Origin of the sequence: Natronolimnohabitans sp. A-GB9 (genome assembly GCF_030848565.1) — an archaeon.
Lineage (GTDB): Archaea > Halobacteriota > Halobacteria > Halobacteriales > Natrialbaceae > Natronolimnohabitans.
This window is the reverse complement of sequence record NZ_JAVDDV010000001.1, coordinates 225204-282874: the sequence shown is the minus strand read 5'-3', so window position 1 is coordinate 282874 and position 57671 is coordinate 225204. Positions and strand designations below refer to the sequence as shown.

The following is a 57671-nucleotide window of genomic DNA, read 5'->3' as shown; positions in this document are numbered from 1 at the left end:
AGGGCGCGTTCGGTACCGATCTGGTTGAGCGCCCAGGCGGCGCTGGCTCGGGCGCGGTTCGCGTCGTCCTCGGCGAGAACGTCGGCGAGGGGATCGATCGCGCGAGTGTCGCCGATCAGACCGAGCGCGCGAGCGGCCCAGCTGCGCACGTCTGGGTTGTCGGCAACCAGCTGCTGAGCGATCGGTTCGACGGCGTCTTCGGCGCCGATCTCACCGAGCGCACGGAACGACGGCTGCTGGAGCGTCGGGTTGGAGTCGACGTAGTCGAGTACGGTGTCGACGACCTCGTCGTCTTCGACGCCGATCTTCCCGAGGATGCGCATGGCCGCCTCGTCACGCCGGTTTGCCTTCTGGAGCATCGGATCGATGGCCTCCTCGGGTCCCATCCGCTCTAAGGCCTCGAGACAGTGTTCCTCCATGTACTCGGAGTCGAAGGTCTCGTAGGCGAGCAAGATCATGTCGACGTTACCACGTTTCTCGTGGACCTTGAGCGCGTGCCACTCCGGAGGATAGTCCTTGACGTGGTCGAGGACGTCGTAGAACCCTTCCCGGCGCAGTTGCTCGCGGACCTCGAGGTCGGTCCACTCGGTCGCGTCGTCGATATCCGACTCGAGGGCGTCCGTGGCCTCGAGGAGCGTGGCGATCCGCTCGGCGTCGTCGTCGGGATCGAGTCCCGCTGCCTCGACGGCGTCGGCCGCCGCATCGAGCGTCGCGTCGAGTTGGTCGGCGACGTTCTCGCCGTCGCTGCGCAGTGTGACGGAGGTTCCGAGAACGTCGTTGAGATCGTCGAGGAACGCCTCGACGGCCTCGTTCAGTTCGGTGTTCCCCTCTTCGGTCCAGCGGGTGCCCGTGATCGTGGCGCTGGCGCCGTCGATCTCGCCGACGACGTCCTCGGCATAGGGACCGCGCTGGTCCTCCAGATCGGACTCGAGGTCGGAAACGTCGCTCTCGATGTCGTCGTACCGGTCCTGGAGCTCCTCTTCGGGTGTGGTCTCGTCTTCGTCTTCCTCGTCTTCGTCCTCGGGTTCGGGCGGCTCCGGAATCTCGACCGCCTCCAGGTCTTCCTGCAGGGAGTCGATGTCCGCCTCGACGACGTCTAGGTCGTCTTCCGTCTCGGCGGCGTCGAGATCCGACTCGAGGTCGTCGACCTCGCCCTCGAAGCGCTCGAGAGAGTCACGGATGGCCTCGAGATCGACCGGTTCCTCCGCTCCGTCCTCGGCTGCCTCGTCATCGCTCATGGTACCACCTGGAGTTGGTGATGACGCCGACGCGTGGCAGTGTGCATATCCTACGGTCGTCCAAGCAGCGCCCTAAGCGTTTCCATGCACGTCGGGTTCCGGCGATGCCGGGTCCTCGCGCCAGTAGAACAACGGACTGAGCGTCATGTAGGCGATACCGAGTGTCAACAGCGCGTAGGGGAAGGTTCGACCCGCGAACTCGGGGATGAGAATCGCGAGTACGTGGACGACACCCATGAGTGCTGCATCACGGGCGAGCAAGTCGGGATACTCGATGCGAGAGACCATCAGATAACAGAACGCCCCGGTCACCGCGAGGACGAGCCACGGATGCGTTTCGCCGGCGAGGATCGCCGCACCGAGAATCGTCGCCGCGAGCGTCGTCTGGATACCTTCGGTGTAGCTACCGGAGACGTCGTAGGCCGTGTACATCCCGAGACGGGTGACGGCCATGGCGACGAACAACGCACAGACTGCCGTGACGAGCAACAGTTCGCCAGTGATCACGAGCGCGCCGGTGGCCGGATCGAAACCGCCCTCGAGGCCGTCAGTAACGACGACGAACGCGAGGACGGCAGGAGCGACTGCGAAGGAGGCGACGTCGGCCAGCGAGTCGAGATACGGCCCGGCGTCGGTACCGCCATAGCGGCGCGCAAGGATTCCGTCGAGGCCGTCCGCGACGGCCGCAAGGAGGATGAGTCGGGCGGCTAAATCGATGTCGACGAACGCGACGACGACGGCGATAAACCCCAGAGCAGCGTTAGCGATCGTCACCGCGTCGGCGACGCCGAGACGCCCGACGAACCGGGGAAGCATACTCGCGGATTCGGCCGGGAGGTACCTTACGTGTTTTCGTTTCCACACGGCACACCCACCGTTCCCAGTTTCGAGGATCGAACCGGGGCGGTTATACCGCGATGTTCCCAAGCCATCTGTATGAATCGGCGCGTCTATCTCGCCGCCGTCGGCTCCGCTGCTACCGCCGGGCTGGCGGGCTGTTCGACCGTCATGGGTACCTTCACCGACGACGACGGCGAACCCTGCAGTGGCGACGAGTGTGACATCGGGATGTCCCGCAACGAGTTCCTTCCCGCCGAGTACGAGGCGACCGTCGGCGAGACCGTAGTCTGGAAGAACACGAGCGGTGCCCTCCATACGGTAACGGCCCGTGAAAGCAGCCTGCCGGAGGGTGCCGACTACTTCGCTTCCGGCGGATACGACGACGAAGAGACCGCTATCGATGCCTGGCACACGTACCAGGGCGGCAAAATCGACGTCCGTGAGACGTACGAACACACCTTCGAGGTGCCCGGTGAGTACACCTATATCTGTGAGCCTCACGTCAACGGCGGCATGATCGGGACGGTCGTCGTCACCGACTGATACGGACTGCTGTGCGAATGTCCCGCTGATCGCCACTCTCTCGCCGTTCGAATCGGGTCGACGTTCCGCTTCGGGTCGATACCCGTTCGGATTCGCCGACGATAAGCGCCGTGTACAGCGTTACGAACTCCCGATAAGAATTACTTCTGACTCGAGTACCATCCTCTAATTATCTGTTTCTGGATAATATGTGAGAGTGTACCGAACTGCCGATTATGGGACGATATAGCGTTTCAACGTCGATATGTCACTCGATCGTTGGGGAAGACTTGACACACAGCGATAAGAAACCTCCATGTTTATGCATCAGGCTGATGGTGGTTTACGTATATGTCCGAAACCGGGGCGGAGACCCGTCCGCTGGGCCGACAGCTTCCCGACCCAACGACAGCGTCGAACGTTCGGTACAACCCGTCGCTCGAGGAACTTCGTGAACTCGCGGCCGACGAAGAGACGACGACCGAGTTCGGGTCGCCGTCGTACGTCAGCGAGTATCGATCGCGAAGCTCCGACCGGACGAAAAACACCGTCGACGACGAGTTCACCGCCGATGATCACGCACTCGTCGACGACGCGATCGACCGCGCGGGCGACCGCGAGATGCTCTGTGTCGATCGCCTGATGGGACGCCACCCTGACGCGACCTTCTGTTGCCGCCTGTTCGTTCCCGTCGATCACGCCCGTATCGCGCTGGCGTGGGCGAACCTGTTCGAGCCGACCGACGGCCGAGAGCCGGACCTGTACACCGTCCAGGATCCCGACTACGACGAGACTGCGATCCGCGTGCTCCCCGACGAGGGCGTCACCGCCGTGTTGGGCAGCGACTACACCGGCGAAGCCAAGAAGTCGTTCCTCCGGCTGTTCATGTTCCGGATCAAAGAACAGGGTGGACTGGGCCTTCACGCCGGCAGCAAGCGCGTCCGCGTCCGCGACGACGATGACGAACTGCGTACCGTCGGACAGGTGTTCATGGGGCTTTCGGCGACCGGCAAGTCGACACTCACCTCCCACGGCTGCTGGCTCGAGGAGCCCGAAGACGCGTCGATGCTCCAGGACGACGTCTGTGGCCTCCTGCCCACCGGCTCCGTCGCTGGCAGCGAGGGCAAGGGTCTGTTCATCAAGACGATCGGACTCGGCGAGGACGAACAGCCCGAACTCTACGACGCAGCGACCGACGAGTCGGCGATCTTAGAGAACGTCGCGGTCGACGACGACGGCACGGTCCACTTCGACGAGGACCGTTACACGTCGAACTCACGGGCGATCGTCCAGCGCGATTGTCTCGAGAGTGCCGACGAGGAGATCGACCTGGATCGGATGGATCAGGTCTTTTTCATCACGCGCAACCCCCTGATGCCGCCGGTCGCGAAACTCTCCGAGGAACAGGCCGCCGTCGCCTTCATGCTCGGTGAGTCGATCGAGACCAGCGCCGGTGACCCGTCCCGTGCGGGCGAGTCGATCCGCGTCGTCGGGACCAACCCGTTCATCATCGGTCCGGAAGGCGAGGAAGGAAACATCTTCCGTGACCTCATCGACGAACTGGACGTCGAGTGTTACGTCATCAACACGGGCTATCTCGGCGAGAAGTCCAAAGACGTCGGCGTCGAGGAGTCGGTGACGATCCTCACTGAGGCCGCACGCGGCCGGATCGAGTGGACCGACGACGACCGCACGTCGCTGACCATCCCCGAGACCGTCCCCGGACTGGACATCGAGGAGTACTACGTCCCCGATCACGTCGACGACTACGACGAGGCCGTCGCGGAGCTACGGGCCGAACGACGCGAGTATCTCGAGCAGTTCGACGAACTTCGCGAGGAGATCAAAGCCGCCGTCTACTGATCGGAGCCAACCGACATTGTGTCGGTAGCCGAACCGCTGTCGGACGTATCTCCCCACCCGTCGAATCGACGCTTTCTCCCCGATCCGACCGAAACGCTATTTACTCGATACGGAGTTATCGCTATATGGATTGGCAAGATCTGATCTTTCTCGGTGGGAGTTTGCTGACGGTCGTCGTGTTGCTCCCGACGATACGCGATCTCGAGGCACGGATTCCGCTCGAGACGAGTCTCCCGAAGGTCGGCCTCGCGATCGTCTACATAGGTAGTAGGCAGAGTGCCCCGGGCCACCGTGCCCGGGGCTGAATGCCGTCACTCAGTGCACCTCTCACTGCTGGTCTGTAGTTTTATAATGGATTATCCAAATGATAGACATATGCAAGAGGCAGAGCTCACCCACTCGCTGTCGTTCGGTCTCGACAGTACTGAGGGTGAGCCTGCCAACTTGCGTGAGGCGTCGCTTGAAGCCAGACGTATCCGTAACGAAGTCAACCGTCTCGACCGGCAAGGGTGGGACTGGGACGACATCGAAACCCCAATCACTGAGCGCGCTAACCACGTCAAAAACACCACCCAACAACTCATCGATAAGGCTCTCCAAGAGATCGAAACTTACCACGAACACAAAGACGCCGATCGTCTTGACTGGGGTCGCCCGCGAACGTACATCGATGAACCGTACCCAGTGCGGATGAATCACAACGAAGGGTACGCGCTTACACTCAACGAAAATGGAGAGGTTGCGTTCCGCATCAGTTACAAACCGTACAACTACGTTCGCGGCACTCTCCAAGGCAGCCCAGATCACCGTGAACGAGTGAAGACCGCACTTACCAGTGATGACTGGCGTGTTGGAACTGCCGAACTCGTGTACAAACACGACGAATGGCGTCTTCACGTCACCACCACGCACGAAACGCACACAGTTGCCTCACCAGAGACCGCTGACACAATCGTCGGTATCGATATTAACGAAGACTGCATTGCACTCGCCGCCCTGACCCGTAATGACGGCGTCATCGATTCCACGGTAATCGAATATCCTGATATCAAACGGGTCCGTCACGGGTTCTTCACGAAGCGCAAGCGCATGCAAGAGGCAGGCCAGAGTGCGATGGATGCGGTAGTGCAGACTGAGGAACGGGACTTCGTTCACGATCAGCTTCACAAGGTTTCACGGGACGTGGTCGAGTGGCTCTCGCAATTCGAGAATCCAGTTGTTGTCTTTGAGGACCTCAAAGACATGCGAGAGGACATCGACTACGGCACCAGAATGAACCGACGCCTCCACAGCCTCCCGTTCAACAAACTCCGCAACTTCATCTCGTACAAAGCTGCCTGGAACGGTATCCCAAGCCAAATCGTTGATCCAGAATATACGAGTCAGCGCTGCCCATGCACTGACTGCCTACACAAAGTTCGTGCGAACCGCAGGAAGAAGCGGTTCAAGCGTACGGATTGTTCGTTCCAGGATCATGCAGATCGGAAAGCAGCAGTGTGCGTAGTGCAGGAGTGGTTGTGGGATAGAGATGAGAATGTGCCGTCTCTCAACACCCTTCCAAAAGTGAAGAAGGTGAGACGGACGGTATCGGGCCCTGGTGGAGGGGCCGACCCTCACGGACCAGTATGTGGTTCGGGTGTTCATCGCCGCGGAAAGGCGACACAAGCCTCAGTCAAGGGGCAAGTGCGAGGGGAATCAAAGTCCGTTGCGTCAGCAGTGCAAGACTAAACACGGACGCCGCGGGCCACCTCGCCCGCGGTACTTCACACGCTCGGAATGACGTTCTCTGCGATCGGATTGCTGGCGACGTCGGTCGTGTGGATGCTGATCGCGTGGTACAAATCGCCGCTGGCGGGACGACTCCAGTCGATCGAAACTGCGGGCCTCGTGTTCGGTCGAACGACGGCCGCCGACGCGAGACGCCAGTTCGGGGACGACGACGATCAGTTCTGATACGGACTACTGTCCCGCTACCACTTCGTTTTGCAACTGGAGTTTTGAATTTACGATAGTGATACACAAAAGTGGGCCAGAAATTGGGCTACAAGAATAATGTTATATGCGTCCAGTTCCCATATCGGGTAATGAGTACGAAAGTACGAACACCCTCGGTCCGCGTCTGTGAACGCTGTGGCCGCGCAGAACGATGGGACGACGACCTCGAGGCCTGGCAACTCGCCCGCGAAGACGGCGAGAAGCAGGTCGGCAATCCACATTGCCTCCACGAGTGGGACATCAACGGAACGTTCAATCCCGTCGCAGACCCCGAGTGATCGGTCAAGCGGTGGCTGCCGGCCGCCAGTGATCGATCGAAGCCCGCCGGTTCGAGTCGCTGTTTTGGAGTCGCTACTGCAATCGCTACGTATCTGATCGCCGGACGGCGTCGTGATCGGGAGTGTGGTCGGCGGGACAGCGATACAGCAGCCCGGATGAACGTCGGGGCGCTTTTCCCTGTCTCGAGCGTAGCTACCGCCGAGCATGCCGACCGTCTACATCACGGCACCGCCGGAAGACGCCGACGGAATCGCCGAAGCGCTCGTCGACGAGCGACTCGCGGCCTGTGTCAACCGGCTGTCGACGACCTCGACGTACCGCTGGGAGGGCGAGATCCACCACGACGACGAGGCCGTCCTGCTCGCGAAGACGACCGACGACGCTTACGACGACCTCGTCGACCGCGTCACCGAACTCCACCCATACGACGTCCCGTGTATCGAACGCTTCGACGAGAGCCACGTCCTCGAGTCGTTCGCCGAGTGGCGAGCGAAGTCCGTCGAGTGATACGGACTGCTGTCCCGCCGATCGCCGACCCCGCCCTGGCGATCGGCGGTACGTGACGACAGTAGAACGTATGATACTGTCGGACAGCAGTCACGCACCCCAGACCACGCTGCTGTGACACCATATCACAGGCGTAACTGCGCGAAAAAGCAACCCTTAAAACTCGCGCACGGGTTGTGACGGGTATGGCTGGAACCATCGAAGTGCTCGTTCCGGGTGGCCAGGCCAACCCTGGCCCACCGCTCGGTCCCGAGCTCGGACCGACGCCCGTCGACGTACAGGCGGTCGTCCAAGAGATCAACGACCAGACCGAAGCTTTCGACGGCACCGAAGTCCCCGTCACCGTCGATTACGAGGACGACGGCTCCTTCGAAATCGACGTCGGTGTACCGCCGACGGCCGAACTGGTCAAAGACGAGGCCGGTTTCGAGACCGGCAGCGGCGAACCTCAGGAGGACTTCGTCGCTGACCTGTCGGTCGATCAGGTCAAACAGATCGCCGAGCAGAAACACCCTGACCTGCTCGCCTACGACGTCAAAAACGCCGCGAAGGAGGTCGTCGGTACCTGTGCCTCGATGGGTGTCACCATCGAGGGCAACGACGCCCGCGAGTTCAAGAAGCGAGTCGACGACGGCGAGTACGACGACGTGCTGGCCGAAGGCGCTGAAGCGTAATCGTCACGACTCGAGTTTTCTGCGATTTATGTGCGACCCATAGTTCGCAAGCGACGCGTATCGCCTGCGAACCGCGCGAGGACGTCGAGGTTGTGGGCGACAGCGACGAGTTCGTCGGCCGCGAGTTCGCACCGCCGTCGCTCGAGCCACCGCGTTCGCTCGTCGGCATCGAGCCGGTCGGGAACGAACGCCGCGGTCGCGTTCTCGATCGTCTCGAGCAGATGAGAGACGACGACGCGTTCCCGCGCCGGATAACCCATCCCGTCGCCGTCGCCCTCATCGGCGCCGCCGGCCGGACGAACGACCCAGTCCGAGCCACCGGCCGCGAGGACGTCCCAGCCGCGTGCCGGAAGCGTCGTCAGGAGGGCCTGACCCGCCCGACTGCTCCCTCCGTCCCGGATCTCGTCCATGTGGCGGTGATACCAGCGCTCGAGGCGCTCGTCGAGTGGATCCCGCGGCGCGAACGACGTGCCGCCGTCGAAGGTAATCGGTGCGTAGAGCACGCCATCGGGCGCGAGCAGGTCTTCGACGGCCGGAATCGCGGTCTCGAGATCGACGAGGTCGAAGAACGCGGCACCGAGTACCGCATCGGCTCGGTCGTCGATCGCGAACCCGTCGGCCGTCTCGAGGGTGATCTCGAGTCGTCGATCGTCGTCACGGGCGACGAACGTCGTCGTACCGGGCCGGTCCCGGTGTTTGGCTTCGATCTCGTATCCGGCGGCAGCTACCCACTCGGGCACTCGCTCTCGAGCGTAGTCGATACAGGCCGGATCCCGGTCGACGGCGCGGTAGGAGACCCGATCCGGCAGCGCGTCTCGTGTGACCAGGCGGCCGATCATCGTGCCGACGCCGGCACCGAGTTCGACGATCCGAACCGGTTCCTCGCGGGTCGCCAGTTCGTTCGCGAACCGATCGAATGTGTGGCGATTCAGCGCGCGGTCGTCGACGGTGCGTTTGGCCGCCAGGTAGGCGAGTTTCGACTCGTTCATCCCGGCTCACCCCTCCCATCGTCGAACGAGTTCGACGCCCCCTCGAGCCGACACCGGCGCCGACAGAACGTCCGTACCCGCTCGAGGGTTTCCTCCCAGGCCGGGTGTGCCGCTGCGGTACGAAGCGCCGCAGTACCCAGTGACGCGAGGCGGTCGCGATCGGCTGCGAGAGTCTCGAGTCGAGCCGCGAGGGCAGCCGGGTCCGTCGAATCGACGACGGCGCCGTTTCGCCCGTCGGCGACGAACTCGCTTGCGCCGCCGACGTGACCCGCGATCGGGACGACGCCGTACTCCATCGCCTCGAGGTAGACCATGCCGAAGCTCTCGTAACGTGAGGGGACGGCGAGGACGTGGGATCGCTCGAGGAGCGACTCGAGGGCAGCGGTTTCGAGACGCCCCCTGAACGCCACTCGGTCGTCCAGCCCGCGTTCGTCGGCCAGCGCGCGAGCACGCCGGACGTACGCGGGATCGGCGTCGAGATCACCGACGACGGTCAGTCGCCAGTCGTCGATCGCGCCATCGGCCCGACAGAGCGCCTCGAGCAGCGTCGTCAGCTGCTTTCGCGGGACGACTGTACCCACGTAGACGAGTCGGAACGGCGTCGATCGGGCACGCGCGTCGACGGTGGGAGCCGACAGCGCCGCATCCTCGTGGCGGCCCCCCGGAGGTGCGACGAGCGTCGGGATCTCGTCGTTGATGAGCGCTAGCACTCGCTCGCGCGTGTCCGCGCTCGGACAGACGATTCCATCGACGGTCTCGAGGTACCGTCGCTCCCGCCGCCGAACCACGGGGTCGTCGACCGCGGGATCGCCGGCCTGTAGGAGATGCACGATCGACAGAACTGCCGTCGGTTCGGTGAGGTGCCGATTGTGCTCGACCAGCGTCGGGTAACAGAGTTCGTCCTGCAGGAGCACGTCGTACGGTCTATCGAGTCGATCGTGAACGACCGCATCGGACGGCGTCTCAGTCTCCCCGTCGAGGCTTGCTGCCGTTTCGGTCGGTAACTGCGACAGCGAGGTCACGTCGACCTCGTCCCCACGTCGCTCGAGCGCCGCGACGAGCTTGCGGTCGTACCGGTAGCCGCCCGACGTTTCCTCGAGATCGCCGTCGATCACCAGTCCGATATTCATGGGGTCAGAGCGGTCGTTCGTGGGCCACGCGGGCTACGTCGTCTTCCTCGATCTCGATTCGGAGTTCGGTGACGCCGTCGGGCTCGAGACGCTCGAGTAGCCGATCACCGAACGCGCGGGCGAACCGTTCTGCACTCGGATTCACGCCCTCGAACGCCGGGAGGTCGTTGAGCGTGCGGTCCCGATAATAGTCGGCGAGGTCGTCCATCGCCGCGGTCAGGTCGTCGATGTCGAACAGGTACTCGTACTCGCCGAGTTCGGGGCCGCGGAAGGTCGCTTCGATGGTAAAGTGATGTGAGTGTAACTCGCCTTCGGGACCGGGATTCGGGACGGTCAGGTAGTGTTGGGCGACGAGGGATCGGGAAACCGAAACCGCGTACATGGACGGCGATACGACGGCGACGGGCTAAGTTCCCAGGCCGGTATCGCATCGAGTGATACTGTCGGACAGCAGTCCGTATCAGTCGTAGGTCAACACCACCTGAATCGCCTCGCCCGGCCGGTTCTCGAGCATCTCGTAGGCGTTGCCGGCGTCCTCGAGTGGAATCTCGTGGGTGACGAGCGAGGCGACCTCGAGGCGCTCGAGCCAGTCCCAGGTGAGTTCGTGTCGCCGCTTGCGAGACCAGCGACCGGAGAGGCGGGGATCGATCGTGCTCACTTGACTACTCCGGACCTCGATCCGATCGCGGTGAAAGCGTCCGCCGAGGTCGAGTGTCGCCGGCTTCGTCCCGTACCACGAGCCCACGAGGACGCGACCGTCGAAGCCGGTCGCCGCGATGGCGTCGTCGAGGGCGTCGGGATCGCCAGAGAGTTCGTAGGTCAGATCGGCTCGCCCGCCGGCAGCTCCCTCGACGGCGTCGGGGATCGAACAGTCGTCGGGGTCAAGCACCCGGTCGGCGCCAAACGCCCGCGAGCGCTCCCGTCGGTTGGCGTACGGTTCGAGCGTGACAAGCGTCTCGAGGGGACTCTCGGCGAGCAGCGCCGTCGTCAACAGACCGACGGTCCCCTGGCCGAAGACGGCCGCGTGCTCGCCCAGCAGCGGTTCGCCGTCGAGCAGGAAGGTGACAGCCGTCTCGAGATTGGCAAAGAGCGTCGCCGCTCGCGGCGAGACGCCGTCGGGAACAGTCAGCAGGGTCTCCGGACGGGCCAGAAAGTGACTCTCGTGGCCGTTGTACGCGAAGACGGTCCGGCCACGCCACGCCGTGTCGACGTCGTCTCCGACAGCGGTGACCTCGCCGACCGCGGCGTAGCCGTACTGGAGCGGAAAGGAGAGATCGCCGTCGACCGTCTCGAGTTCCTCGTCGGCCGGGAGCTCCTTGGGGGCCTCACCGCGGTAGATCAACCCCTCAGTGCCGGCGCTGATCGCCGATGCCGTCGCTCGAACGCGGACCTCGGCTGGCCCGGGCTCCGGAACGGGACGGGATCTGACGGCGACCGTCCGCGGGGCCGTAAAATAGAGCGATCGCGCACTCATCGAGACTCGCCTCGCGGTCGTCGACTGCCGCCCGAACGCCGCCTGCGGTACCGATCGATCACGATGAGACGTCGTTCACTGGGGAGCCACTTGATCGTTCGTGCGAGTTTCCGGACGCTAAATTCGACCGCACGACGGCCTGGAATCGCACTCTGTGGCATTTCCGGCGCCGACACGACGGGAACCGGCGACGTGAGCCGGAGCCAGATCCCTACTCGACGCCGACTCGACCGGTAACGGCCAGCCAGTCCCAGCCGAAGTTCGCCAGAAACGGCACGAGAACGAGCGTCGCGAACGCGCGCGAAACACCGTCACTGAGGATCGGCAGCAGGGCGAGCCACACCGCGACCATCGCGAGCGCACCGAGGGGGCGTCGAAGCGGGTTCGGGGGTAGTTCGTAGACCGGCCGGTTTCGACGCCGCCGCCACAATCGGCCGGCGACGAACAGATATCGTGCACCGGCGACGGCCAGAAAGACGACCGGAAGCGCCCCGTCGACGACGGCGACAAGTGTTCCCACGAGCACGACCAGCCCGTCGATTTCGACGTCGAGTCGCGAACCGAGGTCGGTGACACTGTCGGTCGCCCTGGCGAGGACGCCATCAAAGGCGTCGAGCGCGGCCGCGACGGCGAACAGCGCTGCCGGGACCCACGCGCCCGTCCCCGACGGCAAGCCCGTCGCGGCGAATCCGGCGAGGACGGCGACCGCGCCGCCGCGAGCGAGCGTCACCCACGTCGCGAGCGTTACCGGCTGCTCGCGACGAGCATCGGCACGGCCCCACCCCTCGAGCAGGCCGACCACGAGCAGCGACTCGAGACCGAGGACGACGCCGACGGCGACGAGAAATCCAGCCGTCGGACCGTCGGGCCACAGCGACGCGAGCACGACCAGCGCGAGCGCGACCAGCGCGGCGTTGCCGGCGGTGACGCGACTCCAGCGGGGCAGCGCTCGCGCTCGCTCGAGTGGACTATCACTCACGGCGGTAGAGCACCACCAGAACGACGAGGAGCAACGCTTGTGCGACCTTGTCGACGGCGCCGGCAACCGAGAGGTCGCCGACGCTCGCGGGCTGGTTGACGACGTACCAGAGCACGATCTGGGCGGCGGTAAACGGGATTCCGAGCAGGTAGACGGTTCGCCGTCGATAGTCGATCAGGACGAAGGCGATTCCGAGACAGAACCCGGCGGTCGCGACGAGGAAGGCAGCCCCCATCCAGTGGGGGAGAAATCCGATTCCGAGGAGCAGGTGAACGAGCGCGGTCACGAGCGCCAGTCCGATTCCGATCCAGTGCAGTACCGAGAGGGACTCGAGAGCGAGGGAGTGGCTATCGTCGGACGTCGCCATACGAGGGCGGCCAACGGCAGCGGAAAAACGTCTTTCGTCGGTTTGAGTCGAGGTGGGGTGTCTCGTATCGATGGCTCGTTTCCGTGCTGATGGGCGTCAGATCTTGTTCGCTGGCGGAACGGTCCGTTCGTCCGGCCGACTGGCGCTGCCGGAGCCGACGATCACGCGGACGCCGGCGCCGACGCCGAGCGCGCCGACGAGGACCGCAGCGGCAGCCGTCGCGAGCAGGGAGAACCCGACGAGTCCGGCGAGAACGCTGCCGATCACGGCGCCGATCCAGAGCCGATCACGACCGAACTGTGCCGCAAGCGAGCGGCCGATCGCGACGAACCCAAGTACCGTCAACACCGGCACGATCGTCCCGCCGACCACGACCATCGGAACCCCGAAGAACGTTCCCAAACTGGTGCCGATGAACACGTAGCCGGCGCTCGTGAGCCCAACGACGACGAGCAGACTCGGCAGTCCGATACAACTCGAGATGACTGGGCTTTGCCGCGCCTTCGAGACGGTCCGTGGTCCGTACTCCTGGAGCAATCCGAGGACGACTAACGCGGCGACGAGCGTCACGCCGAACTGTAGTCCCGCCCGCTCGAGCCCCGTCAGAGCCTGATACGTCTCGAACCTGCCCTCGGCGACCGCCAGCGGTATAGCCGATCCGAATTCTGTTTTAATAAAGGGATATAAATCTAATGGCCGCATACAGGATAGTTATAAAATCACTCTACATAGTAGTTTCGAAACGTGTTGTCTTAGCTATAATACTACGTGTCGAGTTCGACGGCTCGTCTTGAGGGCTCGTTCGCTCGGCGGCTGTGGCGCTCGTCCGGTGTGTGAGACGGCAACGAGCGGATCGGGCGTCTCGCTTCGACGGGTTTAAGTTCGGCATGGCACTTCGTTCAACAGAGACAGGCGTAGCCTGTTTCACTGACCCGTAGGAGCAGTCCTGCGTACTACGGAGGTGAACGATGGCAGATTCGGATATCGAAACAGCAGTCGCTCGCGCACTCGAGGACGCACCCGATCGGAACTTCACCGAGACGGTCGACCTCGCGATTAATCTGCGCGACTTAGACCTGAACGAACCGTCGAACCGTGTTGACGAGTCCGTCGTCTTGCCGTCCGGAACCGGCCAGGAGACGCGTATCGTCGTCATTGCCGAGGGAGAAACCGCCGTCCGCGCCGAAGAGGCCGCGGACGAGGTACTCTCGGAGGACGACGTGGCCGATCTGGACGATGACGAGGCCAAGGATATGGCCGACGAGACGGACTTCTTCATCGCCGAAGAGGCGATGATGCAAGATATCGCCCGGCACCTGGGTACCATCCTCGGTCCCCGGGGGAAGATGCCGGACCCGCTTGCGCCCGACGACGACGTCGTCGAGACCGTCAACCGGCTCAAGAACACCGTGCAGATTCGCTCCGGTGACCGACGAACGTTCCACACGCTCGTCGGCGCCGAAGACATGGATGCCGAAGACATCGCCGACAACATCGACGTCATCCTGCGACGCCTGCACGCGGACCTCGAGAAGGGGCCCCAGAACATCGACGCCGTCTACGTAAAGACGACGATGGGGCCGTCCGTGGAGGTGGCCTAATATGAGCGCACAGGCTGAACGCAAGACCGAAAACCTTCCCCAGTGGAAGAAAGAGGAAGTCGCCGAGCTCGAAGAGCTCATCGAGAGCTACGAGAGCGTCGGCATCGTCGGCATCGCCGGCATTCCGAGCAAGCAGCTCCAGGACATGCGCCGTGACCTTCACGGCACCGCCGAGTTGCGCGTCAGCCGCAACACCCTGCAGGTCCGTGCACTCGAGGAGACCGGCCTCGGTGACCTCGTCGAAAACGTCGAGGGCCAGGTCGGGATCATCGGCACGAACGAGAACCCGTTCTCGCTGTACAAAGAGCTCGAGGCATCGAAGACGCCCGCACCGATCAACGAGGGCGAAGTCGCCCCGAACGACATCGTCATCCCCGAGGGTGACACCGGTGTCGATCCGGGTCCGTTCGTCGGCGAACTCCAGAGTATCGGTGCCAACGCACGGATCGAGGACGGTTCGATCCAGGTCATGGAAGACTCGACGGTCTTAGAGGCCGGCGAGGAAGTCACTGCTGATCTGGCGAACGTCCTCAACGAGCTGGGGATCGAGCCCAAGGAAGTCGGGCTCGACCTCCGGGCCGCCGTCGCAGACGGCGTCCTGTTCAGTCCCGAAGACCTCGACATCGACATCGAGGCCTACCAGAGCGACGTGTCGACGGCCGCCGCCCGCGCTCGGAACCTCTCGGTCAACGCGAGCTTCCCGACCGCGACGACGGCCCCGACGCTCATCGCCAAGGCCACGGGCGAGGCCAAGAGCCTCGGCCTGCAGGCCGCAGTCGAGGACGAAGAGCTCATGCCCGACCTCGTCAGCAAGGCCGACGCACAGCTGCGTGCACTTGCGGCCCAGATCGACGACGAGGAGGCCCTGCCCGAGGAACTGCAGGACGTCGAGGTCGCCGCTCAGCCGGTGGCTGACGACGAGGGCGAAGACGAATCGGCAGACGAAGACACTGACGCCGAGGCCGAAGCGGACGACGACACCGACGACGATGACGACGACGACGGTGACGGCGCGGAAGGGCTCGGCGAAATGTTCGGATAACCACTACTGGAGGAACTTACAATGGAATACGTTTACGCTGCACTCATCCTGAACGAGACGGACGAAGAGATCAACGAAGACAACCTCACCGACGTGCTCGACGCTGCTGGCGTCGACGTCGAAGAGTCCCGTGTCAAGGCGCTCGTCGCCGCACTCGAGGACGTCGACATCGACGAGGCCGTCGAAGAAGCCGCCGCTGCACCCGCCGCAGCCGGAGCCGCCGCTGGCGGCGCCGCTGCCAGTGAGGCCGCAGGCGACGAGGACGAAGCCGAAGAGACCAGCGACGTCCCGGACACGACGGACGAAGACGAGGACGACGACGAAGACGAAGACGCCGGCGGCGAGGGCCTCGGCGAGCTCTTCGGCTAAGTCGCGAGTCGACGATTCGGCGATCTCGATTTTTTATTCGACGCCACGCTCCAACAGCGTCGGCTGATACGGATTGCTGTACCAATATACCGGCGCGATCACAGCCCGAGTCGCGGGTGTGCCGGTACTGATACCGTTGGACAGCACGATTCGACGATCGGTCGCGCGACTGCGGCCGTCCCGACGGTGACGGCCGCGCGTTCGCGACCGACGGCTCACTGACTGCTGTCTGACAGTATGACAGTCGTTCGTCTGTATCCACCCTCGAAAACGTCGATAGCGGTATTACTCGTCTCGCTCGAGGACGTCGATTCCGACGAGCGGCCGGCCGGTGAGTGCTCGGACGTACGCTCCGCCGGCGATCGAGACACGCGAGAAGTCGTCCTCGTCGACGTCGTACAGTTCGACCACACGAGCGGTGTCGCCGCCGCCGACGACCGAGAAACAGTCGGTGTCGGCGATCGTCGAGAGGACCTCGAGAGTGCCGTCGGCAAACCGGTCGTCCTCGAAGACGCCGAGTGCGCCCTTGACGAAGACGGCCTCGGACTCGGAGACGAGGTCGGCGTAACGCGTGGCCGTCTCGGAGCCGACGTCAAGGAAGGACGTCTCTTTCGTGACGTCCTCGACGGCTGTCTCTGCGCGCTCGCCGTCGCCGTCCTCGTAGGCGAGATCGGTCGGGAGGTGGAGCTGATCGCCGTAGGTCTCGAGGACGCGGTCGAGCGTCTCCCGGTGGTCGTCCCACTGGTGGTCGAAAAGCGACGTTCCCTCGACGTCGTAGCCGACGTCGTGGCCGTCGGCCCGCAAGAAGAGTTCGCCGACGACGCCGCCGAGACAGAACTGGTCGACGGTGTCGTCGACCCGTTCGATCACCGGGATTGAATCTTCGGCTTTCGTGCCGCCGAGAACCATCGTGACGGTGCCGTCGAACGTCCGCTCCTGGACGGCCGAGTTCGCCGTATACTCCTCGACCATCACGCGACCCGCGTAGGCGTCCATTACGTACGGAAAGCCGACGATCGAAGCGTGCGAACGGTGGGCCGTCGAGTACGCGTCGCCGACGTACGCGTCGAACTCGGGAGCGAGAGTCCTGACGAGGTCCGTCTCGGCTTTGACTGCCGGGGGTGCTTCGGGCAGCTCTCCCTCGCACATCCGGACGTTCTCGAGCAGCAGTACCGAACCGGACTCGAGGTCGTCGATCGCTGCGAGCGCGTCCTCGCCGCAGGTATCGGCGACGAACTCGACCTCGTCACCGAGATACTCGGCGAGGATCTCGGCGTGGTCCTCGAGCGAGACGAACGTTTCCCGACCCGGCCGCCCCTGGTGGGCGAGTAAGGCGACCGCGTGGTCGTCCGCGAGCAGTTCCGAGATCGTCTCGGCGTGGCGGTCGAACCGACGGCTGTCCTGTACGACTCCGTTCTCGACGGGCGCGTTGACGTCGATACGGACCAGTAACTGCTGTGTCGCGTCGATGTCGTCGATGGTTCGAAACGTGGTCATAGTGGAATGGATGTAGATACCGGTGTTGCAGTCGCCTGGCTACTGAAACGGGCGGCGTCAACGCACGACCGCCCTGTCGGTGTCGATCGTCTCGGATTCACCCGCGACGTACTGTGCGAGTTCGAGCATCTGGACCGAGAAGCCGTACTCGTTGTCGTACCAGGCGAGGACTTTGACGAGGTCGTTCGCGACGACCATCATGGACTCGAGGTCGACGTACGATGCAAACGGCAGTCCGACGATGTCCCGGGAGACGATCTCGTCGTCCGTGTAGCCGAGGACCCCGGCGAGGCCGTCGTCGGCCGCGGCCCGGAGGGCGTCTTCTACTTCTGCTTTCGTGACGTCGGCCTCGACGTTGACGGTGAGGTCGGTGATCGAGCCGTTTGGCACCGGGACGCGCATCGCCATTCCGTCGAGTTTCCCCTCGAGAGCAGGGAGGATCTCGGTGGTCGCACCCGCGGCACCCGTCGTCGTCGGCACGATGTTCTCGGCGGCTGCACGGCCACGCCGGCGTTTATCGAGTGGTCCGTCGACCAGTCCCTGACTGCCGGTGTACGCGTGGACGGTCATGAGCAGGCCGGAGACGATGCCGAACTCCGACTCGAGGACCTGCAAGACCGGTGCGACGGAGTTGGTCGTACAGGAGGCGTTCGAAACGACGTCCGCGCCGTCGTACTCCTCGTGGTTGACGCCGTAGACGAACATCGGCACCGACTCTTCGCCTTTCGGTGGGGCCGAGATGACGACCTTGTCGGCACCGGCCTCGAGGTGCTGGGCGGCCTCCTCGCGTGTCCGGAACAGCCCCGTCGCCTCGAAGGCGACGTCGACGTCGAGCTCGTCCCACGGCAACTCCGAGGGTTCGGGCTCGGAGTAGAGTTGGATCTCGTCACCGCCGACATAGAGGGTCGAGCCCTCGCGAGAGACGCCGCTGAGCCGGCCGTGAACCGAGTCGTACCGGAGCAGATACTCCATATCGTCGTCGTCCATCACGTCGTTGATGGCGACGATCTCGACGGTATCGTACGTAAGCGACGCACGGAGGAGACACCGGCCGACCCGTCCGAAGCCGTTGAGGCCGATTCGGATCGTCTCGTCCGTGCCCGCGCCGTCACCGCGTAGTCTGTCTCTCATAGTTGATCGGCCCACCTCCGGCATTAAATTTGTTTGCCCCGGAACAACACTGAATAAAACCACACTTTCAGACTGCATGTCCAATACACCGCCTGATACGGTCTACTGTAGTCGATTACCGCCGATCGCCAGGACGGGGTCGGCGATCGGCGGTAAATAGTTACAGCAGTCCGTATGAGACCCCGTTGCATTATGCCGGCCGTCGTGGACGGGTTGGCTATGACCGGCCTCGTCACGTTCGGTGAGACGATGCTTCGGCTATCGCCGCCTCGCCACGAACGCCTCGAGACCGCGACGTCGCTCGCGGTCCATCCCGGCGGCGCCGAAAGCAACGTCGCGGTCGCCGCGACTCGTCTGGGTGCGGACGCGACGTGGCTCTCGAAACTCCCCGATTCCCCGCTTGGCCGTCGTGTGGTCGCCGACCTCAACCGATACGGTCTCGACGTCGACGTCGTCTGGTCCGACTCGGGACGACAGGGTACCTACTACCTCGAGCTCGCCGGCGCGCCGCGGGAGACCGACGTCGTCTACGATCGTGCCGACGCCGCGGTGACGTCGGCGACCGCCGACGAACTCGCGACGGAGACGATCCGGGATGCGGAGCTGTTTCTCACCAGCGGGATCACGCCCGCGCTGTCGTCGACGCTCGAGGAGACGGTCGGTGACCTCTTCGAGGTCGCACAGGAGGCAGACGTCCGAACCGCCCTCGACGTAAACTACCGAAGCAAGCTGTGGGAGCCGGAGACGGCTCGCGAAACGCTCGAGACGTACTTCCCGTCGATCGACGTACTCGTCACGCCAGTCCGTGACGCCCACACCGTCCTGGGGGAAGCGGGCACGGCCGACGACGTCGCGACGGCGCTGGCCGACCGGTGGGGGTTCGACACGGTGGTGATCACCCGCGGTGCGGACGGCGCGACGGCATACCACGAGGGGACGACCGTCGACCGGCCGGCGTTCGAGACGGAGACGGTCGCTCCAGTCGGCACCGGAGACGCCTTCGTCGGCGGCTTCGTCGCGAGTCGACTGTCCGGCTCCGATGTCGGTACGGCACTCGAGTACGGGGCGGCCGTCGCCGCACTCAAACGAACGATCCCCGGCGACGTCGCGCTCGTCGACCGCGAGGAGGTCGACCGCGTCGTAGAGGGCGAACACGAGACGATCTCCCGCTGATCGTCGAGCCCGCTTCCGTCCTCGAGTTTAACCGTCAAGCCGCGGCCAGGATGAGCGATGGAGGTCACACCCGCGGTCGTCGAGTTCGCCGCCGACCCGTCGCTGTCGCTGCGATTGCTCGCGTGGATCGCGGCGGGTGCGGTCCTCGGCTGCTGTAGTGGACTCGTCCCGGGGCTTCACGCGAACAACTTCGCGCTTCTCCTCGCCGGGGTCGCGCCGTCGGTTCCCGGACCGCCGCTGTTCGTCGGCTGTGCGATGCTCGCCGCCGGCGTCGTCCACACGTTCGTCAACGTCGTCCCCGCGATGGCGCTTGGGGTTCCCGACGCGGAGATGGCCGTCACCGCCTTGCCGGCCCACCGGTTGGTCCTCGAGGGACGGGGGTACGAGGCGCTTCGCCTGTCGGCGCTGGGGAGCTTGCTTGCGGTACTGGCGGCGATTCCGCTGGCGCTGCCGATCACGTGGGGTGTGACCGCGGCGTATCCGACGATCAGGGACAACCTCGCGCTCGTGTTGGCGGCGGTCGTCGTCGCGCTGGTCGCTTCGGAGTATACGTGGCGGGCCCGCGTCGGCGCCATCTGTTCGTTCGTCCTCGCCGCCGTTCTCGGTGTCCTGACGCTCGATCTCTCGCCGGACGCGCCGCTCGAGGCCGGTGGCATGCTCGCCCCATTGTTCGCCGGGCTTTTCGGCGCGCCGGTGTTGATCGACGCAATTCGGGGAAGCGGGGTACCACCACAGGACGACACCGCTGTCACGATGTCCCGGCCGCTGGTCGGGACGACGGCACTCGCCGGCGCCGTCGCGGGTGCGGTCGTCGGCTACATCCCGGGCATTTCGGCGGCTATTGCCGCCGTCGCGGTACTGGTGTTCGTCCCCGGCCAGTCGGGCGACCGCGGCTACGTCGTCGCGACGAGCGGCGTCGACACGGCAAACACCATCTTCGCGTTGTTTGCCCTGGTCGCGATCGGACAACCCCGAACCGGCGTGATGGTCGCCTTCGAGACCGTCGGCGCGCCGCTCGAGATACCGATCCTGCTCGCGGGAGTCGTCCTCGCCGGCGTGTTCGGGTTCGTCGTCGTCATCGTCGTCGGGGACGCCTACCTCGATCTCGTCGGCCGGCTGGCGTACTGGAAGATATCGGTCGCCGTCCTCACACTCCTGCTGGTACTCTCGTATCTCTTTACGGGGCCCGTCGGAATCGTCGTCTTCGCCGTGGCGGCGGCGATCGGTATGGTTCCGGTCCGGTTTCGGGCCCGTCGCGTCCACCTGATGGGCGTGTTGATCGGGCCGATACTGATCGGGTTCTGATGGTGTCGGCAAACAGTCAATGACCGCTCGATCGCATCTGGACGACCGTCGCCGGTGGCGACGAACCGCAGGAATCAGGGCTCGTCTCGCTTCCCGTCTCGAGCGGCCGAGACGAGTTCTTCGACGCGGTCGCGCGAGACCGGGTTCGTCGTTTCGCCGCCGTCTTTGAGCGCCGTCCCGACGATGACGCCGTCGGCGCCGGCCGAGAAACAGTCATCGATCGTCTCGCTCGTGACGCCGCTACCGACGAAGACCGGCGTCCGAGCGTCGTCCGTGTCTCGGCTTGCGAGCGCCTCGACGACCCGTTCGACGTCCTCGAGTGGGGTCACGGCGCCGGTTCCCGGACCGGAGACGATGACGCCGTCGGCCCGGCCGCGTTCGACCGTCTCGAGTGCGGCCCGTTCGATGTCGGCGTCGCCGATGGGTGTGGCGTGTTTGACGTGGACGTCCGCGAGGATGGCCACGTCGGCGTCGATCCGATCGCGCAATCGTAGCGTCTCGTGGGCCCGTCCCTCGAGCAGTCCCTGGTCGGTCGCCGCGGTGCCGACGTGGACGTTGACCCGGACGAAGTCGGCGCCGGCGGCCGCGGCGATCGACAGCGCGGCTTCGGCATCGTTTCTGAGCACGTTGATTCCGACGGGGACGTCGACGTCCTCGGTCACTGCCGTCGCGATCGCGGTCAGCTCAGCGACGACGTGTTTGGGGACCGAATCAGGGTGAAACGGCGCGTCCCCGAAGTTCTCTACGACGAGGCCGTCGATGCCGCCGGCCACGAGTCGGCGGGCGTCCTCGAGTGCGCGGGCGCGGACGTTATCGCGATCGCCGTCGTACCCCGGTGCCCCGGGCAACGGTGGGAGATGTACCATTCCCAACAGCGGACGGGAAGCGTCGACTCGATCCAGAATCGGTGTTGGCGTGTTCATAGGCGTGTCGTCGACGCCGACACGGGTAGGTACTGCGCGTTCGTCGCTCGGTTACGTCGGCCGGATTCCTCCCCACGACGTGGGAATCGGCGTCTCTTTTAGCGTTCGGGCGAACCGAGTGGCCGACAACGATGGTCGAACACACGCGACGGGCCCTGTTGAACGCCGCCGGTGGCTCCGCGATCGCGATCGCCGTCGCTGGCTGTCTCGGAAGCGACGACGACGAAACGTACGAGATCGCCCCCGAGGACGAGATCGTCCTCGAGGGGTACGTCTCCCACTGGGTGGGGATCGAACCAGACCCCATCGCGGACGTCCGGAATCCGACGCTCGTTCTCGAGGCGGGGGAATCGTACACGATGGAGTGGATCAACAGCGGCGACATGATGCACGATCTCGCGATCTGGGACGACGACGGCGAGATCGTCGACGACCTGATCACCGACGAGGTCGGTGCCGACGGCGAGGGCGACACGCTCGAGTTTACGGCCGATCCCGAGATGGCAAACTACGTCTGTACCCTCCACTCGTCCGACCAGATCGGCCATCTCGTCGTCGAGTGATCGATACGGTCCGCCAGACCCAGACCCGGATCCCGACACCTACAGACGGGTCAATGGTTACAGCAGTCCGTCTTCGTCCTCGAGCGTCGGGAACTGGCCGTCGACGTTGCGAGGTCCATCGATCGGAAAGCCATCGTCGCGCGTGTCGTGGACGCGTTGTGGGTACGGAATCTCGAGTCCCTCGCTGTCGAAGGCACTGACGATCGCTTCGATCATCGCGGTCCGAGTGTGGAGTTTCCGCCGCATCGTCGGCTTCGCGATCCAGACCCGACACTCGAGTAGGATCGACGAGTCGTCGAACCCCCGCGCGATCACCTGTGGTGTCGGATTGTTCTTGACCGACTCGAGGTCGGCGACGGCGTCGGTGATGACCGATCGAGCGTGCTCTGGATCCGTGTCGTAGTCGATTCCGACCTCCAGATCGACACGCAACTGCTCGTTCTGTGAGTAGTTCGTAAGCTGGCTGTCGGTCACCTCGTCGTTAGGAACCAGTACGTGTCTGTCGTCGAACGTCTGGATCTTGGTACTGAAGATGGTGACGTCGGTGACGATTCCGGTCGTCTCGTTGACCTCGATCCAGTCGCCGACGTGAAACGGACGAGCGAACAGCAACACGAACCCGGCAAGCATCGCTGCCAGCGTCTCGCGAGCAGTCAACCCGACGAGTGCGGTGATCGCGCCGGCACCGATGAAGATGTTCGTGAGATCGATTCCCCACAGTGTCAGGATCATCGTCGCAGCAACGCCGACGATCGCGACGTCCGAGACGTGGTACGCGACCTCGCTCTGGTGTTTCGTCAGCGCGTCCGTCTGGGCGAGTTTGTCGATCGAGCGGTTGACGAATCTGATCGAGAGGTAGGCTGTCACTGCGATGGCTCCGGTTACGAGCTGTTGGGCGGCCAGCCATCGATCGATCGCCATCGTCCGTAGCGTGTACTCGAGGATGTAGGTGACCTGCCAGATCACGACGAAGAGGTAGACGCCGACCACGACGAGACTACCGAGGAGCACGACGGAGCCGGCTTCGGCGATCTGCGTTCCGTAGTGTCGCTCGAGGCTGTCCCGGAGTCGAGAAGCGGTCCAGAGACCGAAGAGGACGAGGGCTACGAGCAGGAGCGTCGCGAGTATCTGTGCACCGACCGTGGAGAGATACGTTTCTTGGAGCCGCGGGATCGGTGCTGGTCGCAACGTCGCAGCATGCGAGGGGAGGATCGAAGTCGGACCAACCATTCGGCGGTGGGCATACTAATCCACTCCGGTTGAGAACGACCCCGGCAGTCGCAACCCGTCGGGACGAGCTCTCGCCGTAGAGCTGTTTGCTTCTCGAGCGCCCACATTTATATTGTATGGTCAACACGTTCGCGCATGGTCGCCGTATCCCGCGTGTCGCCCGACGACCTCGAGACGCGTGCGGCCGTCGAACGACTCGGCCGTGAGGCGTTTCCGACCCTCCAGGGACGGTTGGTCTCGACGACGGAACACACGCTGGTTGCCAGACGCGAGGGTGGAATCGTCGGCGGTGCGGTACTGAAGATTCGGGAGCCCCGTCCGGAATCCCGCGTCGGCCTGGTGCAGTGGATATTCACGGCCGACAGCGTCCGGGGAGCGGGAGTGGGCCAACGGCTACTCGAGTCGGCGATCGAGTACTTCGACGACCGCGGCTGTGAGCGCGTGCTGGCGATCGTCGAATGGAAGAACACGAGCTCGAGCAAGCTGTTCGCGACCAGGGGGTTCACACCGATCTCGACCCGCGAAACCGTCGACTCCTACGGTCTCGGAGGGACGGTGTCGCTGTGGTGGTGGCTCCATTACTACATCGCACCAGGCCATCACCTGTGGGCCCGAACGCTGACTACCGACGAGGACGGGGCAGAAAACGGCAGCGTCGAGCCGACGATAGCGAACGGAAAGGAGGCGACGGCAGCGACCGGATCGTCCCACGCCGCGGAGACTGTGACCGCCGCCGAGTCGCCGAGCCGCCGATGGCGTTCTGCGGGGCGGCTCCTCGAGGCGGTCATCGCGAACGTCGTCTTGCTGTGGGTCGTCGTCGCGGCGTCGTCCGGCGTCGGGACGGCGGCTGCACACGCAGGCGCCATCGCACTCGTCGCCGTCGGTTTTCTCGCGGTCAGGCACCTGCCCCGGCAGATTGCGACGGCGGTCGACGACGGGCCGTGGCGGTACCGGAGCTGGGAAAACAGCTACCCGTTCGGACTCGCTATCGCGGCGCTGGGTGGATATCTCCCGATGCCCGGCGGTCTCGAGCCCGCAAGCCGGGAGTGGACCTATCGTCACAAACTCGACCGACTCGGACCTGCGAGTTTCGTCTCGGCGCTAGCGTTTGTCGGCCTCTTCGGAACGATCGTCGCTTACGGCACGGTTCCGTTCGTCGACCTCTCCGATCGGATCGAACGGACCGTGACTACCGTCGCGATCGTCTACGTCGTTCTCGAGATTCTCGCGGTCGTCTGGCCGTTCGACGTGTACAACGGACGCGTTGTGTACGACTGGAACCGCCTCGCCTGGGTACTAGTCGCCGTTCCGGCTGCGCTGTCGGTGCTGTTCTGGGTAGCGTGAGCCTGCCGGCCGGATCTCGTGAGATGGACCACTGACCACTGGCCGTCAGTTCCGGCGACTCCACAGGTATACTGCCGGACAGCAGTCAGTGACCCGTCGGTTCGCGAGGGCGTCGGTACAGACCGTCTGATACGGATTGCTGTACCGATTTCCCGGCGCAACCGCAGCCCGGGTCACGGTTGCGCCGGTACCGACGTACAGTAGTCCGTCTGAATCGAGCGTGCGGCACACGCAAAACGCGCTACTCGTTACTCCACTTGATCGAACACCCCTGGGAGGGCTGCCACTCGAGGTCGACCGATTCGCCGGCCAGAATCGCGTCGATCGCCTCTCGGATGTGGAATCGCGTCGGTTCGTCCTCGGGATTTAACGCGTCGTCGAGACGACCGTGGTAGGCCAGTTGGAACTCGCCATCGTCGTCGGACCAGCGAAACAGGAACGGGTCGGGCGTACAGACTGCGCCGTAGGTCTCGGCGACGTCCTGACTTTTGTCTCGGAGGTAGGCGTCGTACTGGATTCGGCCGTCGTCGACGTACTCGCGCATCTTCTCCATGGAGTCTTCGGGATACTCCTCGGCGTCGTTGGAGTTGATGCCGACGACCGCGACGTCGTCGTACTCGGCAGCGATATCGTTCAACAGGTCGAACTTCGCTTCGGCGTACGGACAGTGATTACACGTGAAAACGACCAGCAGTGCCTCGTTGTCGGTAAACGACTCGAGCGTGTAGGTGTCGCCGTCTGTCCCCTCGAGTTCGAAGTCGGGAGCTGGGTCGCCGGCCTCGAGTTCGGATTCGGACTCTTCCAGAGTCATGGTCGTCGGTTTTCCGTAATCGGCCTTAAGCTTCGTGTTCGGTCCGGTTCGTTCGGTGTGTATACCGCCCTTTTGCGACCGCTCGTCGAATCGTTCTGTCGACAGTATACCACTCGCTTTGGGATCTTATATCTCCAGGACGAATTCGAAAAAGAGAGTAAACACTGCCCAGATATTTGTACCCGCCGCGACATCGATGGGGTATGCAAACGCTCGAGGTCACCGACGAACAGTACGCGGCCATCCAGCAACTCCGCGCGGAGATCTCCGAACGGGTCGTCGGCAAGTACGGTTTCGTCCGCGAGCAGGACGCGATCCAGTTTCTGATCGACAATCTCGAGGGCAATCCCGAGGTCGACGTTGAGCTCGACGTGGCCGACGCCTCGGCGACCGACGACGTCGCGACCTCCGTCGACGCTGCGATCGACGGCGACTCGTCGCCGGCTGACCTCGAGGAAGTCTCCTACGTCGAAGACGAGAACGACGAAGACGATCGGTCGGCTCTCGACGCCAGCGAGGACGGCCTCACCGTCGGTAGTGAAACGGGCCCCGACGTCGGCCCCGCGAGCGAGGCCGACACGCCTGACGTGACCGACGAACCGATCGATGGAGACGGAATCGAGGACGACGAAAACGACGTGGACGGCGCCGACGGAGACGAGAGCGACGGCGACGGCGCGGCCGACGACGACGACATGCTAAACGAGATGATGAGCCTGCTCGAGACTCACGACGACAAATGGGAGGAGTCTTCGAGTTCTGACTACCGGTACAGCGTCGACCTCCCCGACGGAACGACCGAGGAGGTCCAGACCAAAGACGACGTTCGGGCGCTGCTGTTCAAGAACTATCGCTGACCGGGGGTCATACACGGTACTGGAGGACCGTCCGTTCGCTCGAACACCGGTCCGTGGACCGAAACGACACTGCGTGCGAACAGTCAGGCGCATCCTCGAGAGAGCTTAGGTAGTCGGGAGTGGTAGCACCGACTGTGATGAACCGAGCACACCGCTTCCAGCTCGAGGAGGATATCACGTGCCCCGACTGCCGGTCTCAGGTCCCGATGCAGTCGCGGATCTGTCCGCGGTGTGAGTCGTCGCTCCATTGACGTGATCGCGGTGGTACGTGATCGTATGACGGACGAACAACGTTAGAACTTTACTCACGGTCGCGCTTTCCGTTTGTATGAGCGAACGCGAGGTGCTCGAGTTGCTTCGTGAGAACGCGCGGTATTCGACGGCCGATATCGCGCGAATGACCGACCTCGAGGAAACCGAGGTCGAGGCAGTAATCGAGGAACTCGAGGCAGCAGGCGTGGTCCGGGGGTACCAGGCGGTCGTCGACTGGGATAAACTGGAACAGGAACGCGTCCGCGCCGAGGTCGAGTTGAACGTCCGCCTCGATCGGGAGACGGGCTACGACGATATCGCCGAGCGCCTCGCCCGGTTCCCACAGGTCACGGCGTTGCGGCTGGTCAGTGGCGACTACGACTTCCACATGGAAGTCGAGGGCGACTCCATCCGCGAGGTCTCGCAGTTTATCAGCGAGAAGGTCGCGCCCGTTCCCGAGATCACCCAGACGGTCACTCACTACGTGATGACCTCCTACAAGGAAAACGGGATCGAACTCGGTGACGGCGAAGACGACGAACGGCTCTCGTTCTCACCGTAATCATGAGATTCGAACTCTCCGATCGCGTCCAAACCGTGCCACCGTCGGGCATTCGACGGTTCTTCGAAATCGCCGAGGAGCGTGACGACGTCATCTCGCTTGGCGTCGGCGAACCCGACTTCGCGACGCCGTGGGCGGCTCGCGACGCCGCGATCACCTCTCTAGAGCAGGGCAAGACGTCGTATACGGCAAACCGGGGCAAACGCGAACTCCGGGAGGCCATCTCGGACTACGTCGCCGACCGATTCGAACTGGGCTACGACCCCGACGAGGAGATCATCGTCACCGCCGGGGCCAGCGAAGCAGTCGATCTGGCCTTCCGCGCGTTCGTCGATCCTGGCGATACGGTTGCCATCGCACAGCCGTCGTACATCTCCTACGAACCGGGCGTCGTCTTCGCCGGCGGCGACGTGTTGCCCGTCCCGACGACGGAGGAAGACGACTTCCGACTCACCGTCGAGGCCCTCGAGGCGGCCGGCGCCGACGAGGCCGACACCCTCGTGCTCTGTTACCCGAACAACCCCACGGGGGCGATCATGACGGAAGCGGATCTCGAGCCGGTCGCGGAGTTCGTCCGCGAACACGACCTGACGGTCCTCTCGGACGAGATCTACGCCGAACTCACCTACGATGGGAACGAACACGTCTCGATCGCGACGCTGCCGGGAATGCGCGAACGTACCATCGTCTTCAACGGCTTCTCGAAGGCTCACGCGATGACCGGCCTGCGACTGGGGTACGCGCTCGGTCCCGCAGACGCCATCGCCGCGATGAACAAGATCCACCAGTACACGATGCTCTCGGCGCCGACGACGGCCCAACACGCCGCCCTCGAGGCGCTCGACTCCTGTGACGGCGACGTCCGGGAGATGGTGAGTCAGTACGACCGGCGCCGCCGGTTCGTCCTCTCGCGGTTCAGAGAGATCGGGATGGACGTCTTCGAGGCCAAGGGTGCGTTCTACTGTTTCCCCGAGGTACCCGAGGGCTTTACCGCCGAAGAGTTCGCCGAGGAAGTGCTGCGCGAACAGGGTGTCGCGGTCGTCCCCGGCGACGTCTTCGGCGCCGGCGGTAACGGCCACCTGCGGATCTCCTATGCGACGGGTCTCGAGGACCTCCGGGAAGCACTCGCACGGATCGAGGCGTTCGTCGAGGAGCACACGTAACGACGCCGGCCGATACCGGTCGGAACCCGATTCGGACGTGGGCTCCCTCGACCGCGCTCGAGGGAGGTTTCAATATGCGTGACAGAGTTGGGGACGGGTATGACGACCGAGTTCCCCCAGGTCTTTTCCGAACGCGTCGGACTGACGATCACTGAGGTCGAACCGGGCTATAGCCGCGGGACGCTGACGGTGACCGACGATCTGAAGAACCCACACGGCATGCTCCACGGCGCCGTCCTCTACACGATGGCCGACACGGGGATGGGAGCCGCGCTCAGTCCCGAACTCGGCGAGGACGAGGTGTGTGCGACGATCGAACTCAAGATCAACTACTTGCAGCCGGTCCACGACGGTGACGTGACCTGTGAGACGATCCTCGAGTCGAGAGGGAAATCGATCGCCTACCTCGAGTCCGACCTCCGTCAAGATGACGAGTCGGTCGCTCGAGCGACCGGCTCGTTCTCGATTTTCACGCCTTGATCATACTGTCGGACAGCACGAACTGTTTTCTCGATCGCTGTCGCTCTCGTCCGTATGGTCGACTATCGCCCCCTTCCAGACGAACGGGGCGTCTTCCACGAGTACCGCAGCTACGCGTTCCGGCCCGAGGAAGGCGTACCGACGTACGACCCCGACGAACACGAGACACCGCGGGACATGCTGGGAGCCCGTCGCGCCGTCTATCCGAGCGACGCGACCGACGACGCCGAACCGCGCTCGATCTGTCGCCACTACTGGCTCGAGTCGCGCGTCCGCGGCGATACCCACCGGACGGCCGGCCTGGCGTCGGTCGCGACGCCGCCCGAGTACCGCCGTCGAGGATACGTCCGCGAGTTACTCGCCCGCTCGCTCGCCGAGTACCGCGACCGCGACGTCCGGTTCTCGGTGCTGTGGCCGTTTCGCTACCGCTTCTATCGTCAGTACGGTTGGGACACCGCAAACCGGATCGTCACCCACGAGTGCGAGCCCGCGACCCTGGCGTTTGCGGCCACAGAACAGGACGATACCGGACGCTTCCGGCGTCTCGAGGCCGACGACTACGAGCGCCTCGAGGCGGCCTACGAGAGCCACCGCCGGCGGTATGGACTTGCGCTCGAACGCGACGCCGCGTGGTGGCACCACCGGGTGTTCGGCGGTCATGATCGCGACCCGTTCGTCTACGCCTACGAACGCGACGGCGACGTGAGTGGGTATCTCGTCTACACGATCGACGACGAAGAGAGCGCCCGGACGATGGCCGTCTCCGAACTCGTCTGCGTCGATTACGATACACTTCTGGCGCTGTTCGCGTTCTGCTATCGCCACGAATCACAGGTACAGCGAGTGAGGCTCCGGGTTCCTGACTCCCTCCCGCTGCGAGAAATCACACGCGATCCCGACGAGATCGACACCACAGTCTCGAACGGGCCGATGGTCCGGCTCGTCGACGTCGCCGAAACGCTCTCGGCGCTGTCGTATCCGGACTGTGAAGCGTCGCTGACGATCGCCGTCGAGGATCCGCTGGCCGACTGGAACGACGGCTCGTTCCAGCTTACCGTCTCGGCGGGGCGTGGCGATTGCGAGCGATCGACCGCCACCGCTCCGGACGAGGCCGACGCGTCGATGGATATCGCCGCGCTCGCTCGGCGGCCGCCCTCGAGCGAACTGGGTCACTCGAGGCGGCCGGATCGGACGTCGTCGAGACGCTCGCGACGCTGTTCCCGAAGACCGACGTCTACCTCGGTGAGTTCTTCTGACGGTCCGCCGATCGCCGCTCGAGTTCAGCCGTCGATGTCGCGGTAGTGTCGGCTCCAGGGCCGTGCGCGCTCGAGTGCCGCAGCGACGGCCAGGACGTCCGATTCGGCGTACCGGCGACCGACGACCTGGAGGCCGACCGGGAGCCCGTCGTCGGTGAGCCCGGCCGGCACCGACGCGACCGGGTGGCCGGTCAGGTTGAACACCCAGGTGAGCATCGCGTCGGTCGGGATCCCGTCGACGTCGTGACCGTCGATCTCCGTCGGATACCGATCGCTGAGGTGTTTGCCGTACGGTGGGACGGTAAGCGTCGGCGTAACGAGTGCGTCGGCGTCGCCCATCGCCGCTTCGATCGCGTGATACGCCTCGGTTCGCGGTCCGTTGGCCCGTCGCTCCTCGAGCGAGTCGAGGGTTCGACCCAGCGCGATCGTCGAGCGAAGCGTCTCCTCGACGTCGGCCGTCTCGAAGTCGATCCCGTAGCGGTCCTCGACGCGTTCTGCAACCGAGGCGAAGTAGGCGCCGACCTGTGCGTAGTAGGCCTGCCGGAGCGTCCCGGAATCGGGCAGTGAGACGTCGGCGTCCCGGACCGTCACGCCCGTCGCCTCGAGGTCGGCGACGGCGTCGCCGACGGTCTCACGGACGACCGGGTCGACGGGCTGAAGGTCGAGGTCGGGGCTGTACGCGATCGACAGCTCGGTTGCCGGCCGATCTATCGCCTTGAGGAAGTCGTCGTCGCCTGCTGGCACGCTAAACGGGTCGCGGTGATCCGGCCCGGAAAGCACCTCGAGGGCGAGTGCGGTGTCCTCGACGGTACGTGCGATCGGCCCGCCGACCATAAACGGCGAGTGGGTGTCGAACGCGTCGAGCCGGGAGTTCGACGGGACGCGTCCGTGGGAGGGTTTGAGCCCGACGACGTTACAACAGGCGGCCGGCACTCGGAGCGAGCCGCCGATGTCCGATCCCGTTGCGATGGGGACACAACCTGCAGCGACCGCCGCCGCGGAGCCGCCGGACGAGCCGCCGGCCGACCGTTCGTGGTCGAACGGCGTGGCCGTCGCGCCGACGAGTCGGTTGTCCGTCTTGATCGTGTGGGCGAGTGCGGGCGTGTTCGTCGTCCCGACGATTACCGCGCCGGCCGCCTCGAGACGCTCGACCGCGATCGAATTGGTCTCGGCGACGTTGTCCGACAGCGCCGCGAGTCCGAGCGTGTTCCGGACGCCGACCTTGCGATCCCGGAGGTCCTTGACCGCGACCGGCACGCCGTGAAGCGGCCCGCGATCCTCGCCGTCGTCGGCCGCGGCGTCGGCGTCGCGAGCGCGATCGCGTGCGGCGTCTTCGAGAACCGTCACGAAGGCGTTCAGATCTTCGATGGCGTCGATCCGCTCGAGGGCGGCACCGACGGCGCTCGCCGAGGACGCAGCGCCGTTTTGGATCGCCGCTACACGCTCCCGTGCCGAGGCAGTGACATCCATTCCCATAGGATTCGTGACCAGTCCTGACGGGATAAAGTCACCGACGGCTTCGGTGACGTTCTCGTCGGTACCGTCGAGCGCGACTCGAGCGCAGGATCCGGACGCAGGTCCCGCTGTCGCAGCCGAACACGCAGTCACGCCACTGAAATACTCTCTCCACAAAAGGGGCACTAACTGGCTGTCGATGATCGAAGCGACGGGACGAGCCGAGTGGCTCGAGGCGGCGACGACGAGGGTATCGCCACGGGACGGTGACGGAGGCGACGAGCCGTGACGCTGCGATCGGTCCCGATCGTCGACCGGGTCACCGACGCGTTCTTCGCGCTCGATACGGACTTTCGGTTTACCTACCTCAACGAGCGCGCCGAGACGCTGTTGAAACGCTCCCGCGAGGAGCTGATCGGCCGCGTTATGTGGGACGAATTCCCACAGACAGTCGAGACTCAGTTCCCCGACGGGTTCCATCGGGCGATGGACGAACAGGTCCCCGTCTCCTTCGAGATCTATCACGCTCATCTCGAGACCTGGTTCGAGGCGCGGGCCTACCCATCGGAGGACGGGCTCTCGGTGTACATGCGCGACGTCACCGAGAAGAAGGCCCAGGAGACGACGCTCGCCCAGCATGCGGCCGTCGTCGAGGCGATCTACGACGCGGTCGTCACCCTCGACCGAAATCGTGAGATCGTCTCGCTCAACGACGCGGCCGAAACGGCACTCGGGGTCGACCGGACGGCACTCGCCGGCGAACACGTCGAGGCGCTCATCGAACGGGCCGGTATCGCTGACGCAGACGCCGTTGAGATCGGGCGGGCGATCACCGACGTCGACGTCGGCTCGGCGGCCGAACGCACGCTCGAGGCGTCCTTTACCGACGCCGACGGGACCGACCGAATCGGCGAGTTCCGCTTCGTCCCGATCGAAGACGACGTCGCGACCGTCGCCGGCGTGATCCGGGATGTAACCGACCGCCACGAGTACGAACGCGTCGTTACGTCGTTACACGAGATCACGCGCTGGCTCCTCGAGTCGGACGATCCGGAGGAGATCTGTGCGATCGCGGTCCACGCCGGCGGTGACCTGCTCGAGCTTCCGATCAGCGGCGTCTGGCTGCTCGATGACGAACGAGGGTATCTCGAGCCCGTCGCCGGAACCGCTGGCGCCTACGACGAGTTCGGTGGTCTCCCCCGATTCAACCCCGGCGAGGGACTGGTCTGGGACGTCTTCGAATCCGGCGAGATCGAGCGGTTCGACGATTTGCAGACCGTCGATGGGATCTACAACCAGGCGACGCCGATTCGTTCGGAGATCATCGCGCCGATCGGCACCCACGGGATCCTTATGACCGGCTCGCTCGAGCCCCATCAGTTCGACGAGACCGACGTCGAACTCGTCTCGATGCTCGTCGAGAACACCCGCGCGGCGCTGGATCGGGCCGACCGCGAGCAAGTCCTTCGGGACCGGACCGCCGAACTCGAGCGCCAGACTGAACGCCTCGAGGCTGTCGCGGAGGTCCTCTCGAACGATCTGAAGGCACAGCTCTCTGACGTCGCAAACGCCCTCGAGGGGGATGGTGATGCCGCCGTCGACGAGTGGGAGTTTCCCCTCGAGGAGGATTCCGTCGACGAGACGTTAGACCGGGCCGAGCGCCTCGTCGACGACGTTCGGGAGTTCGCCCGGAACGCCTCGACGGTCGGCCCGCGCAGTCGTCTCGACCTCGCCGACGCGATCGACGACGCCCGCGAACGGTCACGGCTCGACGGCGACTGTATCGTCGTCGAGACGGACGCGACGTTGCGGGCCGACACCGACCGGTTCGTCCACCTCCTCGAGACGGCGTTCGACGATGCTGCGGCCCGCGCCGACGGAACGGTGACGATTCAGGTCGGACTCGTCGGGCTCGACGATCGAGAGGGGGCGCGGGGGTTTTTCTTGCTCGACGACGCCGCCGAGATCCCGCCGGCGGCCCACGAGCGGGTCCTCGATCCAACGGCCGATCCGGACGATCTCACCACCGACGGACTGGGACTCGCACTCGTCAGAGCCATCGCCGAAGCCCACGGCTGGCGGCTGTCCGTCGACAACGGCGACCACGGCGGGACGCGACTCGAGATACGGGACGTGACGACCCTCGAGCGATCGGGATGAGAACGAGACGTGGGAAGGGTGGGTAGGCGTGGCGGCCGTGGTGCTGTTACTTCTCGCCCCGGTCGCCCGGTTCGCGCTCGAGGTCTTGACAGAGCCGCCGATAGCCGTCCTGTTCGAGCAGTGTCGACATCGTCTCGTCGGCCCGGGCCCGAAGCACCGCCAGTCGATCCTGTAGTCGGGCGTACTCTTCGCTCGACTTGCGTTCGGCTTCGGACTTTTCGGCGTCTAACACGGCCTTTTTCGAGGCGAGCGAGAAGAACTCCCGGAGCTGCTCGTCGTAACTCGAGCGCAACAGCAACTGCTCGACGAGTTCCGACAACTCGGCTTTCGAGATCGGCTTGACGAGGTAGTCGTCGATCCCTAACTCGGCGATATCGAAGTCGGGTTCGACCGCCGTCACCATCGCGACTCGACAGTCGACGCCCCGATCCCGGATCGCCCCGAGAATCGTCTCGCCGGACAGCTCCGGCATCCGTCGATCGAGGAGCACGACATCGACGGTGTCGTCGATCGTCTCGAGGGCGCCTACGCCGTCGACGGCCGTCTCGACGGCGTAGGCGTCCTCGAGCCAAGAGGCATACAGGTCTGCCAGCTCCGGCTCGTCTTCGACGATCAGTACGGACGACGTGTCAGTAGCCATCGAACGGTGTGCACCCGAAGTTTCGGTTCGTCGAAAGACTCGTATTCTGGGTATATCAATATACCGGGAATTCGATCCGAGGCGTCTCGAGTCGGTCTCGAAACCGCAACTCGACGCGGTCGGTTACTCGAGGCCGCGCTCGATCGTCTCGCGTCGCTTGGCGATCTCGGCCGCGTCGGTTTCGATCGTTCGATCGGCGACGGACACCTCGAGACGACCGTCGTCGGTCGCGGATCCGAGTTCGACGACCGGCGCGACGCCGTCGAACGCCTCGCGGACGGCGTCGGGCGACTCGGTCTGGATCAGTGCGCGACCGGGCTGTTCGTGGAACAGCGCCGCAGCGACCGGATCGGCCGCCGACTCGGCGGCCGGAACCGAGACCTCGAGCCCGGCGTCGTCGGAGACCATCTCGGCCAGGGCGACCGCCAGACCGCCGTGGCTGACGTCGTGGACCGCAAGCGTCGACTCCTCGTCGGCGACGTCGGCCAGCGTCTCGACGACGGCGGCCGGATCGGCGGGCAGTTCGGGGAAGGCGTCGCTGCCGTCGAACTGCGCGATGTACTCGGAGCCACCGAGCGACGCGTCGCCGTCCTCGAGGCCGTGGTCGCCAACCAGCAGGATCGTGCTGTCGGTCGCGGGTTCGACCGACAGCGGCGGCGCATCGTAGCCGTCTTTGGTTCCGACCATCGCGAGCGTCGGCGTCGGCGGGATCGGTCCCTCGACGGAGTCGTTGTACAGCGAGACGTTCCCGCCGACGACCGGCGTCGACAGCGTCTCACACATCTCGGCGAGCCCGTCGACGATTCCCTCGAAGCCGCCGTAGACGTCCGGCTTCTCGGGATTACCGCCGTTGAGACAGTCGACGGCAGCCAGCGGCGTCGCACCCTTGGCTGCGATGTTCGTCGCGTTCTCGAGGGCGACGGCACGGGCACCGGTCCGCGGGGTGGCTGCGGTCCAGTTCGGTGCAGCACCCGCCGAAATCGCAAGCCCCTGTTCGGCTTCCCGGACCGCGATGATCGCCGCGTCGTCGCCGGGGCCGACGCTCGTTCGGACGCCGACCTCGTGGTCGTACTGCCGGTAGACCCACCGCTTCGAGGCCGTGTTCGGACTCGAGACGACGGCGTCGAACGCCTCCTCGAGGTCGACCTCGGGGAGGTCGGTCTCGGGCGGCTCGGGGTCTTCACTCGCTAAGTCGTTCATCGGTGCGCCCTCGCCGAGGAAGTAGGCGTCGACGTCGACGACCGTCTCGCCCTCGAACGTGCAGGTGTAGTTCCCTTCGGTGACCTCGCCGATGACCGAACAGCCGAGATCGAACCGCTCGGCGATCTCACGGACGCGGTCGACGTTCTCGGGTTCGACCTCGTAACACATTCGCTCCTGGGACTCGGCGAGTAAGATCTCTAAGGCGTTCATGTTCGGCTCGCGTTGATGGACGCGCTCGAGTTCGATCTCGGCACCCAGCCCACCTTTGGCGACCATCTCGCTCGAGGCGCCGCCGAGGCCGGCGGCACCGAGGTCGCGGGCCGACTCGATCAAGTTCTCCTCGATCAGCTGCTCGTTGGCCTCGATCAGCAGCTTCTCGGCGTAGGGGTCGCCGACCTGGACCGCGGGGCGGTCCTCGGTCTCGGCGTCCTCGGCCAGGTCCTCGCTCGCGAAACTCGCGCCGCCGAGCCCGTCCCGGCCGGTCGCGTTCCCCACGAGCACGAGTTTGTTGCCGGGCTCTTGGGCCTCGGCAGTGACGAGTCGATCCTCGCTCGTCAGGCCGACACAGGCGACGTTGACCAGCGGATTCCCTTCGTAGTCGGGGTGGAAATCGACGCTGCCCGCGACGGTGGGAACGCCGATACAGTTGCCGTAGTGGCTGATCCCCTCGACGACGCCTTCGAACAGATACTTCGAGTGTTCGCGCTCGAACTCACCGAAGTACAGCGAGTCGGCCAGCGCGATCGGGTAGGCACCCATCGAGAGGGTGTCCCGGACGATCCCACCGACGCCTGTCGCGGCCCCGTCGAAGGGGTCGACGTAGGAAGGGTGGTTGTGACTCTCGATCCCCATCGTGATGTACGTGTCATCGTCCAGTGCGACGACCGCCGCGTCGTCGCCCGGCCCGATCACGACCTGGTCGCCCTCGCTGTCGAAGGCCGACAGCAGCGGTCTCGAGGAGCGGTACGCACAGTGCTCGCTCCAGAGGTTCTCGAACAGCGCCGCCTCGGCCGGGGTCGGCTCCCGGTCCAGTTCCTCGACGACGAGTTCGCGGTCCGAATCGGCAAGACTCATTCATCTAGGTGGTGAAAGTCGGCGGGTAAATGGGTTTCTATATGCACGTTCGTGTATGGCTCGAGCGGGTGAGGAGAAACCGGGGCGTCATACGGAACGTTGTATCGACGTTCGCGGTTGCGTTCCGTCGACCCCCTGCTGTTTATCGCATACTCGAGGTCGACGGAAGACATATGTCTGTTTCTCACGATGAGGATACTGTGGCGTCGTTTCCGGCCATGGTTTCAGACGAACCCTTGTGGGGTTGAAGCGGTCCGAGAACAAAGCTCATCGAACCACTCGTTCCAGTTTCAGACGAACCCTTGTGGGGTTGAAGCACTTGGGATATGGCGAGACAGCACCAAGCGCGAAATGTTTCAGACGAACCCTTGTGGGGTTGAAGCCTCGGCTCGCGCCGTCGCCAGGCCGCCACAGCGGCCGTTTCAGACGAACCCTTGTGGGGTTGAAGCACTCATCCGCGTTCCCTCCGAAATCGGACAGGCTCGCGGTTTCAGACGAACCCTTGTGGGGTTGAAGCAAGGGCGTTGTTGGCGATGTTGACACGTCTGGCCAGTTTCAGACGAACCCTTGTGGGGTTGAAGCGGCTCTCGCGTGGATCGTCGACCAGTTCGTACAGGCCGTTTCAGACGAACCCTTGTGGGGTTGAAGCCCACGTCGTTGCTCGAGGCGCAGGTGGCGAGGACGGTTTCAGACGAACCCTTGTGGGGTTGAAGCTCGTATAGGGACTCGGCGGTCTCGCGGTCGAGGGACAGTTTCAGACGAACCCTTGTGGGGTTGAAGCACCACCTCCGCCTCGATCGTCTCGGCCTCATCTGGCGTTTCAGACGAACCCTTGTGGGGTTGAAGCCGCGTCAAGTCCGTCCGCGACGATATCGCCTACGGGTTTCAGACGAACCCTTGTGGGGTTGAAGCCTCGGTAAAGTCGGCGTCGCGTTGATCGTGGTCGGCGTTTCAGACGAACCCTTGTGGGGTTGAAGCTCTCGACGACAGATACCACGTCTTCGACGAGATCGTTTCAGACGAACCCTTGTGGGGTTGAAGCCGTACCCGCGTAGACGGAGCCTTGAGAGCGTCCGCCGGTTTCAGACGAACCCTTGTGGGGTTGAAGCGTCTTCATCTTCGACTACAGCCTCCCATCGGAGATCGTTTCAGACGAACCCTTGTGGGGTTGAAGCTGAGGCGGATACCAACGCCATCGAAATCTTCTGGTTTCAGACGAACCCTTGTGGGGTTGAAGCCTCTTCGATAATGTCTAAGATACTGTCAGCGGTCGCTTGTTTCAGACGAACCCTTGTGGGGTTGAAGCGTCCCAGGACGGGTCAAACTCGAACAGCGACTCGCGTTTCAGACGAACCCTTGTGGGGTTGAAGCAGCAAAGTTAGCCTCGAGTTCGGTTGTGTTTTCGGCGTTTCAGACGAACCCTTGTGGGGTTGAAGCGGGCCAGAAGATAATGAGCACGAAGTCTTTGTACTCGTTTCAGACGAACCCTTGTGGGGTTGAAGCGATTCGTGACGAGAAGACACGGGCTGCACTCTACGGTTTCAGACGAACCCTTGTGGGGTTGAAGCACTGATAGGTGTACTAGGATTAGTCGCGGGAGCACTCGTTTCAGACGAACCCTTGTGGGGTTGAAGCCGCTCGAGGATTTCACGCGCCTTGTCCCGTGCATCAGAGTTTCAGACGAACCCTTGTGGGGTTGAAGCTTCCCGTCAATGTATAGGTCACTCCCGCTACCACGGGTTTCAGACGAACCCTTGTGGGGTTGAAGCCAAATAGAGTGATTGCTCGAGGGGCACGCAAGCCCGGTTTCAGACGAACCCTTGTGGGGTTGAAGCCTCTTTCGAGGCTTCCGACATGGACTGTAAGATATGGTTTCAGACGAACCCTTGTGGGGTTGAAGCGCCTAGAAGCCTCCGAAGCGGTTTCGGGCGGGGATGGTTTCAGACGAACCCTTGTGGGGTTGAAGCGAAGTGGGGTGATAAGGGACTTGAAAAAGCGAGCGGTTTCAGACGAACCCTTGTGGGGTTGAAGCATCGGTCACACCACTCGGACATCATCGTCTGCGAGTTTCAGACGAACCCTTGTGGGGTTGAAGCCCTACAGAAGAGTGCCCGATTTGTGGTGATGATTGGTTTCAGACGAACCCTTGTGGGGTTGAAGCTTCCGCGATTCGGGCGACCGGCCGCCGCTCGACGAGGTTTCAGACGAACCCTTGTGGGGTTGAAGCGTCGACTTCTCGACGGACGTCGCGGGCGGTACTGCCGGTTTCAGACGAACCCTTGTGGGGTTGAAGCCCCTCAAACGTCCTTAGTTGCAGCGACTGACGGCGGTTTCAGACGAACCCTTGTGGGGTTGAAGCCTCCCAGTTCGTTTCAAGTGTTTCAGGGTCAACATTGTTTCAGACGAACCCTTGTGGGGTTGAAGCCTCTGGATTGGCGGTATCCCGACAACTCGGCAGACCGTTTCAGACGAACCCTTGTGGGGTTGAAGCGTCAATCTCCAACCACTTTTGGATAGCGTCATATCCGGTTTCAGACGAACCCTTGTGGGGTTGAAGCGTCCTGGGGGACGGTTACACTCTCACCGTCGCCGAGGTTTCAGACGAACCCTTGTGGGGTTGAAGCAAGGCGAAGTATCCCGATGGAAAGTGTGGGCACCAGTTTCAGACGAACCCTTGTGGGGTTGAAGTCGCTGGTTCGGGAGTTGTTCAGTACCGTCCGGAGAGTTTCAGACGAACCCTTGTGGGGTTGAAGTACGAAATGCTGGTGTCCCGCCAGCGGACGGAGCAAGTTTCAGACGAACCCTTGTGGGGTTGAAGCCAGCTACGAGGAACGCGTCACGGTCGGGTGCTTCGAGTTTCAGACGAACCCTTGTGGGGTTGAAGCACTTGGTTGGTGAACTGGCTCGACCGCTCCGCTGGCCTTTTGTTTGATTCTAACCGCATGGTAGTTGAACACCACCTTTATAACCTATCTCTAACTAGTTTCAGGCATTATGTATATTAGAAATGGAGGTTACCATTGACGGTGCGCCTCATGGCACACCTGTCCGCTCGAGCGGACGCTGCCTACGACAACGCCTACCACCACAAGCTCCGTGGGCGAATCTGGCAGGCGCTCGAGGGGACTGACTACGACGCAGCCCACGATACGGACGAACCACCAGGATTCGTGATGTCGAATCCGTTCCCACCAGGCGACATGCGCGAGGGTGACGAGCGGAAACTTCTCGTCGCCTCACACGATGAGGAGGTCCTTGCACATGTCGCCAAGGATTTGCTCGCAGACCGAGAGCTGAACGTCGGCGAGATGCCGTTTCACGTCGAGGACGTGAGCTCTCTCGAGCCTGACGTCGGCGAACCGGGCACGCGGGGAACACTCGAGACGGGGACCGGGTTGCTCGTTCGAATCCCGCCGTGGCAGTGCGACGAGTACGGGATCGACCATCCTGGCGGTGATACGGCAGTCTTCTGGCGGCCTTCACATAGCACTAAGCCACTGATGGAACAGCTCGAGGCCAACCTCGATAAGAAACATCGGCTGTTCGCACCCGAGTATCTGCCAGGACCGAGCGAGGTCGACGGCGACCTGTTCGACGGCTACGAGCTGCTCAAGACGTTCGCAGTGCCGGTGACGGTAACCGAGGGCCAGGAGATGACTTACGTGTTGAGCAAGTGGAAGTTCGAGTATACTGTCCGGGACGACAACCACCGCAGACACCTCAACCTCGCGCTGGACGTCGGTCTCGGAGAACGAAACTCGCTCGGGCTGGGGTTCGTGAACGTCACGGATCGAACCCGGCCGGGTGAAACCGAACTCGAGGGAGAGGATGCTTTCGCCTGAAGCGTTCCGCGACGCCTACGACGACGAGGAGTTAGCCGAGGAGTTGCCGGACTCCCCCATCGGGTCGCTTCGGGACTTGCAGTACCTCTACGGGAAACTCTACACGCTCGCCACTACCGGTGGCGGGGAGTATGCGCCATACCTGACGCCCGACGCCGCGGACGATCTGATCGACACGGACGACAGCCTGCTCGTCGTTCGCGTCGACGTTTCGGGTACGGAGCCACGGCTCGCCGACGATCACCTCGGCGCAGTCTGGCTGACACGGTATACAGAGGGGCTGGTCCAGCAGGTTAGCCACTGTAAGTATCCGGCTGCACGCGGGATCGACCACAGCGTCACCCATCAGGCCGGACGCGACAGCGATCCGGAGAAGCTCGCTCGATACGCGAAAGAGCGCCTCACCAAGTGGGCAACCGATGATGTAGTAGAAACAGCCGCCGACGCCCACGAAGACGGCTGGATCGTCGAGAAACTCGCCGAACTCAGCGAGGACGAGGATGTTCTCGAGGCCATTGAAGACGGCGTGAAGACGAGCCTCGGTGGCGAATCCGCGACTGCACTTCTGACAGTTCAGGTGAAGACCGAGACAGACGGCGAGTATCGCTGGCCCGGTGAGGTCGACGTCTTCCTCGAGGCGATGCGGCGACGGAAGCTCTCGAAGCTCGTCACCAAGAACAAGGCCGACGACTCCTCAGGGGACGCGACGGACCTCGTCACACGAGAGCCGTCCCGGACGGTGGGGACCTCAGAAGACCCACAGAACTACTTCCTCGGCAAGCAACTCGAAAAGTTCCCGGGGCTGGACATCGAGGAGGCGTGGCGATCCCACCCGATTTCCGAAGACGCCGCCGTGACGGTAATGAACGCGGAGGCGTTCGTCGAGGCCTGTACGTACCGAACGTTTGGTGCCAAGGTCTACTACCTGCCGTACTTCTTCGGGCGACCGACGTCCGAGAAGGCCCGCGATCTGTACGGGCTTCTTTATCGGGCAGCAGACGACGGGGATACGACCCCGATCGAGGATGCCTACGAAGAGCACAGGGAACGTGACCTCGATGAGACGTCCCTTCGATTCTACGTCTCAGCGGTGATGCCCCACCAGATGTCTCGCTACGACGTTTTCGGTGAGACGCTGAACGGCCAGTTGCACTACCCGAAGGAACTCGCCTTTAGGCACAATCGGCTGGTTCAGAACACCTCGGCGTTTGTCACCGACGAGGGAGACGATTGGACGGCACCGATGCCGACAAACGAGAAGTGGGAACTGCTCGCGGGTGATGACAACCGGCTTCACGCGGTCTCGACGGGCTGGTATTTCTACCAGACGTTCGCCGAACGCGACGACACTGACGCCGACGCGGACGACCCACGCATTCAGGCGCTGGTCAACGTCCTGAGCGGTGAGCCGATCACCGTCGACGTGCTACTCGAGGAGTTCGTCTCCCGCATCATCAGTGAGGAAACCGACGACGAGTACGACGGCTTCCCGTCGTTTCTGGTTGCGAGCCAGTTCGCCCAGCTGTGTGCACTCGCCGACGGCGACCTCGAGTTGCTCACCACGTCCGATACGGAGAAAGAACCGATCACGCGCGAACCGACCTATGAGGAATACACGATGGAAATTCCGGACATACTAGCCACTGACGGGGGCCACCCCGCAGACGCGAAACTCGAATCGTTTATCCAAGACACGCCTGCACTCGCGCCCGATCCCGACGGGCCATCGATCACCGACGAACGCCGTGGTGCGTTCTTACTCGGCGCGCTCGTCGGTGACATCGCGAGCTACCAGGAGTACAGTGAGGACCGATCGACGACGCTGGTCGATCAGTATCCCGTGAAGTCGATCACCCGGTCGCGGATCAAGAAGGTAACCCAGGAGACAATCGCGAAGACGCTCACCTACACACGTCAAGAAAAGAAAGAGGGCAAGTCCTATCCTGGCACCAAGGCGGACTACATCGTCGACCGGCTCCGGGAGACGATCCTCGATCCCGACCCAGACGAGTGGGAGATCGATACCGACGACCTCCGCTTCTACTACGCGCTCGGGATTACCTACGGCATGAACGACCACCCAGACTGGGAGAACGTAGAGTCCGACGACCAACCCGACCTCGAGGAGGAACACTGAGATGACAGACACAGCTGACACCGTAGAGAACCGCTCCGAAATCGTCTTCCTGTACGACGCCGTCGACGCGAACCCGAACGGTAACCCCCTTAGCGGGGCGAACCGCCCGCGGATCGACCCCCAGACCCAGCAGGCGATCGTCACCGACGTCCGCCTGAAACGATACCTCCGTGACCAGCTCGACGACGACGGTCACGGCGTCTACATCCGGAACGTCAACGAAGAGGGGACTCAGTATACCCGCGGGGAACTCCTCGAGGACCGACTGAAAGCCGTCGACTACGACGACTACGACCTCGAGGACGACGAAGAGGCTCAACAGTTCCGCGAGGACGTCTTCGGCGAGTTCCTCGACAACAGTGTCGACGTCCGGTACTTCGGTGCGACGATGTCGGTCGACACCGACGACGAGTACGCGAAACACCTGCCGGATCACTTCACCGGGCCCGTCCAGTTCTCACCAGGGAAGTCGATCCACGCCGTCAACGAAAACGAGGAGTACGACAGCCTGACGAGCGTGATCGCGACCCAGGAGGGGAAAGAACAGGGTGGCTTCGATTTGGACGATCATCGCATTCAGTACGGACTCATTCGCTTCCACGGGCTCGTGGACGAACACGGAGCCGAGGATACGAAACTCACCACGGACGACATCGAGCGACTCGATACGCTCTGCTGGCGGGCGATCAAGAACCAGACGATCTCCCGGAGCAAGGTCGGCCAGGAACCGCGGCTGTACTGTCGCGTCGAGTACGCCGAGGAGAGTTTCCACCTCGGCGGCCTCGATCGGGACCTCGAGCTCGACCAGGAACGCTCGGAACCCGAAGAGGAACTCCGGACGGTCCGGGATCTGACCCTCGAGGTCGACGGCTTCGTCGATCGGCTGGCGAACGCGAGTGGGCGGGTCGAGCGCGTGCGCGTGGTCGCGAGTGACGTCCTCGAGTTGTCCTACGACGACGAGGTCGGCGGTCCCGAGGTGCTGTACGACGCACTCGAGGACGCACTCGGTTCGGAGGCCGTCGAGGTCGTCGACGTTTACGAGGAACACACCACGACGCTGCCGGACGCCGCCGAGTGACGATGGAACAGGAATCGCTCGAACAGTGGGCAGGAGACGACGAGAGCGACACTAATAGTGGCGACACCGTCTCACCCGAGCGCTGTCTCTCCGTCACCGTTCGTGGCCCGTGGGGACACTTCCGGCGGATCGAGGGGAACGTCGTCAAGCAGACCTACCGGATCATCCCGCGGACCACCGTCGCCGGGCTATTCGCCGCCGTCCTCGGCATCGAACGCGATGGCTACTACGACCTGTTCGCACCCGGTGAGTCCGCGGTGGCGATCGAGCCCGTCAGCGAGATTCGGACGATCAACATGCCGATGAACACGCTCTCGACAGCCGACGGGAACCTCCAGTCGCTCAACGGCCGGGGAAAGCTTAGCGTGAAACTCCCAGACCCGACGACGCTTCGTCAACAGCACAACTACGAGGTCCTCGTCGAGCCAGCGTATCGGATCGACCTCTGGCTGGCTGACGAAGAGCGGTATCGGGAACTCCGGGAAACGCTCGAGGCCGGCAAGAGCCACTACGTCCCCAGTCTCGGTCTCTCGGAACACCTCGCGGAACTCGAGTACCACGGCGAGTTCGAGGTCGAACCCGGGCCGAGCGGTGAGAAAGTCGAGATAGACTCGGCAGTCCCCGATGCCGTCGAGGACGTCGTCTTAGAGCCCGGCACGCGGTGTCAAGTCGAGGAGTCGCCCGCGTTCATGACGACCGACGCCGGCGGGCGGACGACTGCCGGCTTCACGGCCTACACGTACAATCCCGACGCCGGTTCGCTCAAAGTCAAAAATGTGGAGCTGTGCTGCGTCGACGGGCGAACCGTGGTGTTCGTCTGAGATGGCGACTCGGTACTCACATCCACCCGATGAGGGACACGACGGCGTCTTCCTGTGGGACCACCTCGAGGACGTGACCGAACGCGTCCGATACGTGGTGCCGTCAGACGCCCGGACGCCTGCGGGAGAGCCTATGAGGGACGTTGTCGAGACACTCGCGTACGTCCACGACTTCGGGAAGGCGACAACGCACTTTCAGCAGTATCTCGGGGTGCAGTCAGGAACGCCGCCGGACGAACGGTATCGGTACCACGCACCAGTCGGAGCGTTCACCGCCTACTACGCGCTAGACGCCCGCGGGTACGACGCCGAGACCTGTCTCGCGGGCTTTGTCGCCGTTGGGAAACACCACGGAGCCCTGCCGGACATCGCGAAGTACGTGTTCGATCGTTCCCACCGTCGCGAGAACGTCTCTCCGAGTGATTGGAACACCGATGAAAAGAGGCAGGTAATTGTCGCAAAGCAACTTGAGAACATCGACGATCACGTCCCTGACCTCGCAAGTGAAATCATCCAGAAAGCGACGGCTGGAAACGGATCGTGGGAGGCGTTCTGCGAGGGGTTCCTCGAGTTACTCGGAGAAATTGAATCGACCGTCGCGGCGACAGGAACCGGCCCTGGCGTCGACCGGGGGTCGCTGTCTGCGTCGTGTTACGCACTCGTTCTGGAATGCTGGGGATCGCTCGTGCTCGCGGACAAGACGAGTGCTGCCTCGGCTTCGAGAGCATCGGAACTCTCCGAGGACGCCTATGCGGCCGAGCAACCGAGCCTCGAGCGACTTGACGAGTACATCGGCGACCTCGAGGCTGATGCGTGTGCCGACCCGGAGGGAACCCGGAGTGAACGGCTGAACCACTACCGTTCGCGGGCACAGTCGACCGTCCTCGAGAACGCGGAGTCGTTCGCCGACGACGGCGGTGGTGTCGCGACGATTACGTTGCCAACGGGAATGGGCAAGACTCTCGCCGGACTGTCAGCGGCACTCTCCATCCGGAACCGAACCGGCGGCGAACGGATCGTCTACGCACTCCCGTTTACCAGCATCATCGATCAGGTGGTCGACGAAGCCCAAGACATCTACGAGACCGATACTGCGGGCCGTCTGCTCACCGCTCACCACCATCTCGCGGAGACCACGATCCGCGACGTAAACGAGGGTGACGTCGACAAAGCGGACTTACACGACGACGTCGCCGGAATGCTCGCCGAGAGCTGGCGGGCCGGCCTGACTGTGACGACGTTCGTCCAGCTGTTCGAGAGTCTGGCAGGCCCGGCGAACAAGCAGTCGATGAAGGTTCCTGCGCTCCGAAACAGCGTTATCGTCCTCGACGAGCCACAGAGCCTTCCGCTCGACTGGTGGAAACTCGTTCCTCGTCTCGTGACGATGCTAACGGAACGATACGACGCGACGGTTATCGCGATGACCGCGACACAGCCGCAACTGTTCGACAGCGCAGTTGAACTCGTCGACGAGCCGACTGCGTACTTCGAGGCGACCGAACGCGTCCGGTACCGTCTCGATCAGTCGACGGAACGGTACATCGACGAACAAGACGGCGCGAAGTCATACGACGATGCGGTAACGGAACTACTCGAGACCCTCGAGGGTGGCGACGCCACGCTCGCGGTCTGTAACACGATCGACAGCGCGAGAAAGCTGACCGAACTCGTGGCACAACGGTCCCCTGGGCTGGTAGATATCGGAGAAATCTACGCCGACGAACTCGAGGCCGTGGGCGATCCAGAGGCTGTCGATCCAGCGGCGGTTGCCAAGCGGGCCGAAGCCGCTGGAGATCTGTCTATTCTACATCTCTCGACCCGGCTTCGTCCCGTCGATCGGCTCACCCTGATCGAGACAGCGAAGGAACTGACCGGACGCGGACACCCGTTTCTCACGATCTCGACCCAGCTCGTCGAAGCTGGTGTCGACATCAGCTTCGACCGCGTCTATCGTGATCTCGCGCCGATCGACAGCATCGTCCAGGCTGCCGGAAGGTGCAACCGCTCGTTCGAACGAGATCGGGGCGAGGTCACCGTCTGGTGGCTCGAGGCACCCGAAGAACAAGAGAGGACCCCTGCAGAAGCGGTGTACAATCGCGGCGTCTCTCTCTTGCCAGTCGCTGCGCGGACCCTCGAGTCCGTCCGTGGCGACGGGGAGTTCCTCGAGGAAACCGCGGTCGCAAAGGACGCCGTCGAAAAATACTACGAGGCCCTTCACCGGGAGAAAAACGTCGGGAAAGAGACGTACGCGAGCTATGTCGACGAGGCCCGGGCCGACGAACTCGAGAACCTCTCGCTGATCGACCAGCGCAACGCCATCGATGTCGTCGTCTGTCGAACGGACGAAGAACGGGCGGCCGTGGACGCTATTGAGAATGCAGTGGACCGCTACGAGTTCGACGAAGTCAACCGGCGAATGGACGACCTCCGAACGAGACAGGTGTCGGTTCCGTTTTACAGTGCCGATTCGAAGGAAGCACGAGAACTTGGGGACCTCCCACCGATTCATCCCGAGGCGGATGTCCGGTACGTCGACCCCTCGAGGCCGGAGTTCGCTGACTTCTTCGATCCAACGACCGGCTTCGTCGTTCCGGACAACACCGTCGAGCGGAGGTTCCTGTGACCGAGCCAGATCCCGTCTCACGTCTCCTCGAGACTGCCCGCGGAAACCCAACCGACGAGCCGTTTCGCGTCACCGGCGTGATGATGCAGTACTACCACGTCTGTACGCGTGAGCTCTGGTTCGAATCGCGCAATCTCGAGATCGATCGCGAAAACCCCACGGTCGTCCGCGGCACTCGAGTCGACGATACCGCCTACAGCGAGAACCGCCGCAACCTCCACCTCGGGATGATCTCGCTCGACGTCTTAGAGGACGGCCGAATTCTCGAGGTCAAACCATCCTCGGCGCTGACCGAACCGGCGCGGATGCAGCTATCGTACTACCTCTGGTATCTCGAGCACGTCGCCGACGTCGAGCGGAACGGCGTGCTCGCTCACCCCCGTGAACGCAAGCGGGAACCGGTCGAACTCACTGAGGAACGCACAGAGAAAGTCGAGGCCGCCATCCGCGGAATCTACGATGTGGTGACTCGAGAATCGCCACCGTCTGCGGAGGAAAAGCCATTCTGTGAGGCCTGTGCGTACCACGACTTTTGCTGGTGTTGATCATGGACAGAAACTACCACGTGTTTTCAGACGGTCGCATCGAACGCAAAGACGACACGGTCCGGATCGTCACCGACGACGACGAGAAAAAGTACATCCCGATCGAGAACGCCGAGGCGCTGTTCCTCCACGGCCAGATCGACTTCAATACTCGCTTGATGTCGTTTCTGAACCAAGAAGGCGTCGCCATGCACGTGTTTGGCTGGGGGGACTATTACACTGGGTCGATCATGCCGGAGCGGGGCCAGACCTCAGGACAAACCGTCGTCTCGCAGGTCACCGCCTACGAGGACAAGGACCACCGGCGACGACTCGCCGCATCGATCGTCTCCGGAAGCATCCACAACATGCGAACCAACGCCGTCTATTACGACGGTCGCGGCCGCGATATCGAGACTGAAATCGCTGACCTCGAGGCGGCAGCCGACCGTGTCGCTGACGACCTTCCCGTCGACGAACTCATGGGGATCGAGGCGACCGCACGAAAGATCTACTACCGGACGTTCAACGAGATCCTCCCCGAGGAGTTCCGGCTCTCGAGACGGGAGTACAACCCGCCACCGAATGAGGTCAACAGCTTGATCTCGTTTGGCAACTCGCTGGTCTACGCCAACTGCGTCTCCGCGATCCGGGCGACCGCACTCGACCCGACGATCAGCTATCTCCACGAACCCGGCGAACGGCGCTACTCGCTATCGCTCGATCTCGCCGACCTGTTCAAACCCGTCCTCGCCGACCGCGTCCTGTTTCGCCTGGTCAACCGCGGGCAGATCACTCACGACGACTTCGAGACCGATCTCGGGTCGTGTCTGCTGACCGAGGGGGGCCGCCAGACCTACTCGAAGGCGTTCGAGGAAACCCTTGAGCGCACCGTCGACCACCCCGACCTCAACCGAAAGGTCAGCTACCAGTACCTGCTGCGACTCGAGGCATACAAACTCAAAAAGCACCTCCTGACGGGCGAGCCGTACGATCCGTTCGAACGGTGGTGGTGAGATGTACGTCATCATGGTCTACGACCTCCAGGCCGACCGAACCCACAAGGCTCTAAAGATCGGTCGCCGGTACCTCACCCACGTCCAGAACTCCGTCCTCGAGGGTGAAATCTCCAAAGGAGACCTCGAGAAACTACGAAATGAGATCGATGACCTACTCAAGCCCGGCGAATCGACTATCATTTACGAACTTTCGTCGGACACCATTCTCGATCGAACAGTCTACGGTGAAGATCCCACGGAAGAGCAGCGATTTTTGTGAACTTCCGTCGACCCCGGTGGGCTGAGCTAGTATTGCGGGTCGACGGAAGTTCTTTATCGTAGCCGCCCAATACAGAGACTGTAGCTCAAGAATAGAGCATGGTTTCAGACGAACCCTTGTGGGGTTGAAGCCTGGGATATCGGCGGAGTAGCCGCCGCTGGCTGCGGGTTTCAGACGAACCCTTGTGGGGTTGAAGCCGATCGAGTCGACGAGCGAGTCGGCCCACCGCGTTAGTTTCAGACGAACCCTTGTGGGGTTGAAGCCCTCAATTTCGTCCCCCTCTTCGAGGACCGTCTCGAGTTTCAGACGAACCCTTGTGGGGTTGAAGCCGCGACTACGTTTCGATCCTGAACAGCGATAAACTGGTTTCAGACGAACCCTTGTGGGGTTGAAGCAGCCACAGCGACCCGGCGGTATCGGAAGCGACGGCAGTTTCAGACGAACCCTTGTGGGGTTGAAGCAAGACGATCTTGTCCGCGCTCTCGTTGACCTGATGTGGTTTCAGACGAACCCTTGTGGGGTTGAAGCCCCATACTCCCCGTCGTACTCGGCGGTTGCGTGTTGTTTCAGACGAACCCTTGTGGGGTTGAAGCCTCGTCATCATGGCAGTCATCGGCCTCTTGTTCGCCAGTTTCAGACGAACCCTTGTGGGGTTGAAGCCAACTGCCACCCCCTGTCCTTTCGGTTACTTTGATTAGTTTCAGACGAACCCTTGTGGGGTTGAAGCGATCTATTAGTCTTGGAGATGGGCGAAGACGCTACGGTTTCAGACGAACCCTTGTGGGGTTGAAGCGAGAACCACGATAAGGAGTGTGTGGTCTGTGGTGAAAGTTTCAGACGAACCCTTGTGGGGTTGAAGCGTCAGATGAGGCGCTACGGACCGTCTTAGACTCGGGTTTCAGACGAACCCTTGTGGGGTTGAAGCCCCACTCGGGGACGTACTCTGCCATGCTGTGTGGCGGTTTCAGACGAACCCTTGTGGGGTTGAAGCACCAGCTACAATCGATTCTCGAGCCCGCGACTCCAGTTTCAGACGAACCCTTGTGGGGTTGAAGCAGTGGCTCGAGCGACGACACGGTAAAAGCGCTGGTTTCAGACGAACCCTTGTGGGGTTGAAGCTTGTTACTCATCCCAGGGCACCTGGGTTAGATCGTTTCAGACGAACCCTTGTGGGGTTGAAGCTAACTCTTATTTTAGTTTCGTATCGGTTTGCCAAGGTTTCAGACGAACCCTTGTGGGGTTGAAGCACCATCTTCTGGCGTCCGGAGTTCAGTGACGCTCAGTTTCAGACGAACCCTTGTGGGGTTGAAGCCGCAGGCACACGTTCTCGCCGTCGACCTGGAGAGCGTCGTTTCAGACGAACCCTTGTGGGGTTGAAGCCGCGACTGGGTGAGTGGCATCGGCAAAAGTGCCGCGTTTCAGACGAACCCTTGTGGGGTTGAAGCAGGTTGATGCGGACGAACGCCTCGTGCTCTCGCGTGTTTCAGACGAACCCTTGTGGGGTTGAAGCCTCGACGACCACGACATCGCCGTGCCGGTCAGTGGTTTCAGACGAACCCTTGTGGGGTTGAAGCGTCTCGTCCAAGACGATCTCCATCTCTTCCTCGAGATGTTTCAGACGAACCCTTGTGGGGTTGAAGCAAACCCACCGAGCGCGAGATCCGCGCTGGGCTGACAGTTTCAGACGAACCCTTGTGGGGTTGAAGCGGCAGTACATGCCGGGCGACGTCGACCAGCAAGACGGTTTCAGACGAACCCTTGTGGGGTTGAAGCACCCAGAACTCCTCGAGACGAACAAAGCGGGCCTGGTTTCAGACGAACCCTTGTGGGGTTGAAGCCTGAACCCGGCGGTGATGCCTACAAAGACCGTGTTTCAGACGAACCCTTGTGGGGTTGAAGCAGCCTGTTCGCAGACACGATCGTCAACGACGTCCTCGGTTTCAGACGAACCCTTGTGGGGTTGAAGCATCTACGCCGACACCAGCGAAAAGGTCGAGATGATCGTTTCAGACGAACCCTTGTGGGGTTGAAGCGTCCGTACCGTCGCCAGTGAGCACGATTAGGTGTTTCAGACGAACCCTTGTGGGGTTGAAGCGAACAGTTAGATGGGTATTGGCTTTGTTCCTATACAGGTTTCAGACGAACCCTTGTGGGGTTGAAGCCCGACGATACCGGCGACGACCACTGCTGCGAGCCGTTTCAGACGAACCCTTGTGGGGTTGAAGCCGCCAGGCTGACGCAAGCGAGCTGACGCTCGCCGAGTTTCAGACGAACCCTTGTGGGGTTGAAGCGAGGATATGCAACAGCAGAACCTCGAGCGCGTCTACGTTTCAGACGAACCCTTGTGGGGTTGAAGCTTTATTTTGGAACGCTGTGTTGCGAACGCGCTCGTTTCAGACGAACCCTTGTGGGGTTGAAGCCCGACGCGCGGAGCAATCCCGAACGGTTGCGGCGCGTTTCAGACGAACCCTTGTGGGGTTGAAGCATTGGAGTTGTGATGTACGACGTGGCCGGTGGCGAAGGTTTCAGACGAACCCTTGTGGGGTTGAAGCTCTAGGGTTAGATGATGGGTCTAAGGTGATCGTTGGGGTTTCAGACGAACCCTTGTGGGGTTGAAGCCGTCCCACCATCGGCGGTTGGATCGTCGTCTCCGAGTTTCAGACGAACCCTTGTGGGGTTGAAGCGCCCGCACCGTCTCAGTCCGCGCCCTCGAGCAGTGTTTCAGACGAACCCTTGTGGGGTTGAAGCCACAGTCAGGACACTCGTAACCGTCGCTCATACAAGCGTTTCAGACGAACCCTTGTGGGGTTGAAGCGCCAGCGGCGACGATACCCCGGAGGACGACGTCGAGTTTCAGACGAACCCTTGTGGGGTTGAAGCTCGAGCGACAACGACTTAGGTCAAATCCCGGTCGACTAGTTTCAGACGAACCCTTGTGGGGTTGAAGCCCGCACTCGAAGCAAACCGTGTCGGGTTTCATCGGTTTCAGACGAACCCTTGTGGGGTTGAAGCACGGAGCGAGTCGACCCCGACGAAGTGAGCTTTCACAGTTTCAGACGAACCCTTGTGGGGTTGAAGCGACCTCAGACCAATTGCCGGCGTCTTGGCGCGTCTGGTTTCAGACGAACCCTTGTGGGGTTGAAGCCACACGCCGCGGAGTGGTCGAAAACCGAGATCCGAGTTTCAGACGAACCCTTGTGGGGTTGAAGCGTCACGCTGTGTGCGGCACTTTTGCCGATGCCAGTGTTTCAGACGAACCCTTGTGGGGTTGAAGCCCGTCGACGATCCGTTTCGGCGCTGGCTCGAACCCGCGTTTCAGACGAACCCTTGTGGGGTTGAAGCCGCTCGAGGAGGACGACCTGATCGCGAGTGAACTCGAGTTTCAGACGAACCCTTGTGGGGTTGAAGCATCAGCAAGGTCTTTTAGCGTCTTGCCTGAATCCCAGTTTCAGACGAACCCTTGTGGGGTTGAAGCCATTGACTCGCGGATTGTGAAACTTACCGGGGCATGGAGTTTCAGACGAACCCTTGTGGGGTTGAAGCTCGTCGATCTCCTCGTCGGGGTTCGGCTGGATAGCGTTTCAGACGAACCCTTGTGGGGTTGAAGCGATACCATCCAGAATCCGAACCCGAAACGCCCGAAAGTTTCAGACGAACCCTTGTGGGGTTGAAGCAATGTTGTCGGCAAACTCCTCTACACGCTGCTCGTTTCAGACGAACCCTTGTGGGGTTGAAGCGACACATCCAGACGGCAATAGGCTTAGTCAGCGAGTTTCAGACGAACCCTTGTGGGGTTGAAGCTGGAAGTCCTCGGACATCTTTGACGGTTTTGAGGAGGTTTCAGACGAACCCTTGTGGGGTTGAAGCGTGACTTGGAGAAAGGTCTCCCCCGCCGAGGCCGACAGTTTCAGACGAACCCTTGTGGGGTTGAAGCATCATCGTCGATAGTCCGCCACAACTGGGCAACCTTGTTTCAGACGAACCCTTGTGGGGTTGAAGCATCGACGAAGGTGCCGACGAGAAACCCGATCTGTACGTTTCAGACGAACCCTTGTGGGGTTGAAGCCGCTCCAGCGTTGGCATAGGCGTCTCGGTTGTCGGGTTTCAGACGAACCCTTGTGGGGTTGAAGCGTCGGATGGCGGCGGTGGCGGTGGAACGACGATCGGTTTCAGACGAACCCTTGTGGGGTTGAAGCGACGAGGACTGGCACTACGACGTCCTCGAGGACCGTTTCAGACGAACCCTTGTGGGGTTGAAGCTCCTCGAACTCGAGGACTCGAGCGGCAACGAGCAACGTTTCAGACGAACCCTTGTGGGGTTGAAGCTCCTCGAACTCGAGGACTCGAGCGGCAACGAGCAACGTTTCAGACGAACCCTTGTGGGGTTGAAGCTCGTTAGTCATCGGTCTCAGTAGTCGTGTGGACGAGTTTCAGACGAACCCTTGTGGGGTTGAAGCCAGTTTACGCCACAGCAGGGCGTCCCGCGCTACGAGTTTCAGACGAACCCTTGTGGGGTTGAAGCTCGTGGACAGTGCCGAGGCTCTTCGTCGACGGTGCGCGGTTTCAGACGAACCCTTGTGGGGTTGAAGCAGTACTATGACAAAAGATAATCCTTCGAGACGACAGGTTTCAGACGAACCCTTGTGGGGTTGAAGCGACGTTGTCCCAAGTGGGAATAATGCCTTAAGACAGTTTCAGACGAACCCTTGTGGGGTTGAAGCGGGTTGTGTCTGGATTGTGTGCCCCATCCAGCCGTGTTTCAGACGAACCCTTGTGGGGTTGAAGCACCGAAAGCGTTCTCGAGAATCGTTTCCTGAGCGTGTTTCAGACGAACCCTTGTGGGGTTGAAGCCTCCATCAACGGCAGGATGGTATCTTTGATCATTCGGCCCGCGTTTCAGACGAACCCTTGTGGGGTTGAAGCTCTCGGTACCCCATCTCGACCAGCTGCTGCTCGGAGTGTTTCAGACGAACCCTTGTGGGGTTGAAGCCCTCGACGATCAGGTGGGGATAGAGCGGATCCGTGCGTTTCAGACGAACCCTTGTGGGGTTGAAGCATCGTCAACACGGCCACCTGGCGCAAGCGCGAACTCGTTTCAGACGAACCCTTGTGGGGTTGAAGCGGGTTCGGGAAGTCAATGTCCTCAGTCGTGATGCCGGTTTCAGACGAACCCTTGTGGGGTTGAAGCGACATCCGCGTCACGGGCGCAAGCGACGACGGTGTCGTTTCAGACGAACCCTTGTGGGGTTGAAGCCAGCGAACCTTCCAGCGAACCGCCTGGCGCGGGAAGCGTTTCAGACGAACCCTTGTGGGGTTGAAGCGCCTTCGGTGTCCAGGTTCACTTCGACGGCGTCGTGTTTCAGACGAACCCTTGTGGGGTTGAAGCGTCTGGGTTTTTGCCCATGATGCCGGAAATGACGGCGTTTCAGACGAACCCTTGTGGGGTTGAAGCGCCTGGTCGTCATCGACGGAAGCCCGGCTGTCGGCGTTTCAGACGAACCCTTGTGGGGTTGAAGCCTCAAGGAGATCCGTCGCCCGCTGCCGGCCGACCGGTTTCAGACGAACCCTTGTGGGGTTGAAGCGTCTTGCTTGCGACCGCGCTCGTCGCTCTCCTCGGGGTTTCAGACGAACCCTTGTGGGGTTGAAGCATCCACAATGTGCGAACAGTGTTTCATGAACGCATGTTTCAGACGAACCCTTGTGGGGTTGAAGCGAACATCTGACAGCGGTGAAACGCGACTTCAAGACGCGTTTCAGACGAACCCTTGTGGGGTTGAAGCCCGTCCCTCGGGAACGTGGACACGGATGCACTGATCGTTTCAGACGAACCCTTGTGGGGTTGAAGCGCCCCACTCTGGCGCTCGAGACAGTCGTGGACGAAGTTTCAGACGAACCCTTGTGGGGTTGAAGCTCGAGTGTGTCTAACTCGTCGGGGTGGATGTTGTTTCAGACGAACCCTTGTGGGGTTGAAGCGAAGTAAGAAACTCAGACAGTACACCAAGGGCGACGGTTTCAGACGAACCCTTGTGGGGTTGAAGCCTTGGTCGCTCTATTGAGAACAGTATCAACCGGGTGTTTCAGACGAACCCTTGTGGGGTTGAAGCATCTAGGATTACGTGGCCGCCGTTCGCCCGAACCAAGAGTTTCAGACGAACCCTTGTGGGGTTGAAGCTTCACTGGCGTACTCGGCAGACCGACCCGCAAGCGCGGTTTCAGACGAACCCTTGTGGGGTTGAAGCACTCGGCGACTACTTGGACCTGTAGCAATTGTCCGGTTTCAGACGAACCCTTGTGGGGTTGAAGCCGCACACCGGTCGAGGTCGTCGACCATGACGATCTCGTTTCAGACGAACCCTTGTGGGGTTGAAGCTACTCCGTTGTCCTCCGAGTGCAATTCGGCGCGGACGTGGTTTCAGACGAACCCTTGTGGGGTTGAAACACGGTGTACTTCTTCGCTTGCGCCTAAACTGACATACTCAGGCCGTCTCAGGCCTCGAGGGCGTCGTCCTCGAGCCACGAGCCGGCCCAACACTCGATCTCGTCGAAGACGGGCTCGAGTGACTCGCCTTTCTCGGTCAGGCTGTAGTAGGTCGCGATCGGGGCGTCTTCCTCAATGCGTCGTTCGACGAAGCCCATCTCGCCGAGGTCGTCGAGCACCCGCGAGAGGGTGCGGGCGTTCGCGCCGGTCGACCGTTTGAGCTCGTTGAACCGTTGTTCACCGGCGAGGAGTTCGTGGAGGACCGCCAGCCGCCACTGGGAGCCGATCTGCTCGAGCGAGGCGATGACCGGGCAGGCGTCGACCGAGTCGATCTCTTCGTCGCGGGGATCGGGCTGGTGGGATGACATCGTCGTAGTTGGTTCGGCTACGTCTCGGCCGGCTTTACCAGTTCGGTTTCGAATCAGCTAACACGACGATAGCTGTCACGGGAGCGATCGCCGTCGGACGACAGTACGAGCGATGAGATTCGGGGTCGCTGCCCTACTCGGTGAGACTGTCCTCGAGTGCCTCGAGTGCGCGCAGACAGACGGGCGCGTACCCGGTTGCCGTCGGCGGGAGTTCGAAGGCGACTCGACAGCGCCCCTCGCGGAGGTCGTCGACGCGGTGGCCGGCTCCGGGAAGTCCGAGGAGCCGCCAGTTCCAGCGCCGTTCGGCGGGGACGTACGCCGTGATCCGAAACGGAACCCACGTCCCGAGGGCCCGAACGCGGCCGGTCGTCCCCAGCCGAATCCGACGGTCGGTCGCTTCGACGCCCGAGACGATCGGCGACCACGTCGGCCAGCGGGTGGTGTCGACGAGCAGTTCCCAGGCGTCGGCAGCATCGGCCGCGATCACGTGGGAGGCCTCGAGTCGGCGACCGTCGTGCGTTTCCGTCGTCCGGAGACGAGTCATGGTCGTCAGTACGGTCGCATCGGATATGGTGGTTTGTACCGCCATCGATACTCGAAGACGTTGTCTCGTCGGTCGGTGGTGTGTCGACGCCGAGGTCGTCGACGCTGTCGCGATCGGCCGCCGATACTCGAAACACCCCTTCGCGGTCGACGAGAGAGACTCGAGGCTCGGGGCGAGTGACACCGGCACAGCGCGCGAAAAAGGCGATATCGAACGAAACGGCCGCTGGCGGCGGGTAGACGGTCTGCCGTATCGCTCTCCCGGTGTACCCGCGACCGCCCTGCGGTCACACCGGACCTGGCGGACAGCAGACCGTCTCATACGGATTGCTGTACCGATGTACCGGCGCAGCCGCAGCCCGGGTCGCGGTTGCGCCGGTACCGACGTACAGTAGTCCGTCTCAGTCACGACTGAAGACGCTCTTGATTCGCGAGACGATACCGCTGTCGTCGTTGCGATCCGCGTCTCGGTCGGTGTGTTCGTCCGCCATAGACACGTGATACTAGCAGCACGATCGACTAAAACGTAATGGATATTTGCCCTCTTCGCCGTTGATTCAACGAAGTGTGGGACTGATACAGACTGCCGACTCACGTACTGTTTTCCCCGTTGCCTGCCTCTGGCCGGTATGGAGTACACGACGCTTGGTTCGACCGGAATGGAGGTCAGTCGACTCTGTCTCGGCTGTATGAGTTTCGGCTCGAGCGACTGGCGCGAGTGGGTTCTCGAGGAGGAAGAGAGCAAAGCGATCATCGACCGTGCCATCGACCTCGGAATCAACTTCTTCGATACGGCGAACAGTTACTCGAAAGGCGAGTCCGAACGGATCCTCGGCGAGGCTCTCGAGGGTCACCGCGAGCGATCCGTCGTCGCCACGAAGGGCTACTTCCAGATGCGCGAGGACGATCCGAACTCGGGTGGGCTCTCCCGGAAGGCGATCGAGCAGGAACTGGCGGCCAGCCGCGAGCGACTGGGGATGGAGACCATCGATCTCTACCAGATCCACCGCTGGGACGAGGAGACGCCGATC

At 62.7% G+C, this 57671-nt stretch carries 48 protein-coding genes, 1 pseudogene and 2 CRISPR repeat arrays (2 of these 51 cut by a window edge); of the genes and pseudogenes, 30 read left to right on the top strand and 19 right to left on the bottom strand.

Annotated elements, in window-relative coordinates:
• Positions 1 to 1238, bottom strand: the 5' portion of a protein-coding gene (locus tag RBH26_RS01385) for a HEAT repeat domain-containing protein (RefSeq protein ID WP_306756065.1). The gene continues 85 nt to the left of window position 1, outside the view; the window shows 1238 of its 1323 coding nt (coding positions 1-1238); the start codon lies at positions 1236 to 1238; the stop codon falls past the left edge of the window.
• 72 nt (positions 1239 to 1310) lie between these two features.
• Entirely contained in the window at positions 1311 to 2054 is a 744-nt protein-coding gene (locus RBH26_RS01380) for a protein sorting system archaetidylserine synthase (protein ID WP_306756064.1), read from the bottom strand.
• 120 nt (positions 2055 to 2174) lie between these two features.
• Here RBH26_RS01380 and RBH26_RS01375 point away from each other — a divergent pair, with 120 nt between their 5' ends.
• The 8 genes from RBH26_RS01375 to RBH26_RS01340 all read left to right on the top strand — a co-directional run bounded on the left by RBH26_RS01375 (position 2175) and on the right by RBH26_RS01340 (position 7918).
• Positions 2175 to 2621 carry a plastocyanin/azurin family copper-binding protein gene (locus RBH26_RS01375; protein ID WP_306756062.1) on the top strand — a complete coding sequence of 149 codons (447 nt, stop codon included), beginning with the start codon at positions 2175 to 2177 and terminating at the stop codon, positions 2619 to 2621.
• Positions 2622 to 2951: 330 nt separating this feature from the next.
• Positions 2952 to 4463: a phosphoenolpyruvate carboxykinase (ATP) gene (locus tag RBH26_RS01370; RefSeq protein ID WP_306756061.1), complete on the top strand. Its 1512-nt coding sequence runs from the start codon at positions 2952 to 2954 to the stop codon at positions 4461 to 4463.
• 125 nt (positions 4464 to 4588) lie between these two features.
• Complete coding sequence (locus tag RBH26_RS01365; protein WP_306756060.1) at positions 4589 to 4768, top strand: hypothetical protein; 180 nt, start codon at positions 4589 to 4591, stop codon at positions 4766 to 4768.
• A 70-nt stretch (positions 4769 to 4838) separates the two neighbouring features.
• The gene (locus RBH26_RS01360) at positions 4839 to 6191 is read left to right on the top strand and encodes a transposase (protein WP_306756059.1); all 1353 of its coding nucleotides are present in this window, start codon (positions 4839 to 4841) and stop codon (positions 6189 to 6191) included.
• A gap of 48 nt (positions 6192 to 6239) precedes the next feature.
• Positions 6240 to 6416, top strand: a complete 177-nt coding sequence (locus RBH26_RS01355; RefSeq protein ID WP_306756058.1) for a hypothetical protein — start codon at positions 6240 to 6242, stop codon at positions 6414 to 6416.
• Positions 6417 to 6547: 131 nt separating this feature from the next.
• Positions 6548 to 6736 (top strand): HEWD family protein, encoded by a 189-nt coding sequence (locus tag RBH26_RS01350; RefSeq protein WP_306756057.1) that lies wholly within the window; start codon positions 6548 to 6550, stop codon positions 6734 to 6736.
• Positions 6737 to 6941: 205 nt separating this feature from the next.
• On the top strand, positions 6942 to 7244 hold the full coding sequence (gene cutA, locus RBH26_RS01345) for a divalent-cation tolerance protein CutA (RefSeq protein ID WP_306756055.1): 303 nt from the start codon (positions 6942 to 6944) through the stop codon (positions 7242 to 7244).
• A gap of 185 nt (positions 7245 to 7429) precedes the next feature.
• Positions 7430 to 7918, top strand: coding sequence for a 50S ribosomal protein L11 (locus RBH26_RS01340; protein WP_306756054.1), 489 nt, complete (start codon positions 7430 to 7432; stop codon positions 7916 to 7918).
• 26 nt (positions 7919 to 7944) lie between these two features.
• Here the strand turns inward: RBH26_RS01340 and RBH26_RS01335 are convergent, their stop codons facing one another.
• The 7 genes from RBH26_RS01335 to RBH26_RS01305 form a co-directional block, all read right to left on the bottom strand.
• Complete coding sequence (locus tag RBH26_RS01335; protein WP_306756052.1) at positions 7945 to 8907, bottom strand: class I SAM-dependent methyltransferase; 963 nt, start codon at positions 8905 to 8907, stop codon at positions 7945 to 7947.
• Positions 8904 to 10037, bottom strand: a complete 1134-nt coding sequence (locus tag RBH26_RS01330) for a glycosyltransferase family 4 protein (RefSeq protein WP_306756051.1) — start codon at positions 10035 to 10037, stop codon at positions 8904 to 8906. The genes RBH26_RS01335 and RBH26_RS01330 overlap by 4 nt, the downstream gene beginning before the upstream one ends.
• Before the next feature lie 4 nt (positions 10038 to 10041).
• The gene (locus RBH26_RS01325) at positions 10042 to 10419 is read right to left on the bottom strand and encodes a 6-carboxytetrahydropterin synthase (RefSeq protein ID WP_306756049.1); all 378 of its coding nucleotides are present in this window, start codon (positions 10417 to 10419) and stop codon (positions 10042 to 10044) included.
• A 78-nt stretch (positions 10420 to 10497) separates the two neighbouring features.
• On the bottom strand, positions 10498 to 11511 hold the full coding sequence (locus RBH26_RS01320; RefSeq protein WP_306756048.1) for a zinc-binding alcohol dehydrogenase: 1014 nt from the start codon (positions 11509 to 11511) through the stop codon (positions 10498 to 10500).
• A gap of 211 nt (positions 11512 to 11722) precedes the next feature.
• Positions 11723 to 12490, bottom strand: a complete 768-nt coding sequence (locus RBH26_RS01315) for a CDP-alcohol phosphatidyltransferase family protein (protein ID WP_306756047.1) — start codon at positions 12488 to 12490, stop codon at positions 11723 to 11725.
• Complete coding sequence (locus RBH26_RS01310; RefSeq protein WP_306756046.1) at positions 12483 to 12857, bottom strand: hypothetical protein; 375 nt, start codon at positions 12855 to 12857, stop codon at positions 12483 to 12485. Before RBH26_RS01310 ends, RBH26_RS01315 begins: the two co-directional genes overlap by 8 nt.
• Positions 12858 to 12953: 96 nt before the next feature.
• A complete protein-coding gene (locus RBH26_RS01305) occupies positions 12954 to 13559 on the bottom strand; it encodes a hypothetical protein (RefSeq protein WP_306756045.1) in 606 nt (201 codons plus the stop codon).
• A gap of 266 nt (positions 13560 to 13825) precedes the next feature.
• Between RBH26_RS01305 and RBH26_RS01300 the strand changes: the two genes are divergently transcribed.
• From RBH26_RS01300 to rpl12p, 3 genes are read left to right on the top strand one after another with little or no spacing between them, the layout of a single operon-like run.
• Positions 13826 to 14458: a 50S ribosomal protein L1 gene (locus RBH26_RS01300; RefSeq protein ID WP_306756044.1), complete on the top strand. Its 633-nt coding sequence runs from the start codon at positions 13826 to 13828 to the stop codon at positions 14456 to 14458.
• 1 nt (position 14459) lies between these two features.
• Complete coding sequence (locus RBH26_RS01295; protein ID WP_306756041.1) at positions 14460 to 15500, top strand: 50S ribosomal protein L10; 1041 nt, start codon at positions 14460 to 14462, stop codon at positions 15498 to 15500.
• A gap of 21 nt (positions 15501 to 15521) precedes the next feature.
• A complete protein-coding gene (gene rpl12p / locus RBH26_RS01290) occupies positions 15522 to 15869 on the top strand; it encodes a 50S ribosomal protein P1 (RefSeq protein ID WP_306756040.1) in 348 nt (115 codons plus the stop codon).
• A gap of 285 nt (positions 15870 to 16154) precedes the next feature.
• On the opposite strand, the gene RBH26_RS01285 is transcribed toward rpl12p, so the two are convergent.
• Together RBH26_RS01285 and gap are read right to left on the bottom strand one after the other, a co-directional pair.
• Positions 16155 to 17366 (bottom strand): phosphoglycerate kinase, encoded by a 1212-nt coding sequence (locus tag RBH26_RS01285; RefSeq protein ID WP_306756039.1) that lies wholly within the window; start codon positions 17364 to 17366, stop codon positions 16155 to 16157.
• A 57-nt stretch (positions 17367 to 17423) separates the two neighbouring features.
• Positions 17424 to 18497, bottom strand: a complete 1074-nt coding sequence (gene gap / locus RBH26_RS01280; RefSeq protein ID WP_306756038.1) for a type I glyceraldehyde-3-phosphate dehydrogenase — start codon at positions 18495 to 18497, stop codon at positions 17424 to 17426.
• Positions 18498 to 18716: 219 nt separating this feature from the next.
• Between gap and kdgK1 the strand changes: the two genes are divergently transcribed.
• Together kdgK1 and RBH26_RS01270 are read left to right on the top strand one after the other, a co-directional pair.
• A complete protein-coding gene (gene kdgK1 / locus RBH26_RS01275) occupies positions 18717 to 19670 on the top strand; it encodes a bifunctional 2-dehydro-3-deoxygluconokinase/2-dehydro-3-deoxygalactonokinase (protein WP_306756037.1) in 954 nt (317 codons plus the stop codon).
• Positions 19671 to 19727: 57 nt separating this feature from the next.
• Entirely contained in the window at positions 19728 to 20975 is a 1248-nt protein-coding gene (locus tag RBH26_RS01270; protein ID WP_306756035.1) for a tripartite tricarboxylate transporter permease, read from the top strand.
• 74 nt (positions 20976 to 21049) lie between these two features.
• Here RBH26_RS01270 and RBH26_RS01265 read toward each other — a convergent pair whose 3' ends face one another.
• Positions 21050 to 21898 (bottom strand): BtpA/SgcQ family protein, encoded by an 849-nt coding sequence (locus RBH26_RS01265; protein WP_306756034.1) that lies wholly within the window; start codon positions 21896 to 21898, stop codon positions 21050 to 21052.
• A gap of 131 nt (positions 21899 to 22029) precedes the next feature.
• Between RBH26_RS01265 and RBH26_RS01260 the strand changes: the two genes are divergently transcribed.
• Positions 22030 to 22461 carry a PKD domain-containing protein gene (locus RBH26_RS01260; protein WP_306756033.1) on the top strand — a complete coding sequence of 144 codons (432 nt, stop codon included), beginning with the start codon at positions 22030 to 22032 and terminating at the stop codon, positions 22459 to 22461.
• Between the two features lie 57 nt (positions 22462 to 22518).
• On the opposite strand, the gene RBH26_RS01255 is transcribed toward RBH26_RS01260, so the two are convergent.
• Positions 22519 to 23691, bottom strand: a complete 1173-nt coding sequence (locus tag RBH26_RS01255) for a mechanosensitive ion channel family protein (RefSeq protein WP_306756031.1) — start codon at positions 23689 to 23691, stop codon at positions 22519 to 22521.
• Between the two features lie 135 nt (positions 23692 to 23826).
• Between RBH26_RS01255 and RBH26_RS01250 the strand changes: the two genes are divergently transcribed.
• Positions 23827 to 25035 (top strand): GNAT family N-acetyltransferase, encoded by a 1209-nt coding sequence (locus RBH26_RS01250; RefSeq protein WP_306756030.1) that lies wholly within the window; start codon positions 23827 to 23829, stop codon positions 25033 to 25035.
• A 241-nt stretch (positions 25036 to 25276) separates the two neighbouring features.
• On the opposite strand, the gene RBH26_RS01245 is transcribed toward RBH26_RS01250, so the two are convergent.
• Positions 25277 to 25846: a thioredoxin family protein gene (locus tag RBH26_RS01245; RefSeq protein ID WP_306756028.1), complete on the bottom strand. Its 570-nt coding sequence runs from the start codon at positions 25844 to 25846 to the stop codon at positions 25277 to 25279.
• A gap of 203 nt (positions 25847 to 26049) precedes the next feature.
• On the opposite strand from RBH26_RS01245, the gene RBH26_RS01240 reads away from it, so the two are divergent.
• The 5 genes and pseudogenes from RBH26_RS01240 to RBH26_RS01220 all read left to right on the top strand — a co-directional run bounded on the left by RBH26_RS01240 (position 26050) and on the right by RBH26_RS01220 (position 30416).
• Positions 26050 to 26703 carry a hypothetical protein gene (locus tag RBH26_RS01240; RefSeq protein WP_306756027.1) on the top strand — a complete coding sequence of 218 codons (654 nt, stop codon included), beginning with the start codon at positions 26050 to 26052 and terminating at the stop codon, positions 26701 to 26703.
• Between the two features lie 328 nt (positions 26704 to 27031).
• On the top strand, positions 27032 to 27517 hold the full coding sequence (locus RBH26_RS01235) for an Lrp/AsnC family transcriptional regulator (protein ID WP_306756026.1): 486 nt from the start codon (positions 27032 to 27034) through the stop codon (positions 27515 to 27517).
• Positions 27518 to 27519: 2 nt separating this feature from the next.
• Entirely contained in the window at positions 27520 to 28680 is a 1161-nt protein-coding gene (locus RBH26_RS01230; protein WP_306756024.1) for an aminotransferase class I/II-fold pyridoxal phosphate-dependent enzyme, read from the top strand.
• A gap of 99 nt (positions 28681 to 28779) precedes the next feature.
• Positions 28780 to 29160, top strand: a complete 381-nt coding sequence (locus RBH26_RS01225) for a PaaI family thioesterase (protein WP_306756022.1) — start codon at positions 28780 to 28782, stop codon at positions 29158 to 29160.
• A 54-nt stretch (positions 29161 to 29214) separates the two neighbouring features.
• Positions 29215 to 30416: pseudogene (locus tag RBH26_RS01220) on the top strand (GNAT family N-acetyltransferase).
• A gap of 24 nt (positions 30417 to 30440) precedes the next feature.
• Here the strand turns inward: RBH26_RS01220 and RBH26_RS01215 are convergent.
• Positions 30441 to 31892 carry an amidase gene (locus RBH26_RS01215; RefSeq protein ID WP_306756021.1) on the bottom strand — a complete coding sequence of 484 codons (1452 nt, stop codon included), beginning with the start codon at positions 31890 to 31892 and terminating at the stop codon, positions 30441 to 30443.
• Positions 31893 to 32156: 264 nt separating this feature from the next.
• Here RBH26_RS01215 and RBH26_RS01210 point away from each other — a divergent pair, with 264 nt between their 5' ends.
• Positions 32157 to 34031, top strand: coding sequence for a PAS domain-containing protein (locus RBH26_RS01210; RefSeq protein WP_306756020.1), 1875 nt, complete (start codon positions 32157 to 32159; stop codon positions 34029 to 34031).
• Between the two features lie 46 nt (positions 34032 to 34077).
• Here RBH26_RS01210 and RBH26_RS01205 read toward each other — a convergent pair whose 3' ends face one another.
• Positions 34078 to 34671 carry a HalX domain-containing protein gene (locus RBH26_RS01205; protein WP_306756019.1) on the bottom strand — a complete coding sequence of 198 codons (594 nt, stop codon included), beginning with the start codon at positions 34669 to 34671 and terminating at the stop codon, positions 34078 to 34080.
• A gap of 123 nt (positions 34672 to 34794) precedes the next feature.
• Positions 34795 to 36948 carry a phosphoribosylformylglycinamidine synthase subunit PurL gene (purL, locus tag RBH26_RS01200; RefSeq protein ID WP_306756018.1) on the bottom strand — a complete coding sequence of 718 codons (2154 nt, stop codon included), beginning with the start codon at positions 36946 to 36948 and terminating at the stop codon, positions 34795 to 34797.
• A 221-nt stretch (positions 36949 to 37169) separates the two neighbouring features.
• Positions 37170 to 39833: direct repeats of the CRISPR family, unit length 30 nt; unit sequence GTTTCAGACGAACCCTTGTGGGGTTGAAGC.
• Between the two features lie 150 nt (positions 39834 to 39983).
• On the opposite strand from purL, the gene cas6 reads away from it, so the two are divergent.
• From cas6 to cas2, 8 genes are read left to right on the top strand one after another with little or no spacing between them, the layout of a single operon-like run.
• Entirely contained in the window at positions 39984 to 40790 is an 807-nt protein-coding gene (gene cas6 / locus RBH26_RS01195; protein WP_306756017.1) for a CRISPR-associated endoribonuclease Cas6, read from the top strand.
• Positions 40777 to 42927 carry a type I-B CRISPR-associated protein Cas8b/Csh1 gene (cas8b, locus tag RBH26_RS01190; RefSeq protein ID WP_306756015.1) on the top strand — a complete coding sequence of 717 codons (2151 nt, stop codon included), beginning with the start codon at positions 40777 to 40779 and terminating at the stop codon, positions 42925 to 42927. The genes cas6 and cas8b overlap by 14 nt, the downstream gene beginning before the upstream one ends.
• Position 42928: 1 nt before the next feature.
• Positions 42929 to 44005 carry a type I-B CRISPR-associated protein Cas7/Csh2 gene (gene cas7b, locus RBH26_RS01185; RefSeq protein WP_306756013.1) on the top strand — a complete coding sequence of 359 codons (1077 nt, stop codon included), beginning with the start codon at positions 42929 to 42931 and terminating at the stop codon, positions 44003 to 44005.
• Positions 44006 to 44007: 2 nt separating this feature from the next.
• A complete protein-coding gene (gene cas5b / locus RBH26_RS01180; RefSeq protein ID WP_306756011.1) occupies positions 44008 to 44826 on the top strand; it encodes a type I-B CRISPR-associated protein Cas5b in 819 nt (272 codons plus the stop codon).
• A 1-nt stretch (position 44827) separates the two neighbouring features.
• On the top strand, positions 44828 to 47449 hold the full coding sequence (locus RBH26_RS01175) for a CRISPR-associated endonuclease Cas3'' (RefSeq protein ID WP_306756009.1): 2622 nt from the start codon (positions 44828 to 44830) through the stop codon (positions 47447 to 47449).
• Complete coding sequence (locus tag RBH26_RS01170) at positions 47446 to 47994, top strand: CRISPR-associated protein Cas4 (protein WP_306756008.1); 549 nt, start codon at positions 47446 to 47448, stop codon at positions 47992 to 47994. Before RBH26_RS01175 ends, RBH26_RS01170 begins: the two co-directional genes overlap by 4 nt.
• 2 nt (positions 47995 to 47996) lie before the next feature.
• Positions 47997 to 48989, top strand: a complete 993-nt coding sequence (gene cas1b, locus RBH26_RS01165; protein ID WP_306756007.1) for a type I-B CRISPR-associated endonuclease Cas1b — start codon at positions 47997 to 47999, stop codon at positions 48987 to 48989.
• 1 nt (position 48990) lies between these two features.
• Positions 48991 to 49251: a CRISPR-associated endonuclease Cas2 gene (gene cas2, locus RBH26_RS01160; protein WP_306756005.1), complete on the top strand. Its 261-nt coding sequence runs from the start codon at positions 48991 to 48993 to the stop codon at positions 49249 to 49251.
• Between the two features lie 101 nt (positions 49252 to 49352).
• A CRISPR array of direct repeats spans positions 49353 to 55690; the repeat unit is 30 nt; unit sequence GTTTCAGACGAACCCTTGTGGGGTTGAAGC.
• 47 nt (positions 55691 to 55737) lie between these two features.
• On the opposite strand, the gene RBH26_RS01155 is transcribed toward cas2, so the two are convergent.
• The gene (locus RBH26_RS01155) at positions 55738 to 56097 is read right to left on the bottom strand and encodes a helix-turn-helix domain-containing protein (RefSeq protein WP_306756003.1); all 360 of its coding nucleotides are present in this window, start codon (positions 56095 to 56097) and stop codon (positions 55738 to 55740) included.
• A 133-nt stretch (positions 56098 to 56230) separates the two neighbouring features.
• The gene (locus tag RBH26_RS01150; RefSeq protein ID WP_306756002.1) at positions 56231 to 56641 is read right to left on the bottom strand and encodes an SRPBCC family protein; all 411 of its coding nucleotides are present in this window, start codon (positions 56639 to 56641) and stop codon (positions 56231 to 56233) included.
• A gap of 628 nt (positions 56642 to 57269) precedes the next feature.
• Here RBH26_RS01150 and RBH26_RS01145 point away from each other — a divergent pair.
• Positions 57270 to 57671, top strand: the 5' end (the start) of a protein-coding gene (locus tag RBH26_RS01145; protein WP_306756001.1) for an aldo/keto reductase. 573 nt of this gene lie beyond the right edge of the window; only the first 402 of its 975 coding nucleotides appear in the window; it begins with the start codon at positions 57270 to 57272; its stop codon lies off the right edge, out of view.

Bases quoted from the DNA above. Each gene is read 5' to 3' on its own strand.
- RBH26_RS01225 (WP_306756022.1), top strand. From the start codon at position 28,780: ATGACGACCGAGTTCCCCCAGGTCTTTTCCGAACGCGTCGGACTGACG.
- RBH26_RS01270 (WP_306756035.1), top strand. From the start codon at position 19,728: ATGGAGGTCACACCCGCGGTCGTCGAGTTCGCCGCCGACCCGTCGCTG.
- cutA (WP_306756055.1), top strand. From the start codon at position 6,942: ATGCCGACCGTCTACATCACGGCACCGCCGGAAGACGCCGACGGAATC.
- RBH26_RS01380 (WP_306756064.1), bottom strand. From the start codon at position 2,054: ATGCTTCCCCGGTTCGTCGGGCGTCTCGGCGTCGCCGACGCGGTGACG.
- cas1b (WP_306756007.1), top strand. From the start codon at position 47,997: ATGGACAGAAACTACCACGTGTTTTCAGACGGTCGCATCGAACGCAAA.
- RBH26_RS01320 (WP_306756048.1), bottom strand. From the start codon at position 11,511: ATGAGTGCGCGATCGCTCTATTTTACGGCCCCGCGGACGGTCGCCGTC.
- RBH26_RS01255 (WP_306756031.1), bottom strand. From the start codon at position 23,691: ATGGTTGGTCCGACTTCGATCCTCCCCTCGCATGCTGCGACGTTGCGA.
- RBH26_RS01205 (WP_306756019.1), bottom strand. From the start codon at position 34,671: ATGGCTACTGACACGTCGTCCGTACTGATCGTCGAAGACGAGCCGGAG.
- RBH26_RS01175 (WP_306756009.1), top strand. From the start codon at position 44,828: ATGGCGACTCGGTACTCACATCCACCCGATGAGGGACACGACGGCGTC.
- gap (WP_306756038.1), bottom strand. From the start codon at position 18,497: ATGAGAGACAGACTACGCGGTGACGGCGCGGGCACGGACGAGACGATC.
- RBH26_RS01265 (WP_306756034.1), bottom strand. From the start codon at position 21,898: ATGAACACGCCAACACCGATTCTGGATCGAGTCGACGCTTCCCGTCCG.
- rpl12p (WP_306756040.1), top strand. From the start codon at position 15,522: ATGGAATACGTTTACGCTGCACTCATCCTGAACGAGACGGACGAAGAG.
- cas7b (WP_306756013.1), top strand. From the start codon at position 42,929: ATGACAGACACAGCTGACACCGTAGAGAACCGCTCCGAAATCGTCTTC.
- RBH26_RS01330 (WP_306756051.1), bottom strand. From the start codon at position 10,037: ATGAATATCGGACTGGTGATCGACGGCGATCTCGAGGAAACGTCGGGC.
- RBH26_RS01325 (WP_306756049.1), bottom strand. From the start codon at position 10,419: ATGTACGCGGTTTCGGTTTCCCGATCCCTCGTCGCCCAACACTACCTG.
- RBH26_RS01350 (WP_306756057.1), top strand. From the start codon at position 6,548: ATGAGTACGAAAGTACGAACACCCTCGGTCCGCGTCTGTGAACGCTGT.
- RBH26_RS01355 (WP_306756058.1), top strand. From the start codon at position 6,240: ATGACGTTCTCTGCGATCGGATTGCTGGCGACGTCGGTCGTGTGGATG.
- kdgK1 (WP_306756037.1), top strand. From the start codon at position 18,717: ATGACCGGCCTCGTCACGTTCGGTGAGACGATGCTTCGGCTATCGCCG.
- purL (WP_306756018.1), bottom strand. From the start codon at position 36,948: ATGAGTCTTGCCGATTCGGACCGCGAACTCGTCGTCGAGGAACTGGAC.
- RBH26_RS01295 (WP_306756041.1), top strand. From the start codon at position 14,460: ATGAGCGCACAGGCTGAACGCAAGACCGAAAACCTTCCCCAGTGGAAG.
- RBH26_RS01215 (WP_306756021.1), bottom strand. From the start codon at position 31,892: ATGGGAATGGATGTCACTGCCTCGGCACGGGAGCGTGTAGCGGCGATC.
- RBH26_RS01150 (WP_306756002.1), bottom strand. From the start codon at position 56,641: ATGACTCGTCTCCGGACGACGGAAACGCACGACGGTCGCCGACTCGAG.
- RBH26_RS01370 (WP_306756061.1), top strand. From the start codon at position 2,952: ATGTCCGAAACCGGGGCGGAGACCCGTCCGCTGGGCCGACAGCTTCCC.
- RBH26_RS01340 (WP_306756054.1), top strand. From the start codon at position 7,430: ATGGCTGGAACCATCGAAGTGCTCGTTCCGGGTGGCCAGGCCAACCCT.
- RBH26_RS01240 (WP_306756027.1), top strand. From the start codon at position 26,050: ATGCAAACGCTCGAGGTCACCGACGAACAGTACGCGGCCATCCAGCAA.
- RBH26_RS01235 (WP_306756026.1), top strand. From the start codon at position 27,032: ATGAGCGAACGCGAGGTGCTCGAGTTGCTTCGTGAGAACGCGCGGTAT.
- RBH26_RS01155 (WP_306756003.1), bottom strand. From the start codon at position 56,097: ATGTCATCCCACCAGCCCGATCCCCGCGACGAAGAGATCGACTCGGTC.
- RBH26_RS01250 (WP_306756030.1), top strand. From the start codon at position 23,827: ATGGTCGCCGTATCCCGCGTGTCGCCCGACGACCTCGAGACGCGTGCG.
- cas6 (WP_306756017.1), top strand. From the start codon at position 39,984: ATGGCACACCTGTCCGCTCGAGCGGACGCTGCCTACGACAACGCCTAC.
- RBH26_RS01335 (WP_306756052.1), bottom strand. From the start codon at position 8,907: ATGAACGAGTCGAAACTCGCCTACCTGGCGGCCAAACGCACCGTCGAC.
- RBH26_RS01300 (WP_306756044.1), top strand. From the start codon at position 13,826: ATGGCAGATTCGGATATCGAAACAGCAGTCGCTCGCGCACTCGAGGAC.
- cas2 (WP_306756005.1), top strand. From the start codon at position 48,991: ATGTACGTCATCATGGTCTACGACCTCCAGGCCGACCGAACCCACAAG.
- cas5b (WP_306756011.1), top strand. From the start codon at position 44,008: ATGGAACAGGAATCGCTCGAACAGTGGGCAGGAGACGACGAGAGCGAC.
- RBH26_RS01305 (WP_306756045.1), bottom strand. From the start codon at position 13,559: ATGCGGCCATTAGATTTATATCCCTTTATTAAAACAGAATTCGGATCG.
- RBH26_RS01285 (WP_306756039.1), bottom strand. From the start codon at position 17,366: ATGACCACGTTTCGAACCATCGACGACATCGACGCGACACAGCAGTTA.
- cas8b (WP_306756015.1), top strand. From the start codon at position 40,777: ATGCTTTCGCCTGAAGCGTTCCGCGACGCCTACGACGACGAGGAGTTA.
- RBH26_RS01375 (WP_306756062.1), top strand. From the start codon at position 2,175: ATGAATCGGCGCGTCTATCTCGCCGCCGTCGGCTCCGCTGCTACCGCC.
- RBH26_RS01360 (WP_306756059.1), top strand. From the start codon at position 4,839: ATGCAAGAGGCAGAGCTCACCCACTCGCTGTCGTTCGGTCTCGACAGT.
- RBH26_RS01260 (WP_306756033.1), top strand. From the start codon at position 22,030: ATGGTCGAACACACGCGACGGGCCCTGTTGAACGCCGCCGGTGGCTCC.
- RBH26_RS01230 (WP_306756024.1), top strand. From the start codon at position 27,520: ATGAGATTCGAACTCTCCGATCGCGTCCAAACCGTGCCACCGTCGGGC.
- RBH26_RS01365 (WP_306756060.1), top strand. From the start codon at position 4,589: ATGGATTGGCAAGATCTGATCTTTCTCGGTGGGAGTTTGCTGACGGTC.
- RBH26_RS01310 (WP_306756046.1), bottom strand. From the start codon at position 12,857: ATGGCGACGTCCGACGATAGCCACTCCCTCGCTCTCGAGTCCCTCTCG.
- RBH26_RS01245 (WP_306756028.1), bottom strand. From the start codon at position 25,846: ATGACTCTGGAAGAGTCCGAATCCGAACTCGAGGCCGGCGACCCAGCT.